This window comes from Flavobacterium phragmitis (assembly GCF_900112575.1).
Lineage (GTDB): Bacteria > Bacteroidota > Bacteroidia > Flavobacteriales > Flavobacteriaceae > Flavobacterium > Flavobacterium phragmitis.
The window spans coordinates 1-57,671 of record NZ_FOMH01000015.1; the positions used below are offsets into that span (position 1 = coordinate 1).

Here is a 57,671-nt window from a genome sequence, read left to right on the forward strand (position 1 = left end):
GGTCAAACGGAATCGTGGTTTCGACAATAGGCGCCAATGTTTCTCCAATAGTAACAGTACGCCACGGCGTTTCTCCCGGAAGCGGGATTCCCGGCGCTGCTGTCCCATTTCCGTTGTTTTCCCTCGGCATCGGAAATCCAATGGTATATAATCCGTTTTCACGACCAATCAGTCTGCTTGCGCAATAGCCGCTGTCTACTCCTGTTTCAGAAATCAAGACCCATCCGCTGTCATTTACCCTAAACAGGCATGGAAAGGTGTATCCATTTCCCCATCCATTTTTTCCCATGGAATCGTCTAGTGTATAGGAAGTTTCATAGCTAGGGGCTGTTCTTGCAAATCCAGTCATTGGATTACTTTGTGGACAAAGAAATGTAGTAGTTCCTTTTGGCAGTAAAAAACCCGAAGCTTCTGCCTGAATCACGCAAGAAAGGGTTTCTTTTTGCGGATACAATTTATACCTAAATGCAACATTATTATTGCTTACTCTAAATATCACATCTAACGCTGATTTCCCTTCTTTGGTAAACGAAAAAACTGCTTCATTCGCCACATAGCGAATGTCGCTTTTTTTTATGTTGCGCAACTGATAGGATTCGTCAATTTTATTTTGTCTGATATTTGTCTCTAAAATCAATCCAGAGCTGAAATCCCCAACATTTGTTTTTAGACCTAGAGGCGATTTTTCGATAAATATTTTTCCATTATAGGTAACACTATACTGAGGCATTCCATTATTTAAAGCAATTGAGACTGCCAGTTTTCCGTCTGGACTTTTAATTATGGATTGGGCGTTTAGTTTAAAAAAGCTTACTAAACATAAGAATATGATACTTTTAAGATTCATAAGTTTGAAAATTTATTTTTGGCTAATAATTGTTTTTTAGTGTCATTAAAATTATTGTTTAGAAAACATCCAATAATCAAAGTACATTATTTTTTCCGCGGCATTTCCTTTAAATATAAAAAAAAGATCATGAACTCCTGTAACTTTTTTAATATCTGTTGTAACTAAAGCCCATCTGTCATTTCCTCCAGTCATAGGAACTTTTACTGTTCCCACCAATTCTCCATCAATAGAGTCAAGTCTTATTTCCATTGAGACATTACCATTATGAGTAGTGCCAACACGTGCCGTAAATTTTGAAGCGCCAGAATCACGAAAATCAACCCCTTTTACCTTTGTATAGGCATCATTTTTCATGGCCGTTATAAAAACTCCGACCTCTTTATTCTGCATTGACTTTACATCTTTTGACCAAGCCATAGTTTCTGCTTCTGACTTCGCATAAGGATTCAAAGTGCCAATCCCTTTTATAATACCCTCAGTCATATTCAATTCTTTGATTTTTCCATTAGAATTAAACGAAAGCTCTTCGACAGCTACAGATCTTGTAAAACCACCTCCACCTGGCAAAGCGCCATTATGATAAAAGAAATAAGTCTTCCCTTTAAAATCCACCACACCAGGATGGTTGGTAAAACTTCCGCCTTGTGTAGGCATTACAATACCTTCATATTTCCATGGGCCGACAGGACTTTTACTCGTAGAATAACCAATATGTTCCGATATAGGTCCTGCGGCAAAAAACAGATAATACAATTTGTTTCTCTTGTAAAGCCATGGACCTTCTTCATAAGTTGTCGGTCTTCGTGGATCTTCTTTTCCTATACGTTTTCCAAATGATTCAATTGTATTGGGAAATATTTTTATTTCATCACTATATGATATCATGTCTTCATTTAATTTCACATAATGGCAAACTGGATTGCCCCACGCCAAATAAGCCTGCCCGTCATCGTCTATAAAAACTGTGGGATCAATATCGGCATTGCTATTTTGTATCAGAGGTTTTCCCAACGGATCTATAAATGGCCCATAAGGACTGTCTGATACCGCTACTCCAATGCCATTTCTGCCTTGATTGTCTGTAATTGGGGCATACAAATAAAATTTACCTTTTCTTTCTATACATTGAATTGCCCATGCATTCATTTTGGCCCAGCTAAAGTCTTTATAAGATAATACAGCGCCATGGTCTGTCCAATTCACCATATCTTCTGTAGTATACAGCTTCCAGTCATTCATAGTAAACCACGTAGAACCATCTTCATCATGCGAAGTATATAAATACAGTTTATTGTTGTAAACCATTGGAGCTGGATCTGCGGTATAACTTGTCTGTACAATAGGGTTTTGAGAAAATCCAATTATAGGAATAATAAAAGTGGCTAAAAATTTTATTTTTTTGAAATACATTTTTAAAATGATTTATTAACTATTTATATTTTTTGAATTTGAGGTAAAAATTATTTAAAAGTCCACCAATCTAAATTAAACATTGATTTTCCCTCTCCTTTAAATACAAAAAAGATATTTTGAAGACCTTTTACCTTTTTGACCTTACAGGTGAAGTCTTTCCAATTATCCTGGCCACCAGTATTTTTTATATCGCATACTCCTAAAAGTGTCCCGTCTTTGCCATCTAAACGTATTTCTATTTTGCCTCCCGAAACAGAAGATGCATTTACTAAGAAGGCCTTTGGCGACTTCTTAAAATTAACCGCTTTAACTTCAATGTAATCATTATTGTCTATTTGAGTTATAAAAACTCCTCTTTTCTCATCTTTATTCGATTTTACTCCTTCGCTCCAGGCAATCGTTTCAGCTTCAACACGCTTAAAAGGATTAATGTCACCTACTGCAGCAGGTCCATCAACCGAGAAGTAAGACAACGTTTTTATTGTTCCATCCGGATTATAAACAATTTCATCCAAGTCAACTGAACGTCTTTCATAAAAGGTGGAAGTTTCTCTCTTTAAAACATCATAACTATGTCCAAAAACATATGATTTCCCTTTGTAATCAATAATTCCTGGATGATTTCCTCTTGTTTTATCGCTTGCTTCTATTACCATTCCCTTATATTCCCATGGTCCCGTTGGGGAATTACTCATAGCATATCCAATTCCTTCCGGACAACAGGTTGAAGCATATGACAGGTAATATTTTCCTTTTCTTTTGTAAATCCATGGTCCTTCCTGATAATTCTTCGGTTTAGTTGGTTCTTTTATCACATCGCCAGAATAAGAGATCATATCCTCATTTAATTTTACGTAATAAACATCCGGATTACCCCAGTACAAATAAGCTTGTCCATCATCGTCTATAAAAGGGGATGGATCAATATCATTCCATTTATGGTCAGTTTCTATTAATCGTTTCCCCAATGGATCTTTAAAAGGGCCATAAGGGCTATCTGAAACTAAAACGCCTATTCCATTTCCATGCATTGGTGCATATAGATAAAATTTTCCATTACGCTCAATAGTCTGAATTGCCCAAGCTCCGTTGTCTTGTCTTGCCCAGCTAAAATCTTTTAAAGAGGCTACAGCTCCTCTATCTGTCCAGTTTACCATATCTGTTGAAGTATACAAAAGCCAGTCAAGCATTTTGAATCCTGTAGCATCATCTTCATCATGAGAAGTATATAAAAAAACAGTATCCTTATAAACCATTGGGGCTGGATCAGCGGTATATTTCGTCTGGATTATAGGTTTTTGCTTAATATCACTTTGAGCAATTCCTTGAAAAGAAATCATTATAAGAGAGCAGAAAACTATAATTTTATGAGTGCTTTTATTCATAATATTTAATTTAAAAATTTTTGAATTATATGATTTGATACCTTATTATTCCTTACAACTTTACCGAAATTTTATTTCCGTTGTAACTAATTATTTTTTCCAATTTCTTTGCAGATACATCTGATTCTAAGTGATCTGAAGATATTTTTATAATTTTAAATCTGCGTTGCTTTATCATTTCAGGAAACGATCCCTGTTGCTTATTGATGGTTAGGATTTTTTTTAAATCGTTCCATTTAAACGTTATTGTTGCATACTTTCCGTTTTCATAATTATAATTATCTCCTTCATCCTCGTAAAGCGTAAATTCACCATCTGCTCCTTCGTAGATTCTAATTTCAAGATCATCCCATTTCTTTTCTTCCACAAATTGAACTTTTGGCCCAAATGGAATAATACTTCCTGCTTTGACATATAAAGGAATTTGGTCTATTGCAGTTTCCTGAACAATCTCCTGTCCACCGCTGAATTTTTGGTTTGTCCAGAAGTTATACCAGAAACATCCAGCCGGCAGGTATACTTTTTTTGTTTTTTTCTGATTAAAATCTACTATCTCATTTTTGACAGATTCAGCTGTTTCCTTTTTATTCCACCCTGTGTCTTCATTTGTTTTTACAATTGTTTCGGAAGTATATTGCGCATTAACGACAGGAGCCACCAAAATGGACTGGCCAAAAAGATATTCATTGTTCATATCTTTTACCTTTTCATCTGCAAAGTCCATAACTAAGGCGCGCATCAAGCTCGAGCTTTCATTGGTAACTTTCCAAGCATGAGAATAGATATAGGGAAGCAGTTTATAACGCAAATGGATTGTTTTTTCGATAGCATCATAAATGGGTTCTCCCTTTTTTCCAAATTGATAGATTTCTCTTGGAATATCTGTACCATGAGAGCGCATCATTGGCGTGAAGGCTCCAAATTGCAACCATCGTACGTAAAGTTCTTGATAAGACAGATTTTTTGCACCAAAGCCATTATTTGAATTCTTATTATAGCTCCCTGCAAAAAAACCGCCAATATCAGAATTCCAGTACGGAATGCCACAAAGAGAGAAATTTAGCCCTGCAGGAATTTGATTGCGCAATGTTTCCCAAGAAGAATTAACATCTCCTGACCAAGTATTGGCTCCATAGCGCTGCTGGCCGGCAAATGCCGAACGAGTTAAAATAAAAACCCTTTTTGATGATGAAAACTTACGCTGATGATCGTAAACCCCGCCAACAGTCATTAACGGATAAGCATTTCGCACTTTTCTGAAAGATCCCAAGAATGTTTTATTATCAAAATCTTCTGGTTTAAAATCTAAGTGATCCGGCTCTGTAGAATCCATCCACCATCCATCTATTCCTAAAGAAAATAATCCTTTGTTTAAATAATTCCAGTAAATGTCTCTTGCTTCTGGATTGTAGGCATCATACACTTTTACACCAGAAGGATAGTTCATATCAGGAGGCCAGACGTCTTTTCCAGACTGCGGCCATGTCTGAAAATCAAACAGCATATTTTTTCCCTTCATTTCTTTAAATTGAGGCGTTTCAGGACCAAAAGATGACCATATGGATATAAGAAGATGTGCATTCAGCTTATGGATGTCATTTACCATTTCTTCAGGTTTAGAAAATTCAGGGTTTAGAAAACTCATTGCGTTCCAGTGATAATTATCTCCCCAATATTGCCAATCCTGGATAATACCATCTAATGGAACACCGAGATCGCGGTATTTCTTAACGACCTCTACTGTTTCATTCTGACTTTTATAACGTTCTTTACTCTGCCAAAAACCAAAAGTCCATTTTGGAAACATTGGAACACGACCAGTTAATTCCCTCATTTGGGCAATAACACCGTCAGCGTTGTTCCCAAGCATGAAATAATAATCGATGCCATCACCCACTTCTGACTTAAAAGAGGTTTCTTCAGCATTATCATTGAAATCTGTTGGGGAATAATTATCCCAAAACAATCCGTAGCCTTTGTCAGATTGGAAAAAAGTAACAAAATCCCATGTATTATTCTGAACCATGTGCAGTTTTTGATTTCGTTGCGACATTTTTCCATTTTGAAGTATTCCCAAACCGTAAATAGACTCTTTTGGATCTAATACAAATGACTGACTTACGGTGAACGTTTTATTGCCTGTGTCATTAAACTCAGTAAACACTGCTCCGGATTCTTTTTCATTTAATAAAACTTTACCAGCTAAAGATTCGAATAAAACTCTTCCTGAATCCAAATTCAGGTTTACCTGCATTGCTTTACTTTTAACTTGAACTGCTCTACCGTTTTTACTTATAACCAGTTTTGTTTTTTCAGCCTCTTTAATTACCGATAAACTCTTTTTCTCAAAGGTATTTTTCTCAGGATACTTTACTACTCTGACAATTTGCGGGCTGTAAAACTGAATCTCAATTACGGTTGAATTGATAACTGTCTTCAATCCTAATTCTGTTTTTTGATAAGACTGCGCATTAACATACAAACCAATTATAAAAACAGCCAGCAATAATGAATATTTCTTTTTCATAATTTAAAAATTTCTTTTTTACCTGAATATTCAACCTCAATTGGTTTTACCTCTGATTTTGAACCTATTAAAACAATATTAAATTTTCGAGCCTTCAGCATGCCTTTAAATGATCCTTTAACTGCATTTATTATCAATCTTTTTTCAGCATTTTTCCACTCGAATTTAATTAACGAATAAGATCCTTTTTCATAATTATAATTATCTCCTTCGTCTTCGTAAAGCGTAAATTCACCATCTGCTCCTTCGTAGATTCTTATTTCAAGATCATCCCATTTTTTCTCAGCTGTGTACTGCATTTCAGGGCCAAAAGGCAAAATTGCCCCAGCTTTTATAAATAGTGGAATTTTACTTATTTCAGTATTTGTTTCTATTTTTTGACCTCCTTTAAAGCTTTTGCCAGTCCAAAAGTCTATCCAATTTGTATCTTTAGGCAAGTAAACCTGCCATTGTTTCATTCCTGTTTCTGTAATAGGAGTCACTAATATGGAACTTCCAAACATGTATTCATAAGGCTGATTTACTGCATTCTCATCATTTTGAAAATCCATTACAAGAGCCCTCATAAAAGTCGATCCCTCTTTTATTTTTGAAGTTTCAGAGTAGATATAAGGAATTAGCGTATAGCGAAGATTTAGCATTTTTCTCATGTTCTCTTCCACTTTAGATCCATATTTCCAAGGCTCTGTTTCGGTCTGATAACCATGAATTCTGAAAATCGTGCTGAATGCTCCCCATTGAAACCATCTGGTTAATAATTCATGGAAATTTTCATCTGTGTATTGTCCAGCGCCAGGTCTAAAAAAACCGCCAATATCGGTTGTCCAATAAGGCATTCCGGTTAAAGTAAAATTCATTCCCGAAACAATCTGTCTTTTAAAACTATCCCAGTTTCCACCTATATCGCCTGACCAATTTATGGTTCCATATCGATGCTGTCCTGCAAATGCTGAACGGGTCAAAATGGCTACACGCTTTTGAAGATTTGTTTTTCGCTGGCCTTCATAAACCGACTGACTAACAAAAAGCGGATAAGTAAGACGATAAAAATCTCCCGGCCCCTGATGTGTTACCGTGCCAGTGAGCGCATCGTTTTCAGGTTCAGTTGCATCCATCCACCAGCTGTCTACTCCTTTAGAAAACAAATTATCATTTAAGGTATTCCAATATCTTTCTTGTGTTTCAGTATTAAAATAATCCAACCATTTTGTATTAGGAATATACAGTCCTTTTGTATCAAATTGTTTTCCTATAACAGAATTTTTATCAGGGTTTGACCAGATCGACACAGTAAAACGGGCGTTTAAATCATGTAATTCTTTTATAAAACCTGCCGGATTTGGATAGTTTTTTTCATCAAACTGAGGAACACCCCAGCCATTATTTCCCCAATACTGCCAGTCCTGAACTATAACATCCACAGGTAGTTTTCTTGCTCGAAATTCTTTAATTGTATTAATTAAATGATCGCTTGAAGTATATCGTTCACGGCACTGCCAAAAACCGTATGCCCATAAAGGCAACAATGGTGATTTACCCGAAACAGTTCTGTAGGTACCAATTACCTCATCTGCATTTTTGCCTTTAAAAACAACATAATCCAGACATTGAGCAACAGTTGATCGAAAAGTAGTGGAATTATCCGTTTTTCTAAAAGAAAGCTTTGGCGTATTAGCCGAATTGCAAATTATCTTAACCTCATGTTCTCCTGCTGTTAGATCTAAAATCTTACTAACAGTAGGTGGCAACCATAAATTGGACTGATCTATTATTTTTTTATCGTCAATTATAACAAGATGCCTATTGTCCATATCGCCCAAATCCAGCATAATAGAATATTGTCCTTCTCTTTCTAAATTAAATTTCCCTTTGTAAACTACTTCTTTCTGCAATACTTTCTGAGTGCCAGAAGTTGTTGTCACCTCTTCTTCTTTCCCTTTTTCAGAAGATTTAATCTCTTTAGAAAGCGCAATAAAATTGTCATTCGGATTAAATTCTGTTAAGCCATACTGATGCCATAAAATTCCGTATCCTTTATTGGAGTACAAAAAAGGAATAGCAATCTGAGTATTTACTTGTGTCAATTTTCGACTGACGTTTCTTAGATTATAGTGCCCGTCTTGAAATTGGCCTAAACCAAAAAGAAATTCGTTTTCTGGCGAATCAAAACGTTGTTCCACTGTAAAAGATGCATATTCGTTTGCATCGTTTAACGTCATTTTTCTACCCGCGCTTTTTTCACTTAAGAATATTTTTCCCTCTTTATCTTTAAACTTTAAACTTTTTTCCTCTTTATCAAATACAACTGTTAAGCTTTTAGTCTTTAACTGAATTTCCTTATTGTTTTCTGCAACTTTAAAAACAGGTACACCAAACTTCTCTACCAAAATCAGCTCTTGCAGTTCCTTTGTATTTTCGGCACGTAACTGAATTCTAACCGAATTCTCCGTTATAGGAATGATATGCAACATTCCCTCTTTTAAAGGAATCAAAAGACGGTCTTTTTCTAGGATATAACTTTTGTCTATACTTTTAAAACCAAATAAAAATATCAGAAAAAAAGGAGCTATAAGTTTAAGTTTAAAAAACATGTTGAATTTTATTTGTTTAATACTGAAATACCGCAAAACCTTCTTGGTTTAAACTTTTTTATATCTAGAGCGTAATTGTTTCTTACTGTACAAATACTTTAAGTGTTTTAAGATCTTTTGTTGCTGAACTAGTGCCATAATACACTTCATATTCGCCAGGAGTTACTTTAACAGCCATAGATGATGCATCAAAAAATTCAAATGAAGAAGCTGGCAAATCTATTAGCACGTTTTCTTTGTTTCCCGCTTTTACAGCAACACGTTTAAACGCTTTTAATGTTTTTAATGGACCGTCAATATCATTTACTTTTTTAACATATACCTGAATAATTTCGGTTCCATCGCGTTTACTTGTATTCTTCACAGGAACATTCAATTGAATGTTTTCATCTGACTTCATTTTGCTCTTGCTCAATTTGCCTGTTCCAATACTAAATTTAGAATAGCTCAAACCGAAACCAAAAGGAAACAATACATCTGTAGTATATCTGTAAGTGCGTCCTTTCATGGAATAATCTTCAAAATCGCCTAATATTTCTGAATTTCTGTAGAATGATATAGGCAATTTTCCTGCAGGATTATAATCTCCAAAAAGTACATCGGCAACAGCCTGTCCACCTGATTCTCCTGGATACCATGCCTGCAAAATGGCATCACAGCTAGACGTTTCAGGAGTTAAAGCAATAGCAGAACCAGAACAGTTTACAAAAACAACTTTCTTTCCTGCCTCTTTCAATTCTTTTAGACATTTCCTTTGTACGGCTGGTAATTCAATATTAGTTCTGTCGCCTCCCTTGAAGCCAGGATAAGAAACAGGCATTTCTTCTCCTTCCAGTAAAGTAGAAAGACCCCCTACAAAAACCACGGTATCAATCCCTTTTAACTTTTGGATTAAAGAGTTAAAATTGATATCAAATTCTTTTCCAAAATCAAACTCAAGATTCGCCTGCCAGCTGTTTGACTGTGCAAAATGAATTTCAATTTTATACGTTTTACCTGCTTCTACAGGAAACGGAATATTTCCTGGCACCGTTCTCCAGTTTGTGTATTTTGCAATAGATTTTCCATCAACCAATAGTTCAAAAAATCCTGTGGCTCCCGTTTTAAATACAAGCGTATCAGTTGCTTTTGATGTGAAATCTGCTTCATATTTTGCAGAAAATCCTTCTAGTTTAACTCCGGATGCAAACTCATGCTGTCCTGCTGTTGTCATTTTTATGGGGTTGGTAATCTGCGTTGAAATAACACTATTTCCTTCTCGGTTTGGGTTATTCCAGTAAGTCGCTTTCATTCCTTTTTTTCCCTCAAAAGAAATCTGATCAAAATAGGTTTGATTTACTTTATCTTCTACCAGATCACAGGCTTTATCATAAAAGATTTTATCTGATCCTGTTTTGGATTCTATTCCCTCTTTAATTGTAATGGTCTTGACTGGTGTTCCGTTATAATTTCCCCATAACATAGGCTCATTTGCTGCATTAGGTCCTATAACTGCGATTTTTTTTGATGTTTTATCTAATGGCAGAATATTGTTTTTGTTCTGCAGTAATGTCATTGATTTCTGAGCCATTTCTAATGCCAGCTGCTGATGTTCTTTACTGTTAAGAACAGACGGCGGAATCTGTGCCCATGGGACTATCACATCATCATCCATTTCTCCCAATTCAAAACGGCCTTCCAAGACACGCTGTAAACTTTTATTAATGTCAACTTCTTTGATTAAATCTTTCTCAACCGCCTCGGGCAGATTTTTAAAAGGATAATTTTCCCAGACGCATTCTACATCTGTCCCAGCAAGAACTGCTTTAGAAGCTGCGTGGACTGCATCTGACGAAACCTTGTGTGTCGTGTAAAAATCGGTTACGGCACCACAGTCTGAGACTACCATATATTTGTATCCCCATTCATCTCGAAGAATACGTTGTAGCAATTTGGTATTACTGCAGCAAGGTTCATCATCCAAACGCTGATAGGCACACATTACTTGACGAACATCGGATTCCTGTACCAGCGCTTTGAAAGCAGGAAGATAGGTTTCGTAAAGTTCACGTGGATTTACGTTATTTAAATTCAATTCGTGCCTGCTCCATTCAGGTCCTGAATGTACTGCAAAGTGTTTGGCACAAGCCAAAAGTTTACGGTATTTGGCGTCTGCCGGACCTTGTAATCCTTTCACGACCGAAACTCCCATTCTGGAGGTCAGATAAGGATCTTCACCGTACGTTTCCTGTCCACGTCCCCATCTCGGATCTCTGAAAATATTGACATTTGGTGTCCATACTGATAAACTTAAAAAACGTTTATTTTCATTTCCACCTTTAATCCATTGGTTGTATTTGGCTCTTGCTTCATCTGAAACAGCATCAAAAACGCGATATAGTAATTGGTCATCAAATGAAGCAGCCATTCCTATAGGTTCAGGAAAAACAGTCACATTGTCGTTGTTTGCATAACCGTGTAAAGCTTCACTCCACCAGTTAAATTTTTTAATTCCAAGTCTCGGAATAGCATCGGATTGATCACACATTAAAGCCGCTTTTTCTTCCAGCGTTAATCTTGAAATCAAATCTTTTGCCCTATCGGTGGAACTTAAAGAAGGATTTTTATAAGGCAAGAGCTGTGCATTAGCTCCAATTACCGAAAACAAACTTATGATAAACCAATACTTTAATTTCATTGTTTATATTTTTAAATGCTTTTAAAACTTTTGTCTGCAGACTATTTCATTTCTGAAATCTTATCGTCAATGCGGAAATAATCAAAATCCGCGAAACCTCCAGCAGTTTTAGTAGCGTAATTAAACAACCCAAATCTATAGCCCATGAAATGTGGAATTGTATATGGCATCTTGATTGGTTTTCCTATGCTGATCCATTTTTTGCCATCTAAGCTATAATAAAATCGTCCCTGATCTGTCTGATTCCTAAAATCACATTCGGCTTTAAAATATATTTTGTTCTGATTTAATGGAATACTTTCTATTTCTTTTGGATTTCCTTTTTCAGCATCCATCATCATAATTCTTTTTTCCCCATTGCCTATTTTTACTCCAACCAAGCCAAAATCTTTTTGCAACAATGAAATACCGGCAAAATCTCCTTCTTTCATCTTTGAAATTTCAAGCATTGTGGCTGCTGAACATACGGGACCAAAAGTTCTCTGCGTCAAAATATTTTTTACCTGGGTAAAACTGTTGTCTATTCTGGATGTTTTTAATCTTAAATACCCCTTTCTTTCTTTTACCGACCAATTTGCATTATCTGGGTTATGATTCCATTGCCAAACCAAAGGCAGATCACTTTCTCCGTTTTTACGATTAAATTCGTCTGAGTTTACAATTCCAGGTATAAGGCTTTTATTGGCAGGAAGTTCTAAATTTTGAGGCACTTTACCATTTTCTCCCAATATTGGCCAGCCATTTTCCCATTTTACAGGAACCAGATACGGAATACGTCCTACACCGCCTGCGTCTCTAAATAAATACGAAAACCATCTGCCGTCTGGAGTATCAATAAGTCCGCCTTGAGCAACGCCCAAATCCTGCAATCCAATCTTTCCTTCCCATGGTCCTGCAATATTATCTGCTCGATGTATGATGACCGTGCGCATGCCATTTTTGGGCCAGCAGATATTAAATAAATAATACTTTCCGTTAATTTTAAAAAGCTGTGATCCTTCTGCCGGCAGCATAATATCACTCTGCGCTGGAGCATTGGCATTTTCTATTAAAACTTTCTTAGTCTCTTCTTTAACTTCCGACAAGTCTTCTTTTAATTCTATTATCTGAAGCTTTCCACCACCCCAAACCAAGTAGACTTTACCATTATCATCAAAGAAAAGAGAATGGTCGTGATAGGAATTGTTTAAAACAGTTTTCTTCCATGGACCTTTTTCAATATTTTTTGTAGAAAAAATATAGGTTTTACCCGTTGTTCCCGAAAAAGTGCTTACATAATACACCCCATTGTGATAACGCAGACTACTAGCCCATGAACCTCTGCCATAGTCATTTTTACCATGATCTAAATTCAGCCGGTCATCATTATCTTCCAAGGTTTGATAGGCATAATTAACAAGATCCCAATTCACTAAATCCTTAGATTTCATAATAGGAACCCCAGGATTCATATGCATTGTGGTACTGCTCATATAATAAGCATCATTAACCCTGATTATAGATAAATCAGGGACATCTGCAAAAATAATGGGATTTTGGGCTTTTACTTTTTGAGAATGACTTGTTACAATAGTAAATGTAATCGCCAAAAAACCATAAATAAAATCTTTTGTTTTCATTGTTGTTGTTTATTTTCGGGATCTCTGAAAAATGTCTAACAGAGATATTATTCGTTAATTCGTAACAATTCTAAGCTGAGAAAATTTTGGGCTGACTTTTCCTTCTTTTGCCAGAATTTTAATGTTCAGCACTTCCTTGTTATCTATTTTTATGTTGATTGTCTTTTTATCTGCTGAAGTTACTAGCGCTGGCTTTTCATTGATTAAAATAGTAATGTTATCGCTATTGAATTCATCTAAAACACTTATATTCAAAAACTGACCTTTGCTGTTTTTGTTCAGCATTTGATAAGAGATATAAGAACGTGTATTTCGCCAGAACTTTCCATCCTCATAACCAGAATTACTTTTTTCTCCTTTATACAAGTGATCAACTTCTGGTTGCTGTTCACCGCAATTTATTTTATCTATTGTTTTGGCTTCAAGTGCCATTGCTTCAATTTCCTGCTTCTTCAGCAACTCCTGCTTTTCTTTATATTCTTCTTTGGAATACGTCTGAAAATACATTTGATAACGGGCATCGTGCACTTCAAAAAAAGGCTCCAATTCTAATGAATCTAAACTATATCTTAAATTCCCTGTTTCTTTAAGTTTCGATATATAATCTGCTTTATCCCCAACCAATGCATAGGCTTTATCAAGCGGAATAAATTTTCCTCTTGCGGCGTGTCCCATTCGGCTGTCATCTGCAAACAATCCGTTTAATCCTTCAGTAGAAGTTCTCGCAGCCAGCACAATAGGCCCTTTGACAAATGCACTCCAATTGGAACCGTCTGGCAGATTTTCTAAATGTATTGACGTTTTAAATCTGACACTTATTTTATCTCCTGATTTCCATTTTCTTGAAATCGCAACATATTCAGATGGTGTAGATGCTATTTTTTGTTCTTTTCCGTTAATGAGTATTTCAAAACTTTCAGCCCATTTTGGGTAACGGATGTTCAAAGCAAAGTGTTTTGATTTTTTAAGTTTTAAAACTAATTCTGTCTCATTTTCATAAGGAAATTTTGTGGTTTGTTCCAACTCTATACCTTTTTCTTCCCATTTTAAAATTGAAGGAATAAAAAGATTTACAAAAAGATCATTTTGTGTATGGCTGTAAATTAATTCTCCATATTTGGTGTGATTTTCAAGTCCCGTTCCCACACAGCACCACATGCTTGTCTGAGGCTGAGAATACACGCGGTAGTGATTTGGACGAATAGGCGTAAAATACACAAAACCTCCTTTTTCTGGATGTTGGCTCGAAAGAATATGATTGTAAAGTGTTCTTTCGTAAAAATCTAGATAATGCACATCATTTTTATCGAGAAACAAAGCTTTAGCAAGACGTTCCATATTGTACGAATTGCAGGTTTCTGGCCCTTCATTCGATTTTACCATACCGCTGAAATCGTTAACTGGATTAAAATGTTCTGCAACACTGTTTCCTCCAAATGCAACTGTTCTTTTTTGCGTTACATTATCCCAAAAAAACTGCACACCATCTGACCATTCTTTATTACCAGAAAGAGCAGCAACCTTCTCAAAACCAACAACTTTTGGTATTTGAGTATTAGCGTGAAGTCCTGTGAGTTTGTCTTCTTTTTGCAGTAATGGATTTAATAAAGCTTTATGCGATAATTTTTCGGCGGTTTCAAGGTATTTTTTATCTTTTGTAATGATATACAAATCGGCAAAAGATTCATTTATGCCTCCATGCTCTGTTGCCAAAACTTTCTGGATCTGTTCATCAGAAAGCGGACGGATTAATTCTATAAACCAGTCTCCAAGTTTTATTACTATATTTTTTGCTTGATCACTTCCTGTGTATTGATAAGCATCAATTAAACCAGCAAAAAGTTTGTGAATGTTATAGATAGGAACCCAAGTATTGTTGAGTCCAAAGCTACTTCCGTCAATATCTCCTTTATGGATTCGATCCCAAAAAATTTTACCTTGTGGAATACCTCCTACATAGCCGTCGCCATTTTTAGCCTGACAGCGCGCCAATTCTGAAAGCATATAGTCTAATCTATCTTTAAGCTCTTTGTTTCCAGTAGACTCATACATCATAGCTAAAGCCGAAAGATAATGTCCCCCAATATGTCCATCCAATCCTATACTTTCCCAATTGCCATAACGATCTGCCTTTGGCGGAAGCCCAGATTCTAGTAAATAAGGCGCTAGAAGTTTGTCAGGATCTAAAGCTAAAATATACTTTAGATCTACATCTTGAGCATTTTTAAACGGTCCTTCTTTTAGTTTTACTTCGCTTAAATCAAATAACTTCATTTGAGCCGATGTATTGGCTCCTATCATTAAGGCGAATAGGTAAAATAAAATGTTGTTTTTCATTATAGATTGAATTTGAATTTATTGAAAGTAAAAAGTATAGGTTTTCCCTTTTTCTGTCATGATATCATACAAGTAAGATGCTTTAATATTTAGCAATTGAATGTTTGAATCTTTAGAAATAATTGGTTTTTCGGTTTCCTCCACCGCATAAAATAGATTTGGGTTTACACCTGATGCTACTTTTAAATTTTTGTTCTTTTTTAGCATAAGCTCATTAGGAGTTCTTAATCTTAGATTTCCGCCAAGATTAGAATAAATGGTTAAAGCGATTACTTTTCCATTTTTCCACTTTAAATCTTTTATTTCAAAACCTCCTCTCGTTTTTAAACCGCTTATCGATCCGTATTCCTTTAAAGCATCAGGTAAAGCAGGAAGCAGATGAATTGCTCCATCTGAACTTTGCATAAGCATCTCGGTAATACCAGAAGTACAGCCAAAATTACCATCGATCTGAAATGGCGGATGCGCATCAAAAAGGTTATTATAGGTTCCGCCTCCTTCGCGATTTACGCCAAGCGGTGTCAATTGATTTTGAATTAAGCTGTAGGCATGATTGCCGTCCTGCATTTTTGCCCACCAGTTTACTTTCCAGCCCATGCTCCATCCTGTAGATACATCACCTCTTTGTAGCAATGTGTTTTTTGCAGCGGCAAAAAGCTCTGGAGTTCTATAGGCTGAAATCTGATTGGACGGATACAAACCATATAAATGTGAAATATGACGGTGATTATCTTTTGGATCATCTACGTCATCAAGCCATTCCTGAAGCTGATTGTATTTTCCTATTTGCATAGGAGGCAGTTTCTTTCTCAGTACTCTAAGACTGTCTGCAAATGCTGCGTCTTTCTGTAAAACTTCTGAAGCTTTTATAAGCGTGCTAAAAACATCAAACACAATTTGATTGTCCATAGTCGAACCTGCTGTCATTGCCGAATTTTGATGTGCCTTTGGCGTATTTTCAGGCGAATTTCCAGGAGCTACCACCAGCCATCCATTTCTGGGATCTTCAACAAGAAAATCAGCATAAAAAGCCGCTGCTCCTTTTAATATCTCGTAAGCAGACTTTAAATATACTATATCTCCTGTATACAAATAATGCTCCCAAACATGTTGGCTTAACCATCCTCCGCCGGCATTCCAAACTCCCCACGTTGCGCCGTCGACTGCTCCATTCACTCTCCAAATATCTGTATTATGATGCGCCATCCATCCTCTAGCACCGTACATTACTTTGGCCGTTTCCTGTCCTGTTTCCGAAAGTTCCTGAATCATTTTTAATAAAGGTTCATGCATTTCAGAAAGGTTTGTTTTTTCGGCTGGCCAGTAATTCATTTCTGTATTAATGTTGATGGTGTATTTGCTATCCCATGCCGGTGTCATACTGCGATTCCAGATTCCCTGCAGATTTGCAGCCTGTCCGCCTGGCTGTGAAGAAGAAATTAGCAGATACCTACCGTACTGATAATATAAGGTTACAAAAGACGGATCTGACACATTTCTAAAATTAGATAATCTCTCATCTGTAGGCAATTTAGCTTGTTCTGTAGTTCCTAAATCAAGTTTTACTCTTTTGAAATACTTTTGATAAGCAGCAATATGAGCGGTTTTCATCTTATCATAATTCTTAACAAATGCATTATCTAGATAAGATTTAGCCAATTTTTTTTCATCGCCGCTTAAATCATTATAATTTACAAAGTTTGAAGCTATAGAAACCATAATCACTACAGAATCAGCTTTATCGACTTTCAACGCATTATCAACAGCACCGATATTTCCGCCTTCGACTTTTAATTTTGCCAATGCATTAAACTGAACTTTTCCTTCTACTCCTTCATGATCGCTGGTGTTTCCCCAAAGTGAAATTTCATTATTATTATTAACTGTAATTTTTTGCTTCTTATGTTCTGATGTAAAACCAGCTGTAAATGATAGCTGTCCAGGTTTATCTGCAGAAAGTTTAATAACCAAAACTCTGTCTGCAAAAGAGGTAAAAGCTTCTCTTGTAAAAGTCACTCCGTTTACTTTATACATTGTTTTTGCAACTGCATTTTCAATATCCAGTTCACGATAATAATCGGAATACTTTTGATCTGGGAAATTCAGTTCCAAATTCCCGACAGGCTGAAACATCTGCCCATGAGATTTTTTGGTAATGATAGTCTCATTGATCAGTTTTTCGGCTTTTTGATATTCTCCCTGAAAAAGAAATTGTCTAATCTGAGCCAGAGCTTCTTTTGCCAGCGGATTATCATTTCGGTTAGGACTTCCGCTCCAAATAGTGCTTTCATTCAGCTGAAAAATTTCTTTTCCGACATTTCCATACACCATGGCGCCCTGAAAACCATTTCCTATTGGCAATGCGTTTTCCCAAACATCACCAGATGGAGCTTTATACCAAAGCTTTAGATCTGATTTCTCTTGACCTAACATGGAAATTCCGAAGAAAAACAGGAGATTAAACAAATGCTTTTTCATATATTTTTAGTCATTTTTTAATATTCTTTTCTAACAAAAAAGAAATTGTAAAACTTATTCAGCTACTCGATCACTTTCTGGAGCTCCCAAATAAGACGGTTTCAAACCGCCTGTATCAATCAGTATTTTTTGAAGCACAATTCCTGGATCTAAAACCCTGAAACGAAGCTTGTGTGTTCCCGATTTCAAGATGTTATGTTTAGTTAAAGAATGAATCATGTGCTCTGCCTGCCATTTACCTAATTCTCCTTTATAATGTCCATTGAAATTTACAAGTTGCGGTTTTTCTCCATCAAAAGAAATTTCATATCGAAGTCCTTTATTGCTGTTAAAATTCAGTGTTGGCGCCAATAAAAGTTCTACCTTAAATTCTCCCGTTGAAGCAAAATTGATTTCATATTCTACAAAAACATTATCTTCTACTGTTGGGTAAATATTTTGCGGAAATGTCGTGATTCCACTCAATGTTTTTCCAAAATCTGGAATCACTTCCCAATGTATTTTTTTTGAATTATTGGCTTTAGAAAAGTGTTCTGCATGAATCGAAACATAACCCTCTTTTTCTACAAAAACTTTCGGAACTATAATTTCGCTACTAGAAAGATATTTTACGTCAGGAAGAATATTTTTCGGGCCATCGTGCCAAGCTTTATACCCTATTCGCATCTGATCCATCATGTGAGGCCATTTGCCTCCTGCAATTTCATTATTGTATTTGTTTTGAAGAATAGAATCGCGTTCAAATTTTACTTTAACCTCATCTGCATAATAATTGGCAAGATTATTTTTTTCCGATGCCAGTTTCTTGTTTTTTGCCTGCGCAAAATACATTTCATAAAGGTTACAGCAGGCGTCTATAGGATACAAAACCAGCTCGAAATAAGCATCTTTATATTCGTTTGGAAGTTCGTTGTAAACTCTGTAAGCATCTAGTGCTAATTTTTTGTAATCGTTAACGACCGTTTCAAATTCATTATAATTTTCTAATGAATAGGTTTTACTGTCCAGCATTTCTGGAGTAACCCGACGATTGAATTTTGGATAGGTATTTAATAATCTGGCAATTTCTGTGGAATATTTGGTTCCAAATTGTTCTCCTGCCCAACTCTCTGTGTATTGGAATAAATTCTGAGAGTTGAAGTTTTTAGGATTCCAAGCCATGTCTAAAAAGAAGCTGATCGGGAATTCCATTGGTTTTAAATCCCCAACATTCACAATCCAGACTTTATCGACTCCGTTTTCATAACTAAGATTCATTTGTTCCCAAACTCTTTGTATCGGACTGATGTTTATCCATTTTGAATTTCTTGGACCTCCAACATAGTCAAAATGATAATACATTCCGTAACCTCCTTTATGCAAGGGTTTAGAAAGATCTGGAAGTTTGCGGACATTTCCCCAATTATCATCACAAAACAGAAGAATTACATCATCAGGAACACGCATTCCCTGATCGTAATAATCCTGAACTTCTTTATATAAAGCCCAAACCTGAGGTGTTTTATTGGCGCTTTTACCAGTTTCACTTTCGATAATTCTGCGCTGGTCTTTTACAATATTTTCCAGTAAACTTATATTGGTGCCTTCGCTCATCGCTTCGTCTCCATCACCACGCATCCCAATGGTTACCAGTTTTTCCCAATTTTTGCTTCGCTGAATCCCCGTTTTCCAGAATTCGTCCAAAACTGTCTTGTTTTTCGAGTAATCCCAAATATTAGGCAAATTATTTTTTTTAATGTATCGATGCCAGTCTGTTTGTGCCAAAGCCATCGGTTCATGGTGGGAAGTTCCCATTACAATTCCCATTTCATTTGCTAAAGGACCACTGGCTGCATCATCATCATAAAATGCATTTCCCCACATTGCCGGCCAGATGTAATTGCCTTTCAGTCTAAGGATTAATTCAAAAACTTTTTCGTAAAACTTGCTGTTAAAACCACCAAAAGTAGCTTTTGCCCAACCACTTAAAGCTGGAGCTTCATCATTAAGAAAAATGCCTCTGTACTTTACAGCTGGTTCTCCATCGGTATACATTCCTTTAATGAAATAGATGTTTTCTTTTTGTTTTACAGGCACGTCAGCCCAGTAATACCAAGGAGAAACGCCAATTTGTCTCGATAATTCATAAATTCCGTAAATCGTGCCGCGTTTGTCGCTTCCTGCAATTACGAGCGCTTCATTTACACCTTTGAAAGGATTTTTAACGTGTAGTATAATGAATTTTTCATTTTTACCTGTAAGTTCTTTTCCCTCGATTTTTTTCTGTTTAATTAATTCATCGATAACCGAATTAGATCCGATCGTTCCGATGATAATGAGAGGTGACGATGCATTGGGATTTTGATTTAAAATAATAGGACGCTGGCCTGTAACTTTCTCAAAATCTGATTGAAGATTATTTACAGCACGCAAAATACCTGCATCTAAACTTGAATTTATCAAAAAAGAAAGTGATAACGTTTTTTCTTTCAGCACCATAACATCCTGACTTTTATTTTCCGTTATAAAAGGCTGAGAAGCCTTTGACATAGTGCTTAACAAAACAATAATTAAAGTGCTTATAAATTTAAAATAGTTTTTCATCAGGTATTTTTTGTCAATCGATTACAGACCTAATTTATTCAAAATCAAGATCTTCACATTCCGTTTTTTGTTTTATTATTTGAATAATAACTGCGAATATAGGAACAAATCATGTCTCCACACCGGCCATGTGTGTCCACCAGAATATTCACTATAGTTATATTTTATTCCAAATTGATCGAATTTCTGCATCATAATTTTACAGTTTTCATAGGCGATATCTTCTTTTCCGCCCATCGAAATCCAAAAATCTTTTAGATTAGCATTAATAGACTGTGCATTATTTTTTATAAACTCATATTGAGGATCTGATAATTTCGGATTGTTTGCCCACCATCCTGAACTGAAAACGCCCAAACTTGAAAACATATTTGAGTTTTTAATTCCAGCGTAAAGTGTCTGTAATCCTCCCATTGACAAACCGGCTAAAGCTCTGTTTTTACTGTCTGTTGCCACCTTAAAATTACTTTCTACAAAAGGTATTGCTCCGTTTTTCAGTTCGTTTTCAAATGCTTTTAGTGTTTCTTCTCCAAAACCTGCAATACCGCCTGTATTGCCCATATTGCCATCAAGCATTACAATAAGCATTTTCTTTGCTTTATTTTCTGCAATTAAATTATCCAAAATCAAATTTGCTTTTCCTTGAGTGCTCCATCCTCTTTGGTCTTCACCACCTCCGTGTAAAAGATACAGCACAGGAAATTTTTCTGAAGAGGTTTCGTATCCTGGCGGCGTATACACATACATTTCACGCCAAGAATTAGTTCCTTTTGAAAAGTATTTCATTATTCTTACCTCACCATGCGGAACCGTTTTCAATTCGTAGAAATCACCATCCCTTTTCGGGATTTCTATTCCACTGGCCATACGTCCCATTCCGTAAAAAGTTTCACTTGACGGATCTGCAACTGCCACACCATCAATCAAAAGCGAGTAATAATTAAATCCGCCGTTTATTACATCGGTTGTAAGATTCCAAGCTCCCTGACCGTCTTTCTGCATATCGTATTTTCTCCCTAGATCGATCTGCACCTTTGATGCTTCAGGTGCATTAACTTTAAAAATCACTCTGTTATCAGGCAAAATCTGAGGATATTTGGCATTTCGTATGTTGGTTTGAGCTGTGGTTCCTAGAACCGTATATTTTGCAAAATTGGATTCATCAACAGGCTTGAACAATAGCTGCGAAAACATATATAAGCTGTTTTTCCATACTTTAAAATCATGAACTCCCGGTTCTAGATAATAAATATGTGGCACATTATTTTTAAATAAATAATCGTGAGTGCGTTTGCTGTTTTCAAGCAGCCAATCGTTATCTCCACAAGAAATCCAAAGCAGTTTTAGTTTCTTTTTTGTTTCCTCTGGATTTGGCACCAATTCTTCTGTTTTCTTTGTATTGGGAGCTGATGAAAATCCGCCAATCCAAGCAAATTTGTCTAAGTTGGTTAATCCGAAATTCAGAGACTGTCCGCCTCCCATAGATAATCCTGCAATGGCACGATGCTCTCTATCTTTATAAACATTGTATTTTTTTTCAATAAAAGGAATCAAATCCTTCAATAAATCTTTTTCAAAATCTGCAAATGCCTGCACTTTGTCTGGCGCCATTATATTTCCAGTAGCGCTGTCATCTTTCATGGCTCTTCCGTTTGGCATTACCACGATCATTGGTTCTAATTTTCCTTCTGCATAAAGATTGTCCAATATAATCTGCGGACTTCCTCCGTTAAGCCATTCTTTTTCATCTCCGCCAATTCCGTGTAAAAGGTATAAAACTGGATATTTTTTGTTTTTGCTAAATCCAGGTGGCGTATATATAGTTGCTTTTCTTACTGTCCCGACTGTCTTTGAATCGTAGCTTACCGTTTCTACTTTTCCTGCTGGAACTGCTGGATTTAACTGGTCAAAACCGACTGGCGCTTGAACTATAAAAGGATCATTTGTGTTATTTGTTTTATACCCTAATAATAAAAGCATTTTTTCTGCGTAACGCTTTCCTAAATCTCTATATCCTGCTGCACTAAAGTGAAGGAAATCTGGAGCTACTGCGCAGCCTTTTGATGAAATTATATAAGAGGTTGGAATGGTCTGAGGCAGCGTTGCGATGATTTTATTCATGCTCGCGCATTTTCCTTTTTGTTCTTCATGAACGGTTTCACCGGAAAGCAATGGCACTTTTTTAGGATCAAGGTTTAGATCTTTCATCAAATTATCATATACTATTTTAACCTTTTTTGGCCATAGTGTATCGCCTGTATTAGATTCTCCCTGATGCAGTAAAATACCTTTTATCACTCCTTTCTTTTGCGCAATTTTTGCCATTTCAACCAATCTTGCATACGGACTTCCATTATATTCTTTGATCATACCCAGCATCCAGTCTGGTGCTGTTTTCATATAATTATCAAAATTATCTTTATCAAAAAGTTCTATTTTACATCCGCCAACAGCTACATTTACTACTCCTACTTTTATGTTTTTAGGAAGATTTGCCACCATGGTTCTTCCAAAATTGTCCGTTAATGTCAATCCTGTTTTACATCTGCATAATGGCGGTATTGCGGTATACCACTTTCCCATTTCTCGATTCAAATCTGGACAGTTTACTGCTTCCAGAACCTGAAATCGAGGGTCGACATTTATTTTGTCTTCAGCTTCTATTGGAGCTGCGCCTTCCATATTGGACTGTCCAAAGCTTAAATAAACATGAAAATTTGGATCCTGGGAATATCCATTCTGTCCAGTTAAAAAAATAACCGCTATTGCGAAAAATCTGATTATTGATTTCATGATATCTTGTTAAAATTGTTTTTGTACTAAATGGAATTTCACTTAAATAAATTCAAGTCTATTACTTCTCCCATTCTTTGATATCCTAATTCATTAGGATGCAAAAAATCGCCATCATGCATATTTGATAAAATAGTTTTTGAATCGGTTTCCGAGGACATTTCTTTATCAAAATCTATTACTGCATCAAAATGGTCATTTCGAATCCATGCATTTACAATATCTCTTGCTTCCTGTTTGAAAGGTGCATCATAAAATGATTTTTGAAAAGGCAGAATCGTACAGCCATACACTTTTATGCCTTTGGCGTGTGCTTTTTCTATCATAATTTTGTAAGCGTCTATAATTTCTTGTGCTTTTATTGGAGCGTCTTCTGGGCGCTTAATTCCTCCTATATCATTTATTCCTTCTAAAATTACGAGCCATTTTGTACCAGCTTGAGAAAGCACATCACGATCAAAACGGTCTAATGCAGTTGGGCCTAATCCGCCTTTTACAACACAATTTCCTCCTATTCCTAAATTTAAAACTCCAATATTTTGAGTTGCTTTATTGGCTGCCAGTCTAGTTGCCAGAATATCTGTCCAGCGATTTTGTTTGTTTGTTCCAGACCCGCGACCATCTGTTATAGAGTTTCCTAGGCAAACAATATTAGACGCATTTTTTGGTGCTATCACATCGAGTCCCATTATAGAATACCAATGATCCGTTTTTACCGCATCAGAAAAAACATCATTATTGATATTATCTCCCGACAAAATATAAGATGTTGTTCTCGATCCAGGATGTCCTGTTGTTTTTGCCGAAGCCGTTTCATAATAAATGGTTATGGCAAGCCGTTGACCTGATTTCAATGGAAAATTGAGCTCGTCTGAAAATACTTCCTGCCCTGGATTTAATGTTACCTTTTGATTTCCATTAAAACTGAGATTTTTTTGTGTGCTTTTATCAATTGCGGGAGCCTCAAGGACATTGGCTACACTAACCTTTTTTAAAACTGTAATCTGATCGCTAAATACATTTGAAAAACGCAGTCTAATGCGTTCCCCTCCTATCGAAACTTTTATAATTTGGCGAAGCGTGTTTTCTGCCAAACCCGGAGCCGGTGGCATATTGTTTGGCTCTACAAGCATTGGCGCACAAGCCCATGATCCTATCCAGTTTGATGAACCTGCCTTTCCAGAAGAATTTACTAATGGCTGATTGGCTTTGCATCCTGTTATTAAAATAAAAAGGTGCAAAAACAATACATATTTTAAATGTCTTTTTTTCATATTTCTCAAAATTTAAAATATCTTATTTAATCCAAAAAGCACATTAATAAAGTACTTCTCTTTCTTTTAAACTATTCTTCATTAGAATAATAAGTGTACGAAAGTCTATTTCGGATGTGCATTATTAGATGCTGTTGCATATAAACCGATCAAAGCTCCTGTAAATCCACCAGCTACATTTGTTGAAAGAATATCTCCTGAAACTGGGCTTCCCAGATTTTCAAAATTACCACCATTCAAAGCATAACTAAACTGATAATTGTCTCCTGTGGCTTTAACTTGCAGACGTAATGCTCCTTTAGTTTCTATTTTTGCACTGGATATAATTTCTGATTCTCCATTTTTTGTTCTTTCCAAGAGTATATAGGTGTCTTTTCCTTTCTTTGTTACGCCAAAAACATAATTAAAACGTTCATTCTGCAGACATGTTATTCCAGCCAAATCGCTTTCAGTCTGCGGTTTATAATCTAATGTAGTTGAAAAAGAAAAAGTATTATGCTGCTGTCTGCAAAATAATGTAGAAGTTGGTTTTAATTCTTTAATATTTACTGGAAATGGATTAATCTGCAAACCATTTTTAACAACAGAAATAAAATGCTCTCTTGGTCCTCGCAACCCGATCCATCTGTAATCTAATTTATCTGAAGTAAAATTCTCTGTAAATGTAAAATTGCCATTTGGGAAAAAACCATCTTTACCTGTTTTGTTTACTACTCCTTTTGGCATTTTTAACTTTGGTCCCATTGGCACTAGACCATTTTCAAAAACAGGAAAAGTACCCGACCAGTCTACCGGCAACATAAACGTTTCACGTCCTGCATTTACTCTGTCTTTTTCGTTTGGACGAATTCCTAAAAATACGCCATAATACTTATTATCCGGGCCAAGCACTAAATCTGCATGTCCAGCCCAATCTACTTTATTGGGTCTGTTTTGGGGGAAATATCTCTGTGTTAGAATCGGATTATTAGATGCTGGTTTAAAAGGCCCTTTTGGACTATCGCTAATAAAAACAACTTCGCTGTGATTTCCTCCTGTACCTCCTTCAGCACACATTAAATAATAATGATTGTCTTTTTTATACAAATGAGGAGCTTCAATCCAAATTGGTTTCTTAGAAAGGTCAACTCCGCCATCTACAATGATTTTATCTGTTCCCGGAATTACCTGATCTTTTTCCAAATCATATTCCCAAACTTTGATTACACGATGTCCGTTGTACAGTTCTTTTCCTTTGTCAGGAGCATCATTGTGTACTACATAACCTTTTCCGTTATCATCAAAGAAAATAGAAGGATCAATTCCGTCAAAAGCTAATTTAATTGGACTTCCCCAACCTTTCTTAGGGTCTTTAGTTTTTACAATGATATTTCCTAAACCACCTGTAAAAGCAGTAACAATCATGTAGAAAGTATCATTATGTGGATTATAAGTAATGCCAGGTGCATAAACTCCAGCGCTAATTCCTGTATCATGAGGATTAAACTCCGAAACTTTATTTAACACCCCACCCAAATCAGTCCAGTTTACCAAATCTTTAGAATGAAAAATTGGCACACCGGGAAACATCGCAAACGAAGAACAGACCATGTAATAATCGTCACCTTTTCTTGTAATGGCTGGATCGGGATAACATCCCTGTAGAACTGGAGAATAAAATTCATCTTCTTTTAACGGATTTTTTTTATAAATCTCATCATCACCTTGATAGACAACATTGGAAAATACAGGAGCTTGTTTGCCCACTTTTTTCTTTGAATTTTTCTCCTGAGCAGTCAGGGAGAAAAAACATAAAATTCCTATTGTACATAAAAAAAGTACTTTTCTTGTAATCATTGTTTTTTATTATTTATTTGAAATTTATTGAAAAATTATTAAAAAGCCGAGAGATTACTCTCGGCCTTCAACTAACTCAAACTTAAAAATCAGATATAAGATCAAACTATACAATCAAACCTTATAAAAAATAATCAAGTTTGAAAACTTAACTTAACTAAACTTAATATCCAGGATTTTGATACGCAGCTTTTTCAGCGACAGACATTTCCATACCATCAATTTGTCCTTGAGGTATAGGTCTGAGATAATGATGCGCATCAATGGTTCTGGTAACAACTTCAGGCGTATGTTGTCCGTAATTAGAACCTCCTATAGAATATTTGCCAGCTATTTCATTCCATTTCTGTGTTCTCACTAAGTCATACCAACGATAGCCTTCGCCAAAAAATTCACGAGAACGTTCTGCCAATATATAGTTAATATCAATTACTGCTGGAGTTGCGCTCGTCATTGCTACACTGTTATCCTGTATTTTAGCGGTATTTCCATTATTATCCCATTTCCATTTTCCTGCTCTGGCTCTTAATACATTTACAAGTGATCTGGCAGTTAAAGATCCCGTGGCACCTTTTACCGCTGCTTCGGCTGCAACAAGGTACAATTCTGAGAATTTTGCTACCGGGAAAGGTCTCGTACTTCCAGCATTTGGTTGTCCTAGTCCTCCAGCATTATCTGTTCTGTAAGGCCCTAATTTCCAGAAACCCGGATAAACAATTCTACTGATACCTTTTGGAGAAATCACATAATCTGCTCTTCCTGGTAGAACTCCTGCTCCAACCCCACTGTCTCCTTGCCCTGAAGGATAAGTAATTGCCGTTAGCGGTTCATCATTTAAGAATGTTAAAACAGCATCTCCCGGTTTAATCGTTAAACCATTCGCATTGGTAAGCGTTGCTACTCCGGTAAGGCCTGTTCCCTGAAGATTCCAATTCCCTCTAAAAACTGCGGCGAATGTTCCGTCGTATCTGGAATCATTTGTTTTATCAGCAAAAGTGTTGGTAAAAACTTCAATAGGAGGAGCCATTCTTGTCCATGGACGCCCTAAAAACTGATTTGCTTCTCTTTGTACCGAGGAAACAGCTGCTGTTCCGTTTTTGCTTCTGATAGCAGTATAATTCCAAGTTACCATCCATCCTGCAAAATTATCCGGGGCACCACCGCTTCCATAAGTGAGACTGGCACCATTATAATATTCACTCTCCTGTGTATGATCAGCAAAAAGCATTACTTCTTTATTTCTGTCATTTGCTCCCGCATTAACATCGTAATAAGAATCAAGCAATTCGTAAGGTCCCGGATTATTTATTCCTTCTACAGCCAGATCATAAGCCTTTTGAAAATACCACTGTGCATTATGTCCATCAGGATCTGTTCTTGGAGCATCTGGATAAGTTGGGATGTTATTTGGGTTTTCTAACCACCAAGCATAAGTAAGATATGCCTTTGCTAGAAATAGTCGCGCTACAGTTTTAGTTACTGTACCTGTCAATCTAGGTGTATCTGGAAGATCATTAACTGCTGTAACCAAATCTGGAAAAATGGCTTTTGTATATACTTCAGGAACCGTATTACGTTTAGAATATCTTGAAGGTTTGCTGTTAAACTTTAATTCTCCAGCTCCTAAATCCAATGGTACACCTCCAAAAGTTTGCACCAATAGGAAATAATCAAACCCTCTAAAAAATTTAGATTCTGCGATTAAACTACTGGCAACTCCAACGGCAGCACCATTTTCGATAATACCACTTGCGGTATTGATATCATAATAAGAGTTATTCCATAAAACATCTGAACGACTTGAATTTGGATTAATAATACCAACTCCTGATAAATCATGATCTTTAAAATTTCCATCAGCACTTTGTGCATAAGTCGCTTCATCTGTTCCAGTCTGGCACGCATTATAAAAATAAGCCTGACCATAAATCCAACGTAAGTGTGCATAATGAGAGGTTAATCCCTGTTTAACTCCCTGCTCTGTTTTGAAATACCCTGGTTCATAAAAATCATGAGGTTTTTCTTCTAATATATCAGAACAACTGCTTGCTAAAAGTAAAATAGCAGATCCTATAATTACATTTTTAAAAATATATCGTTTCATAACTATGTGATTAGAATGTTAAATTAAGCCCAAATAAATAATTTCTGGTGGTAGGTGTGTTGGTACCAATAACAGAGAATCTTCTCTGATAAGAGGCTACTGCCTGATTTTCATCACCTAATGAATTGGTCTCAGGATCCATTCCAGATTTGTCATGATAAGGAGAAAATAAAACAAATGGATTCTGGGCTGTAAAATACAGTCTTAGTTTATCAATCCCCAATCCTCTTGTAAAGTTTTGATCTATAGTGTAACCAAGAGTTAGTGCTCTAATTTTTACATAAGAGGCGTCAAAATATCCCATTGTTGACATATATTTAGGATTATCTCCACTTCTAATTCCTCGCGGATTAGGAAACTCTGCATCTCTGTTGTCTGGAGTCCAATAATCAACATCCACATTGCTGCGACGGCCATTTAATAAATTCAAGTAACTCGCTCCACCGTACAAAGTACTAATCAGCACTCCACCGCTTTTAAAAGCACCTACTGCATTAAAATCAAATCCTTTGTATGTAAGATTCGTATTGAAGCCTCCCTGAAAGTCAGGATCAGTTTCTATAATCTGGCGATCGCTTGCATTAATGGCACGAGCTGGTGATCCATCAGCATTGTACTCTCCCGTGTATTTAACCTTGATTGATCCTACCACCGTTCCCTGTTGGTTAATTCCAGTTGGTCCAGGCTCTAAAATTGACATATAAGGATCACCTTCCTGCCAGATTCCAATCTTTTCATAATCATAGATTGAATTTATATTATATCCAACAAACCAATTGTTTGCTTCGTCACGACTGGCACCTGATGCTAAAGCAACCAGTTTGTTCTCATTTCTATAAAAATTAACTCCCACAGACCATGTTACCCCATTAGGATTATCAAGAATAACTCCGGTTAATGATATTTCATACCCTTTGTTCTGTGTTTCTCCTACGTTAGCAACATAACCGCTTACTCCAGAAGTTGCTGGCAATCCCACGCGTTGCAGCAGGTTTTTTGTATTTGTTTTATAATATTCAACTGTACCGGATAAACGGTTATTAAAGAATCCAAAATCCAAACCATAGTTCCATGTAGTTGAAAACTCCCATCCTAAATTAGGATTAGGCAATTCTGTTACGTAAACTCCTGTTGAATTAGTACTTCCAAAATTGTAAGGTCTTGTACTTAATGCCCCAAGGGTTGCATAAGGAGCAACTGCCTGATTTGACGTTTCTCCATATCCTGCTCTTAATTTCAATAAACTAATATTTTTAACATCTTTAAGGAATGATTCATTCGAAATTGTCCATCCTGCAGATACTGCTGGGTAAGTTACCCATTTGTTTCCCGGAGATAATCTTGATGAACCGTCTGAACGAATTGTACCAGAAATAAAATAGCGGTTGTCGTAAGAATACATTAACCTAGCCATATAAGATGTCAATCCCCACTGTGTATAATCTTGATCCGCTGGATTAATTACAGCTTCCTCCTCACTCTGTCCTAAATTGTAAAACTGAAAAGCATCAGAGGTAATTCCGTTTCGAGTCACTCGGGAACTTTGGCCTGTATATTGCTCATTTGAATACAAGCCGACAAAATTTACAGTGTGTTTCTGTGCAAAAGTTTTATCATACGTTATTAAATTTTCCAAAAGCCACTGGGTAGACCATCCGTTAGTGATTGCCGCGTTTGACAGCGTTGCAGGATTAACGTCAAAAACCCCTTGTCCTTCATAATACCCTGCATTAGAGGTACGGAAATTTAACCCCGTATTAAGTCTGTATTTCAATCCATCGATTCCTGGAATTTTAACCTCAGCAAAAATGTTGTTATAAGAACTGAAAGCCCTATTCAAATTAACATAGGAATCTCCAAGGTTTCTGATCGTTTGTCTAGTATAAACCCATTGGTCGTCTGCAGCCATACTAACTGTTCTTTTTAAGGAACCATCTGCATTGTATGGATTCGCCAGAGGAGAAGTACCTAAAACTGTTCCTGTTCCAATATTATCTCCATTAGTTATACTGTAATTACTGTTGGTATTAAATCCAAGACGTATAGACCTGTTCACCTGCTGGTCTAATCCCGCTCTTAAGCTAAAACGTTCAAATTTTTGTCCGGGCAATACTGCTTCTTCTTTATAATAACCTAAACCAGCATTATAAGCTCCGCCTTCACTTCCTCCTGAAACACTTACATCATGACTGATCATTTCACCTGAACCGTACAATAAATCCTGCCAATCAGTATTTACATTTCTGGACTCTCCAACACCGTCTACATATAAACCTGTGTAGTCGCGAAGAGCAGCAAATTTAGAAGCATCCATCATTGGGTATTTTGAAAAAACCTGTTTAATTCCGCTAAAACCATTATAAGAAAATGTTGCTTTTTGATTTTTCTTCCCCTTTAAAGTGGTAACTAAAATTACACCATTTGCTCCACGAGAACCATAGATCGCAGTCGCCGACGCATCTTTCAAAATATCAACCGATTTAATATCTGCAGGATTAATATCCCCAATAGAACCTGCAAACGGAACTCCATCCAGTACTACCAAAGGATCATTACTACCTGTAAGGGATCTGGTTCCACGTATTCTTATCTGCATGGCTGCACCCGGTTTAGAAGATGTCTGGGTCATCTCAACTCCCGGAAGCCTTCCTTGTAAAGCCTGTGTTATATTAGCCGCGGGTACTTCATTTAATTCCTTACCTCCCAAAGAAGCAACCGAACCCGTAACAGCCTCCTTGATCTGCGTACCGTAACCGATTACAACCACCTCTTTTAAATTATTGGAGTCTTCCTCTAAAAGTACATTGATTTTCGTTTGTCCGTTGACATTAATTTCTTTGGTTTTGAAACCAATAAAGCTAAAAACAAGAACGCCATTTGAAGGAGTGCTTATAAGATAATTACCATCGAAGCCTGTACTCACTCCATTTTTCGTTCCTTTTAGATTAACATTCACTCCAGGAATTGGACCGTTCGCATCAGAAACTGTTCCTGTAACTGTTGTTTGTGCTTTCATCTGAAAGGAGATCAAAAACAACAGAATCAAAAAACCGAAACTCTTTAGATGCTCCGATTTACTAGTAATAAAAAAATTATTCATAAAAAATGGATTTAATTATTAAAATTGGTTTTTGTTAGTTAGTTATTCCCAATACACTTTTATGTTATGTATTATGGTATTTTCATAAGTGTATTTATTACAAATATAAAAAAACATGTTTCAAAAACAATCGGTTGTGTAAATTATTTTTTATAAAGTACGAAAAAAATAGGCTTAAAAAAAATACTTATATCATATATATTTGAAAAATATTGAATATTTATCAAATCTAACTACAACGTTTTAGTTAAATTTGAGAAAAAAATATCATTTAATAAAAATTGTTAAAGAAAATATAAAAAGAATCTGCTGTTTCTTTTATTACTTCAAAAGACTTAAAAAGTAGCTGTCAAAACCTAGAAATACTATTAATTACTAAGAAAAATATTAATACTTACAAATAAGTCATTAATCCTATCATTATTCATCTTTCATAAAAAATAAAAACAATCGATTGCTTTGCATAAAAAAACCTTCCAACATTGTGATGGAAGGTTTAATAAATTAAAAACAGATTTTTGTTTAACGGATTAACTACTTAAAAGGTACCTTTGTATTATATAGTTTCAAATCCTATCCAAAAGATTCATTTATATTATACGGGACATACCTAATAACTTTTTACAGCTATCATATTCATAGCTTAAAGCAATTAAAAGTTCAGGCAAATACTATTTAAAAATTGAAGTTGAATTTTGTACTCCACAGCATATCGCTTTCCAATATATTTAGACAATAGAATTTTGCGGCTCGATAGGAGACTCCCTCTTCTTTTTCATCTAAGGCATTAACTAGTTCTCTCTGTAAAATCTTCCTTCTAAAATTGACTTTATTTATTTCGATTCCTAATATCTCCTCATACAAATGAACCACCTGAAGCAAGGTAAACTTTTCAGGTAAAAGTTTAAAACCTACTGCACTGCAATGCATATTCTTTTTTAGTTCTCTTAAACTAAAGTCTAAAATCGGCAGATATTTCGCTTCCAGACAAGCCACATCATTTACATCAATCCAATTCATGTCCGAACTCAGGTTTTCATTATTGGCATCCGTTTTCCCTCCTCTTACCAAGGCATAAAATCCAATCGCAACATTCTCTCCAAACAAAGAAGAATCGTATTCGAATGCTTTTAACTGTTCTAAAAAGAAATCATCTGAAAATATAGATTCTCTTACTATTTTTTGTGCTGTATTGAACATTGTCTCTCCTAAAGGCAATGAAGCACCTGGCAATTTCCATTTGTCTTCCGTAAAATCAATTTCATTTTTAATTACGAGCACTTTTAGCTTTCTCTCTTCAAAACAGAATATTGTGCAATTTATTTCTATATTATTTTTAAGACTCATTTCATTGCATGTTCTTTTTCCCAATTCCTCCTTTTTCATAGAAACAAAATTAAATCACCATCAATCAAACGACCTTCTTATTCCATACGGATCAATTGTAACAATTGACCCGTCTTCTAAATAATCTATTTTAGTTACTTTTATGCTTCGTAAATGGGTTACTCCTTTAGACAGACTCGAATCGTGGTAAAACAAATACCACTCCCCTTCCACTTCACAAATCGAATGATGTGATGTCCATCCTACAACAGGATTTAAAATTCTTCCCTGATATGTAAACGGCCCATAAGGATTATCTCCAATAGCATAACAGATAAAATGTGTATCTCCTGTTGAATAAGAGAAATAATATTTTCCGTTGTATTTGTGAACCCATGAAGCCTCAAAAAAACGACGATTGTTATCTCCTGCCAAAATCACTTTCCCTTTTTCATCCAAAATTTGAATTTCTTTTGGCTCTTCAGCAAATTCCAGCATATCATCACGAAGCAAAGCTACGATTGGAGCTAAAGCAGGTTCATTGCCAAACGGTTCTTCGTTATTGGAATCGTATATATTATTTCGATATTTCTGAAGCTGTCCGCCCCAGATACCCCCAAAATAAATATAGTGTTTGCCATCTTCGTCTTCAAAAACTGCCGGATCAATACTGTAACTTCCTTTTATAGCATCTGGTTGCGGTACAAAAGGACCTTCTGGCGAATCGCCTATCGCCACTCCAATCTGGAAAATTCCGTTGGCACGTTTGGCTGGAAAATACAAATAGTACTTTCCATTTTTATGCGCCGCATCGGGTGCCCACATCTGTTTTTCGGCCCAAGCCACATCATCAACATGAAGTGCTACTCCGTTATCCACAACTTCAGAGGATATCGTATCCATCGAAAAAACGTGATAATCCTCCATCCCGAAATGGTCGCCGTTATCGTTAAACGGAATTCCGGCATCTATATCATGCGACGGATAAATGTAAATCTTCCCATTGAATACATGCGCCGAAGGATCGGCCGTATAAATATGAGATACTAAAGGCTTCGAAATCGCCAAATCATTAATTTCCTCAAAATTAATGTGTTCAATGCTATCTTCAGGCATAGTATGGTGTTCTATTAAATAATTTAAACTCTTTTCTCTTAAAACCCTCTTTTTATCTTACCTCAAAGAATAGATCTTATTTTATTCTTTATAATTCAATCTCACATTATTTGAGAAAGGACTTACTTAAGATGAGAACAAGGATTAATGAATGCAGCACATACACCTACTGCTATTCCTTTTAATGAAGTAATTATTCATTTAAAACAAACAAACAATCGGTTGTGTAAAATTATACAAAAAAACATATCCTGCAAGTACAGCAAGTTTAATTTAGGTTATTTCAGCTAAACAATCGATTGTTAGATAATTTATCAAAGTGTAGGCTATATTTAGTATTGCCACTTAATAATAATTTAATATTTTTAACTCATTATATAAGGAGTAATGCTATATAAGATCTAATTTTATACAAAAAAACTGCTATTACATAAAATGCAACAGCAGTTTCTTTCTTTGTCTCAAAAAATTCAGGCTCTTTTAGATGATTCCCGAATTAGCACTTCTGTATTTAAAAAAGTTATTTCTTTAGCTTCCTCTTCTTTACGAGATCCAATAGTATCTATCACAATATTTGCCGCAGCCTTACCCATTTTGTCTGCAGGATGCGTTATAGTCGAAATATTAGGTTCAATTATTTCTGATATAGGGTCGTTATTAAAACCAATTACGGCAAAATCCTGAGGGACCTTGATTCCTCTTTTTTTTGCGGTTTGTACAGCACTGACAGCTAGAATATCTCCCGGGGCAAATAGTCCGTCCGGTGGTACTTTTAAACCAAACAGCTTCTGACAGGCTTTGACTCCGGCATCATAAGTCATTGCCTTAAGATTTATAATCCATTCTTCTTTCACTGGTAAACCATGATCTGTCAAGGCATCAAGATATCCCCTTTTCCTTTCTTTATAAAGATTTCCAAATTCTGCTCCAGCAGTCAGATGTGCAATTCTTTTGCAGCCTTGATCGATAAGATGTTTTGTTGCTTTATAACCAGCAGTATAATTATCAATGACCACTCTAAAAGTATTATAACCTTTAGGAACACGATCAACAAACACAAGGGGAATATTGTTATTGGAAAATTGTTGGAAATGGGAAGTATCTTTTGTCTCCATTGCCAACGAACAAATTACACCACTCACTCTGCTACTGTAAAGCGATTTAGTCATATTAACTTCATCTTCATACGAATCGTGCGACTGCATAATAATCACTGAATAATCAGATTTTCTGGCAGTAACCTCAATTCCGCTAATTAATGACGATAAAAACGGCTGTGTAATGGTAGGGATCAAAACACCAATCGTTTTGGTTTTATTGCCTCTTAATCCTGCTGCCAGAGTATTGGGAACAAACCCCATCTCCTCAGCAGTTTTCTTAACTTTTTTAATTGTCTTATCACTTATGCTATGATGATCCTTCAAAGCTCTTGAAATGGTCGAAGTAGCCAGATTAAGTCGCTCTGCAATATCATAAATAGTTACAGGTCTATGTTCTTCCATTACTATATAATTAGTCGTAAATATAACTATAATTTCAAAAAAAATGAATTTGAGTCTTGTATTATTTTTTCATTATTCGATACAAATCCATATTTAAATAATAAAAACTTATAATTTACCATAAAAACTTATGGACTAAATAAAAAAACACACTTTTTCCTAAAAAAATATTTCATGTTTGATTTATTTTGCTTTCCTTTACGCAATCGGTTGTTTTTAATTTTATTAATTAAAAAACTTATCTAAATCACGAGCCATTTCCATAAAAATCAATTCGTATGAAGACAAAAAATATAAAATATCAAATCTTTATTTTAATCTCGTTTTGGTGTACTGCCCAAAATACAAAACCAAATTATCCGTTTCAAAATACTGCTCTCACTTTTGATGAACGAGTAGAAAATTTAGTCAGTCAATTAACATTGGAAGAAAAAGTTGCTCAAATGTTAAATGCCGCCCCTGCAATACCACGACTTGGAATTCCTGCTTACGACTGGTGGAACGAAACACTTCACGGAGTTGCAAGAACGCCTTTCAAAACAACGGTTTTTCCTCAAGCCATTGCGATGGCTGCCACTTTCGATAAAAATTCGCTTTTTAAAATGGCTGATTATGCTGCTTTGGAGGGTAGAGCTGTATATAATAAAGCAGTTGAGCTTAAAAGAACAAACGAACGTTATCTGGGACTAACCTACTGGACTCCTAATATTAACATTTTCAGGGATCCAAGATGGGGACGCGGTCAGGAAACTTATGGAGAAGATCCATATCTTACAGCTATTTTAGGTGATGCTTTTGTCAAAGGGCTCCAGGGAGACGATCCCAAATACTTGAAAGCGGCAGCTTGCGCAAAACATTATGCTGTACATAGCGGTCCTGAATCATTGAGACATACTTTTGATGTCGATGTGACTCCTTACGAACTTTGGGATACTTATCTGCCTGCCTTCAGGAAATTAATTACCGAATCTAAAGTAGCCGGTGTTATGTGTGCCTACAATGCATTTAGAACCCAACCTTGCTGCGCCAGCGACATTTTGATGAATGATATCCTGAGAAAGGAATGGAAATTTAATGGTTATGTAACATCCGACTGTTGGGCAATAGATGATTTCTTCAAAAACCACAAAACACATCCTGACGCAGCTTCCGCTTCGGCCGATGCAGTGCTTCATGGAACTGATATTGACTGCGGAACTGACGCCTACAAATCACTTGTTCAAGCTGTAAAAAATGGACAAATCAGTGAAGAGCAAATTGATGTTTCGGTAAAACGTCTTTTTATGATCCGCTTTAGACTAGGCATGTTTGATCCTGTATCTATGGTTAAATACGCACAGACTCCTAATTCTGTTTTAGAATCCGAAGAACATAGCAACCATGCCCTAAAAATGGCCAGACAATCTATAGTACTGCTAAAAAATGAGAAAAATACACTTCCGTTGAGCAAAAAACTTAAAAAGATTGTAGTTCTAGGTCCAAATGCTGACAATTCGATTTCTATACTTGGAAACTATAATGGAACTCCGTCTAAGTTAACTACAGTTTTACAGGGCATCAAAGAAAAAGTAAATCCTGAAACTGAGATAGTTTTCGAAAAAGCAGTCAACTTTACAAATGATACATTACTGGTTTACAAGGATCTCAAAAACAGCTATTTTTATGAAGGAAAACAAGGTTTTAAAGCAGAATATTTTGACAATACAAAATTATCTGGCAAAGCTGAAACTGTGAAAATTGAACCTGAAATAAACAATTTTTGGCAGGAAGGAGAAATGGTCACAAAAAGCATTAAAGCAAATCATTTTTCAGCACGCTACACTACTAATTTTAAAGCTGATGAAGATGGAAGTATCTCTTTTGAAATCACTGCAGATGACGGTTACAGATTTAGTATTGACGACAAAGAAGTTATAAACGCTTGGGATAAAAATAGATGGGGAGCGAAAACCTATAAGCTGCAAACCAAAAAAGATGAAGTTTATAAATTAGTACTTGAATACTGGCAAGGCGAAGGAAAAGCTGAAGTATCTCTTCAAGCAGGAAATTTTATAAAAACCGATTTCAATAAGCTTGTTGAACGTCATAAAAATGCAGATGCTTTTATTTTTGCAGGAGGCATTTCTCCGCAGCTTGAAGGAGAAGAAATGCCTGTTGATGCACCCGGTTTTAAAGGTGGAGACCGTACCTCTATCCTGCTACCTGAAGTACAGACCAAACTTCTGCAAGCCCTTGAATCTTCAGGAAAGCCCGTTATTTTTTTAATGATGACAGGAAGTGCTATAGCTGTGCCATGGGAATCAGAAAACATTCCGGCAATACTTAACATTTGGTATGGCGGACAAGCAGCAGGAAAGGCTGCCGCTGATGTTATTTTTGGAGACTACAATCCTGCGGGAAGACTTCCTGTAACCTTTTACAAAGATGACTCTGATTTACCTTCTTTCATAGACTATAAAATGGATAATAAAACCTATCGTTACTTTAAAGGCAAACCATTATACGGATTTGGTTACGGTCTGAGTTATACTCAATTTAAGTACAGCGAATTAAAAGCTCCAGCCAAAATAAAAAAGGGACAACCAATCACTATTGCTGTAAAAGTAACAAACTCAGGAAAGAAAGAAGGAGAAGAAGTCTCTCAACTCTATCTAATGAACCAAAATTCATCGATTAAAGCACCTTTAAAAAGTCTTAAAGGATTTGAAAGGTTTAATTTAAAACCGGGCGAAAGTACCGTTATAAAATTTAATCTTTCATCAGAAGATCTTTCGTATGTAACAGAAGACGGAAGCTTAAAACAGTATAATGGCAAAATTCAAATTGCAGTTGGAGGCAGTCAGCCTGATGAAAAAAATCACACCACAAGCAACATATTAACACAAACTCTGGAAATAGAAAAATAATTAATTCATGTGGATTTTATTTCCACAAATATATCATTAGCACTTATTAAAAAACATAAAAATGAGCAAGACAATAGACCAATTATCAGCAGATAACATTAGAGCTTTAGCAATATCAATGGTGGAGAAAGCCAATTCTGGACATCCTGGAGGATCAATGGGCGGAGCAGATTTTATGCATATTCTATATTCTGAATACTTAAAATATGACCCTACAGATATGAACTGGATTTACAGAGACCGCTTTTTTATGGATGCGGGACATCTCTCAGCATTAATGTATTCACAATATTATTTACTTGGCAACTATCAAAAAACAGATCTTGAAAATTTCAGACAATGGAATTCCGTTACGCCAGGTCATCCTGAAGTGGACGTCAACAGAGGAATTGAAAACACTTCTGGTCCGCTTGGACAGGGTCACGTTATGGGAATTGGAGCTGCAATTGCTGCAAAATTTCTATCGGCAAAATTTGATCATTTATTTGACCATAAAATATATGGTTTTATAACAGACGGTGGGATTCAGGAAGAAATTTCGCAGGGAGCAGGAAGAATTGCAGGACATTTGGGATTAAACAATTTTATCATGTTTTATGATTCCAATGACGTACAATTATCTTCTATGACCGACGAAGTAACCAGCGAAAACACAGCCACTAAATATGAATCCTGGGGATGGAAAGTGATTACTATTGATGCTCATAATCATACTCAAATACGTTCTGCATTAAATGCTGCTAATGCCGAATTAAAAAGGCCTACACTCATCATCGGAAGAACCATAATGGGAAAAGGTTGCGTAACATCTGAAGGAGCAATGTATGAAGGTCAATGCGAGCTTCATGGAAAGCCAATTGGCGCAACAAAAGCAGATTTTGTAAAAACACTGGAAAACTTAGGCGCCAATCCAAAAGATCCATTTGCGGTTTATGAAAATGTAGGGGAACATTATAAAATAGTCTTAAAACAAAAAACTGAAGATGCTGCAGAGAGAAAATCAAAAATTCTTACTTGGGAAAAACAAAATCCTGAAGCAGCCAAAAAGATTGAGCAGTTCTTCAGAGGAGAACTTCCCGAAATGGACTTCAGTTCTATCAGTCAAAAAGCCAACGCGGCAACTCGTGATGCCTCTGCTGAAGTATTAGGATATTTGGCAGAAAAAATAGAAAATATGATTGTTTCATCGGCAGATTTGTCTAACAGCGACAAAACGGATGGTTTCCTGAAAAAAACTTCGGTAATGCAGAAAGACAATTTTAATGGTGCATTTCTTCAGGCTGGTGTTGCTGAACTTACAATGGCCGCAATTGCAAATGGAATGGCATTACATGGAGGAGTAGTTCCTGTTGTCGCTACTTTTTTTGTTTTTTCTGATTACATGAAACCTGCCATACGTCTGGCGGCAATTCAGGAACTTCCTGTAAAATATGTTTTCACACATGATTCATTTCGAGTTGGAGAGGACGGACCAACGCATCAGCCAATCGAACAGGAAGCCCAGATAAGGCTTTTGGAAAAGATAAAAAACCATAAAGGCAATCAAAGTTTCCTGGCACTTCGTCCTGCTGATGCTACTGAAACTTCTGTTGCATGGCAAATGGCCGTTGAAAACAAAACAACTCCAACTGCATTAATTCTTTCCAGACAAAACATTAAAGATCTTCCTTATAAAGATTCAAAATTTGAAACTGCATTACAGGCTAAAAAAGGTGGTTATTTGATTAAAGAAACTAAAAATCCGGATATTACTTTAATTGCAAATGGATCCGAAGTTTCTACTCTTTTAGAAGCGGCATCTGAGTTGGAAAAAACAAAACAATTGAAGATAAACGTTGCTTCTATAATTTCCGAAGGGATTTTCAAATCTCAGCCACTAGAATATCAAGAGAGTATTATTCCGAAAGACGGTTTGGTTTTCGGTTTAACCGCCGGACTTCCTGTTAATTTTGAAAGTCTTGCAGGGACTAAAGGTTTTGTTTATGGATTAGATCATTTTGGATACTCTGCACCAGCCTCTGTTTTGGATGAGAAATTTGGCTTTACAGCTCAAAACATAAGTAATGAAATCTTACAGTATATAGAAACAACCCAAAAAGCCGAATATTCGGTTTAAAAATAAAATCAAATATACCAAGTCCGTTACCTATTCTTTTCAATACGAAATTATTAGTAATTAAATCTTGTAAAGTAGAGAAATTTGGCAGGTTTCAAAATGAACCAGAAACCTGCTACTCTTCTCCATTATCACTAAAACTACCAATAAATATTGCCTAAATTTTCTCCATATGCAATTGGTTAGAATTGAACTCATTTAGATACAAAGCCATTTTGATGTTTCTTGTAAAAATTATACTCTAGCCAGCCTTTTTTCTTTCGAAACAAACTATCGGCACATTAAACAATTTTGGCTTTATAAAATACAAAAAGACATAAAACTCTCCTATTAACAAATTTGAGCAGATAAAATCATAATATCCCTCGTGTTATATTTATATCAAATGCAATCCCTGCGCTGTCCTTACTGCTTCAAAAGAATTAGCAACATTGAGCTTTTCCAAAATATTCTGCCGGTGTCTGTTTACAGTATTGATACTGATATTAAGTTTCTCTGCAATCTCTTTGCTAATAAAGCCATGGGAAATAAGCAACAGAATTTCTTTTTCACGAGTAGTAAGTAAATTGAAACAGCTAACGTAGGAATCAGCATAAAACCATTCTCCAGTTTTGGTATTTACTATACGGCCTTCAATACCCTGCTGTTCCACTGTTTTTTCAAAAGAATAATTGTACAAACACACAGCAAGCCATAAACCTCCGGTGGAACTGTTTTTGAGATAAAAACTTCGATGCAAAATATACTGATATTCATTTTTAGAATCCACCGCCCTTATACTGCATCGGGTACCATAATCCAATCTTTCCTCTGGAGGCAGTGTTTTTAAAAAATTGAAAAACTCTAATTCCAAAAGATGCCTCTTAAAAAGATCATCAGGATGAATACGCTTGTAAATATCATATTCCCAAATGGAATCAATTGTGGTATATCCCGAATTCATATTAAAAAAACGACCAAAATCTCCACTGAAAATATAACTTTTATTATCTGCCAGATCCGACAACACCGCAACAGAATGTTCTAGCTTTACATAATTCTGCATCATTGAAATAGCTTCTTGCAGGAGCTCTTTTCGTTTTTGGGGGCTGTCAGCAGATTCTAAAAAAAATTGTTCTTCTAAATTTGATATTGGATTCATGGAGTTATGTTGGAGTGGCTTCATTATTTTATAAAAATATGGAATATATCCTTTTAAAATATGGTTATATATAACTATTGTCCAAAAAAAATCTAAGTGCCTACTTTGTAAAACAATATTAACATAAATAAAAAAAAATGAAAAAATGCCACTTAGTTTTAATCTCAGCATTGATCATTGCCACTAAAGCCAATGCACAAAAACTAAATGCCATGAACTGGCTAAATGAGCCGGCACAATGGGAAATTAAAGACAATAAACTTACGATGTATACCACACCTCAGTCAGACTACTGGAATAAAAGCCATTATGGTTTTACGGTCTACGACGGTCCATTTTTATATACAGAAAGAAGCGGAGAATTTGAAGTGTCTGTAAAGATGAGTGCAACCTATAAATCCAGATTCGATCAGGTATGTCTGATGCTTAGAATTGATGAAAATAATTATGTTAAAACTGGTGTGGAATATGTTGATGGAATATTTAATATCAGCACAGTACATACCATAGAAAAAAGTTCATGGAGTGTTTTAGGTTTAAAAGATAAACCCAAAAATGTCTGGATGAAAGCAGTACGCAGACTTGATGCTTTAGAAATCTTTTATTCTACTGATGGCACAAACTACATCATGACCAATACAGTATATTTTCCAGAATTTAAGACAGTACAAGTAGGCATGATGGCGGCTAGTCCGGACGGAAACGGTTTTAATGCTGTTTTTGAAGATTTTAAAATTACCCATTTGCCTGATAAAAGACGTTTAGAATGGCTCAAAAACAATCCAGGATAGTGAAAATCTATTTAAATAAATCTTGATTAAATCTAAAAATAAAGTATTGATTAGATTTTCTTGTCTTTTTCTAATCAAAAAAAAAAGCATACTGGCGGTCAATTCAAAAGACCGCCACAGCTTCTTAATAAAGTGTCATTCAAAACAATGCAACTACAAAGACAAAACCAAAAACAGTATCTATCCCTGCTGACCACGAAAACCCAATATAAAAAATGACAAAAATTATTTTACTGATTATCTTGGTCATTTTATCATGGCTCTAACATCTAAAATTCTAAATTGTGTAGCGAGAAGATTGAAAAAGTGATATACAAATAAATTAGGGATAACAATTATTTGGGTTTTATGTGTTCTATTCATTAGTTTTGTTAAAAAAGTAATAATATGAGCCTTAAAACGAAATTAATTCTATTTATTTCTATCTGCATTCAACTGCCTACAGTTCTATCTGCACAATCAAAAAAACAGTCTGTTACCATCACTTCTCCAGATAAAAAACTTGTTGTTCAAATTCAACAGACCAGCACAAATTCCATTGAATACAGTTTTGTAGCCGACAATCATTTATTGATAAAACAAAGCAAACTTGGATTACAATCTACAAACAATATCCATTGGAATAAAGTAAGCAATTCATCTGTAAAAAGTGTTTGGAAACCTATTTGGGGAAAAAGAAAAAATGTACCTGACTATTACAATCAAACCATAATAGATCTCACTTCCTATAAAATAATAGTAAGAGTCTACAATGATGGAATGGCTTTCAGGTATGAAGGATTAACTGCAGAGAAAGAATTGACAGAATTCAACTTTGCAGATAACTACCCTGCTTGGTATTACAATGGTGAACATCATAATATAGGTCCTGAAAAACTGCATGAAGCAAATGATGTCAGAGAGCCGGTTATGGTTGTTAAAGCAGCTGAGAACAGTTATATAGCTGTACACGAAGCTAATCTTGAAAGTGGCGAACCTTTACTTTTACAACCTCACAAAGGAACCTCTTTGTTTTCAGTACCTTCTAAAAATGCAAAAGCATGGAGAGTTGTGATGTATGGAAGAGCTCCAGGAGAATTAACTGATTCACACTTGATTGAATTGCTTAATCCTGATCCTGCTAAAGGAACAGATTTCTCATGGGTAAAACCAGGTATAGCGGTTTGGGACTGGCGTATTGACGGTGCTGTAGTCGATGGATTTAAATATGAAATGTCACTGAAATCCTGGAAACGTATGGTTGACTTGGCTTCTGCCAATAAAATGAAATCCTTGGTATTAGATGCCAACTGGTACGGTGAAGAGTTTAACAAAGAATCGGATCCTTTAAAAGGAGGCAAAGTTCAACAGGTACATGAGATTATTGCTTATGGGAAACAAAAAAATGTGGGTGTTTGGCTGTATCTGAATGATGTCGGAGGAAAAAATTATCCTTTAGAAAAAACATTAAAACAATATGGGGACTGGGGAGCTGCAGGTGTAAAATATGGTTTTATGCAAGGCACGCCGGAAGAAAAAAACCTACATACTCAACTAATTACTAAAATCTGTGCGGAAAACCATTTAATGGTTGATTTTCATGATGGTCCTGTTCATCCCTACGGACAAATGAGAACTTGGCCAAACGCAGTTACCCGTGAGTTTTGTCAGGCGCAACTCGATGCACGAAGAGTATTTGAACCCAAAACATTTGTAACATCTGTGTTTATAAACATGGTAGCCGGACCTATCGATATGAATAACGGCACTTTTGATATGGAGCAGAAAGGAAGAGTCGACAATCCAATGCCAGTACCAGCTACAATTACGGCAGAAGCAGCACGTACACTCATCACTTTTTCTGGTGCCACTATCATTCCTGATATACCTGAAAACTACAATAAATATCCTGAATTGCTAAAATTTATTAGTGCACAGCAACAACCATGGCAGGAAAGCAAAACGATTAGCGGAGAAATTGGCGAGTACATTGTCATGGCTCGTCAGGCAGCAGATGGAAACTGGCTCATCGCTGCTGCGACAAATGAAGATGGTCGTTCACTGCGTATTCCCCTAACGGTACTAGGAAAGGACAAATATAAAGCTACAATCATGCAGGACGGAAAAGATGCTGATTTCAGAATTAATAAAGTGAGTCATGAAACGATTTCTAAAGAAGTTACAGGTAATGATTTTATAGATGTTAAACTAGCGCCTGGTGGTGGAGCCTGTATTTTGTTACAAAAGAAAAAGTAGTTATTTGACAGTAAAATGTTTCTCTTGAAAAGTTTTATTTAAATATCTTCATGGTTCTTTTATCTAATAACATTTAAAATCGAAGAATTTCTTGATGTCAAGTTCATATCAAGAGATTCTTCTTAAAATTTATAATTCATAACTTCTTAAGCATAAAGAATCCAAATATTATAAACTAAAGTTTAAAAAAACATAAAAAAGAAAAACCCCGCAGATATATCTGCAGGGTTTTTCTTTTTCTGTCTTTCAATATCATTCTCATAGATACTTATTTAAAACATTTAAAGTTGTAAAGAGTTCAGAATTCTTAACCGTAAAATATTTATTACAAACAATAAATCTAACTTTGAAAAAAACTTTTATTTTTGTTTACAAACCAATGTAAATCATCACATTATCCAAAACAGAACCCAAGTAATAAAGCTGAATCTTAAATTTAAACCAATTTGACAAATGAAAAAAATACATTTTGCAATACTTCTTATTGTTTTCGTTGCTAATAAATCATTTACACAGACTCAAACTCATTATGATACTTTGTCGGTGGGCAAAATAAAACAAGTCATCTCTTATAAAGGAAAACAGACTTCTCCTCTGATTTTGTTTTTGCATGGCGGACCCGGCAGTTCTCGAATGAATCAAGCGGAAAAATTTACGAATAAACTTGAAGATCATTTTTTAGTGGTTCAGTGGGACCAAAGAGACGCTGGCAGAACTTTAGCTCTTAATAAATCTTCGGAGCCAATCACGTTGGAACTAATGGAAAATGATACTTATGAATTGGTAAAGCTTCTTTTGAAAAAATTTAATAAACAAAAAATATATCTCGCAGGCGAATCTTGGGGAACTGTATTGGGTTTTTATATGACTCAAAAACATCCAGATTTATTAAATGCTTATTTGGCATTCAGTCCTGTAATCGATCAATCGAAAAGCGAACAAATGCTGTTGGACAAACTTAAAGCTGATGCAAAAGAAAAACATAATACCGCAGCGGAAAAAGAACTAAAAACGGTAAAAATTCCTTTTGAAAACTATGAGCAAATATTTTATTCCAGAAAATGGATGTTTCATTATGATGGGCAGCCTTTTGCCGATAAAGATACAACCGTAGTAAAAGAATATCTTAAATCCTGGTCAGACACTTGGATGCCAACATGGAATAAAGCCATTAAACAAAACCTTTTTAAAGATCTCCCTTCTGTTAAATGTCCAGTATATTTCTTTATTGGCGAAAAGGATCTTCAAACCAACTTTACTATTGCTGAACAATATTTCGAAAAACTAAAAGCTCCTAAGAAAAAAATATTTTTGTTTAAAGATGCAGGTCATTCCGTTTTAACTGAAAAATCAGAAGAAGTTCAAAAAATTATTATTGACGAAATTTTAAAAGGCAGTTAAAACATCGCAGGTTTTCCACTCAACAAAAAGAAAGAAAATTCTTTAATTATTTATTATATTTGAAACTCAAATGGTTACAACTGACAAATAATTAATGAAGTTTTAAATCTATGAAACTGAGCCATAAAGTAATTGAACAGAAAGATTATTACTATGTAAGCAACGCAAGAGCATTTTCGGGTCTGCCAATTTCCAAATTTGAAATACAGAAGGTTATAGATTTTTCATTTGAAATGAATTTTGGCAAAGGACATCATCGTAATTGTCGAACGGGTGGACAATATACAAGAAGAAAAAGCGAAAAATTCTGTAATACTTTTCAAGGAAAACTAGCAGAGGTTGTTCTTTACCATTATTTTAAAGTCCAAAATCTTGAATCCAGAGAACCTGATTTCGAAATTTATGGTGAAGGTGTTTGGGATGATTCCGATTTGGAAATTAAAGACAGGAAAATCAATGTTAAATCTGCTGCCGCTCAGTCCAACTTATTGCTTCTTGAAACAAAAGATTGGAATCATCAAGGACAATACATTCCTAATCTTTCATTAAATAACGGTTCTACAATCCAATACGATTATTTCATTTTGGTCAGAATTCAACCGGATATTAAAAAAATATTTACTGCTAAGAAATGTTTGTATTGCGATGAAATGACAAAAAATGAAATTGAAGAATTAATTTTCAATTCAGTCTGGGAGTTTGATATTGCTGGATATTGCAACCATCAGGAATTGATAAACACAATCAATAATAATGATGTTCTGCCTCAAAATGCAATGTTAAATCAATACACTAAAATGGATGCCAGCAATTACTATATCCAAAGCGGCGATCTGCATCCGATTGATAGTTTAGTAAAAATATTAAGTTCTTAAATCACAAATAATGACTTCAGCAATAAATTTAAAATCAAAAAATTATTGCACTGTACTAGTCAATACTGGGACATTTTCTAGAACTTCCAATATTTTTTTAGATAATGCTTCAATTACTGGAACACTTACAGAGTTTCCTGCCTGTTTATACAAACTGGAATTAGCCAATTTAGCTGGAATTTTAAATGAATCAGGAAAACCTTGGAATCTTAAACATTCTCTCGGTGTCAGCTTCCTAAATCCAAAATCTGTTTTTATTAAAGGAACATTATGGCCGCCAGTTCCCATGTTTGCAGTTAAGGTAGGACAAACATTAGATTTATTTTCTCTTACATATTGCCTTCTGAATTGATACACTGTGTCTTTTGACTTCATTGTCTCTTGCAGCATATTAAACATGTATTTATCTTCCTTATAATAGAAATTTTCTTCTACTTTTTCTTTTGTAATTACATCTTCAATTGTTCGAGTCAATTCTTCTTTCTTTGGAAATTTAAAAGTTTTCTCGGCATCAGGATATTCTAATGTATCAAATGCCACCATAAATATCCTTTCTCTATTGTGAGGTATGTTTCCGTAATCTTTAGTATTTAAAACTTGTGATTGAAAGGAGTAGTTTCTTTCTCTTAACGAAGATTCAATCACTTTCATTGTTTTTCCGTTATCATGATTCACAAGATTTTTTACATTTTCTAAAAATATTACTTTAGGTCGCATAGTATCTACGAAATCTAAAATTCTAAAAAAATGATTCCCCCTATTATCATCAAAACCTTTTCTATAACCAGCAACTGAAAAAGGCTGGCACGGAAATCCACCAGTTAAAATATCAACTTTTGGAATAGTATCTAAATCCAATTGCAAAACATCTCCTTCTATAAGCATATGTTTGAAGTTTTCTCGGTAAGTTACACAAGCATTTTTATCAAACTCATTGGCCCAAAGTAAGTCAAATCCAGAATTTTTAAATCCCATACAAATGCCGCCAATACCTGCGTATAAACTCCCTACCTTAAACTTTTCACTCATTGCTCTTACTCTTTTTTATGCCAATTTGTACTTAAAGTACAAATATACATGTTATCCTGTTTATTATATTAGACAAATATCAGCATCATTCAAATTTTAAGCAATAGTATAATCTCGGATATTTGGCAAAAGTTCTATTGTCTGAATAAGAAGAAATCTTTTGCCTTAAATAAAACAAAAAACTTCCCTTTACAGCCAGCAAAGAGAAGTTCTCATCCAAATTTAAACGGCAGAACATTTTGTATTCTAACCGTTACGAACAATATAAAAAAGTATTTCTTCCTCTAATTCTTTAGATAAAATTTCACACTCCTGCTCCTTTAGGAAATTTTTTTCCTTTTTCTTTCTGTAGTTTTCTCCATTTACAATGTTGTCACAGTAATTATCACAAATCCCCCTAAATTTTTCATCAATTAAATACATCTTGCGTATTGATTCAAAATACTCAGCAAACTTCATATTATATAATTGATCAGGTAAAGACATCTTCTTGAAATTTTAAATATTATTAAAATCAATAATCTACACTGTTGTAAAAATGCTACATTGCTCTAAATCTTTATTTCCGTTATTGTAGTTTTTGAAAATTATATTTTTAAGGTTTTCAGGAGTAAAACTGATTGCACTTTCGATAATATCAAAGTTATGACCACAATCAATTTAAAATTGTACCAAGTTTCTAAATTCGGTTTCAAATTATAATTTGAAACGAAGTTTTGATTTTATGAAACATTAAGTATTGCATTTCGGTAATTGCGAACAAAAATCCACCTATCTTTTTAACTAATTTGATTTACAAAAAACACAAATTATTTAAAAATATTTCTAATCGCTTTTCCTATTTCAGCAAAATCATCATGACTGCTCACTGATCTTTTTTCTGTATTGTTTTTAAGAGTTTTAGAAAAAGGATAGATCAACATATAGTTGTTGTTATTGAATTTCTCATTCAAAAGATCCGGCACATCTCTCATTTGCGAAAAATACGAATGCATTCCTTTATCTCCCATCATAATAATCAACCCTTCATTTTCTTCAATACTGATTGCGGTCTGTATGGCATTTTTCCAATCTAAAAGAACATCAAATGTGGCTTCTATAGAGGCTTTTTTAGCGATTCTTTTTAGAATGTTTAAAGTTTTTTCTTTTCCATAAAAACTCATTTTTGCGCCAGAATTACGACCTATATTCCAGATTCTTAACATCGAATGAAAAAATCCTGCATCCATTTCGGCATCAGCTGGTATGAAAACCAGATATCTTTTTACGGTAGCTGCAGGCTGTACAGCATGATACACCATCAAATTTATGTTCTTATTTCGCAGATAGCCGTTATATAAATTATAGACAAACGAAGCCGAAAAACCTTTTCCTCCCTCCAGTCCTACTATAAGATCACTAATTTCTTTTTCTTTTATCACATTACTTATTCCTCCTGCCGTATCATTATCATGACGGGTTATGGGATACAATTCAACATCGGCAGCAGCAGCTGCTTTAACCGCAGTATCCATTATTTTTTCAGCATTTTTAACAGAGGATTCATTGGCATCTTCATTAATTACATTAACAGCATACAGCGCTTTGTTGGAAGCTGTTTTGACCATTAGTCCGAGATTCACCATTTTATCAACAGTTGCTTCATGATTAACTGCCAGCAATATATTTTCCTTCTCTTCACTTTTTCCCGAAACTGTATTGTCTTTATCTGCCTGTGCTATACGTTGCGCGCTTGCCATCGAAACAAACGAAGATATGGTACAGGATACTAGAATCAGAAGAATACTGCCGTTAAGAACATGCTCATTTAAAAGCCTGATGGGTTCACCTGCATCATTTTCTCCAATAATTATGTTATATCCTACCATAACAGATGCTAGTGTAGCCGCTGCTGATGCCGCACTCATTCCAAAAATAAGCTGTCCTTCATCATTGGTAAGTTTAAATGTTTTTTTGGTCAGCATAGCTGCACAGTATTTTCCGCCTATCGAAGCTATAAGCATAATTGTGGCTACCCATAATGTTTCCCAACTTTGTATAAAAGCATTAAAATCAATCAGCATTCCGACGCTTATTAAAAAGAAAGGAATGAAAATCGCATTTCCCACAAATTCTACTCTGTTCATTAATGATGACGTATGTGGAATTAGTTTGTTTAAAGCCAATCCAGCAAAAAAAGCACCAATAATAGATTCAATTCCTGCTAATTCAGCCAGAAGTGCGGCAAGATAAATCATAACAATTACAAAAAGATATTGAGATATTTTATCTTCAACAGTTTTAAAAAACCAACGTGCGATAATAGGGAAAACCAATAGTACAATTAAAGTAAAAACAACCATTGAAACAGAGAGCTTAACCCAGAAAGCTGTACCCGCTTCTCCCTGTGACATTCCTACAATAGCGGCAAGAACCAAAAGCGAAAGTACATCTGTAATCATGGTACCACCCACTGTTATATTTACCGAAAGATTTTTGGCAATCCCTAAACCACTAACCATTGGATAGACAATTAAGGTATGTGACGAAAAAAGGCTGGCAAATAGAATCGAAGTAAGGAGTGAAAATCCTAAAACATAATAACCTCCCACTAGCCCTAAAATAAACGGAACAGCAAAAGTGAAAATCGAAAAAATAATGCTTTTCCATTTATTCTTTTTAAAATCGGCCATATCAATTTCCAGACCGGCTAAAAACATAATATACAAAAGACCTGTAGTTCCTGTAACCACTACGCTACTATCTCTTGACAATACGCCAAAACCGTTTGGACCAATAATAGCTCCAGCAATAATAAGACCTAGCAAATGCGGTACTTTTATTTTATTAAGCAAAAGCGGAATACATAAAATGATGATAATTTCGATAAGAAACTTCAATAACGGATCTTCAATAGGAAGGCTTATATGGTGAATACTCAGCAGCATAAATTACTTTTTATTAGATGGAGTAAGTTCAACTGAGAATTTTGCTGTACAGTTATCCTGGCCAGTGATAGTCTGCGTGCCTTTTATGATGTTTTTTTTAATATCGTCGAGCACTACGCTTACTTTAATTTTGTTTTTAGCAGAAGTTTCTTTAGCCGAATCGAGGACTATTTTGTTTTCTAAAAACTGTCCCGTAAAAACACGTTTAATTTCATTATTACTTAAAACATTGGTATACATACCAACAGAATCAGATATAAATTCCCAAATTTCATTGCGCTGGTCGCCAATAACATAATTGCTGCAGTTCGATTCTCTGCAGATCATTTTACTATTCCATTTGATTTTAAGGCTGTCCGGCCATTCTTTTGCCTGAGGAAAGGTATCTTTAACTTTAGAAACAGACAGCAGACTGTCTCTAAATTTTAAGAGCTTATCATATTCTGCTTCTTTATCTTGAAATTGTTTTTCGCGTTCTAAAAGTGCATTTTCACGAAGAATGAGTTCCTGTTCTTTTTTATTACCACAGGAAGACAAAATGGATATAAAAAATAGAAGAAAAAGCTTTCTTGAAGTCATAAGATTTGATTTTGGACTATACAAGGTAAGCAGAAAAATTCTTTTTTGAAGACTAAAAGCAAAAAAAAAAGAGATTTTAGTCTAATAGCAACCTATGTTTTAGCAAAAACATATTGGACCAAAAAAAACAAGAGCCCAAAAGACTCTTGTTTTTATGATGAGAATATATCTCTTTTATATTTTTCTATTTCTAGTAATAAACCGAAAGCATGATTTTAGAATCTGAACTCTCTATAAATTTGTCAAGTCTTTTAAAGAATGCTTCACTTACCATTGGACAGCCGTGGCTGTTGATGATGTAGTATTCTTTTTCATCATCTGGAACTTCTTTATAACAGTGTAGAACGATAGCTCTTTTTTGAGCATTATTATTTGTTTCATCCATTCCGCTAAGTCTATAAGCTTTCCCAAAGACACCTTTATAAGGCTTCTCTACACCATAACGACCTAATGAAGTGCAATTGGAATTAGGCATATTGCTAAACTGCAGAATATCTCCCTTTATTCCAGTTTCAGATCCAGAACCATGTGCAACAAGTCCTTGATCGATAATTTTTTCATTCTCAAGATCGTAAACAAAAAAACGGTTTTTTCCAGATTTGATCTTCATGTCAACAAGAAAAGCAATCTTCTTGCTATAACCGCGATTTGCAGAAACATAAGTCTTAACCTCACTTACATGTTCGTTAAGTCTTGCTAATTCAATTTCATTTAATATTTCTTTTCTGTCCGTTAGGTTGTAGGTTGTAAACGAACTAAGAGAAAAAAGCAGTGCCACAAAAAATATTCTCATAAGCAGGCTATAATTAAAGTTAAAAAACAGATTTGGGTACTTTGTCAAAAAACAAAATTGTGGTTCTCCTCTTTGACTTTGCAAAATTATGTACAAATTTTACACAATTCCCACATTTCAGATGTTAAATATATTATAAATATTTGATTAGTTGAACTTTACAAAGACTTTTTTTTATCGCCGAGATGTTTTTTAACATAAAACAAATTAAAAAAGCCACTATAGCATACATTATAATGGTTTTCTTTTCGTTTTTTAATAAAAACTTACATCATTGTATTAATTCTAATACTTGCTTTTATAAGTGCCAATGCAGATATCTTAGAAATATGAATATCTTTTGGCTGGTGATGTGAATTTTGACTTACCAACTTCACATATTCCACACCTTGATCTGATTTTTGAACATACTTTACTGTAATATATTCTTCCCAATCATTTAGCTTGACACTCAAAAGATACATTTCTCCAAAAAAGATATTTTCAAATTCGGTTTCTTTATACAAAACGATATCTCCCGATTTCAATAACGGATACATACTATCTCCTGTTACAGAAATGGCACCATCGCATTTAGGTAAATTCGGAATTTTTATAGTATCTAAAACCCTTTGTGGTTCGCCACTATTGAACAACTCCCGTAATCCTGCAACAGCTTCCAAATCATACAACGGGATTTCCTGATTGATATGAATAGAATCGACTGTTTTTCTATCATTATTCATAATCATCACACTTGTATTATCCTCCTTTATCATAGGTCCGTTACCTGTTAAAAGCCATTCCGAATTTATATCAGGATAATAGTGTAAAATTTTACACGCCTTATCTGTCCCCATATTGCTGCTATTATCTAAAAACTTATTAGAAAATCCCAGGTCATTACAAAACTTATACTTACTAATTCCTTTATAATCAAGGTATTCTCTCATCCTCTCCGTTGACCCCATAACAAAGCGTATTTTTTTACGTTAAAAATTTGTTTTGATGTAATATTTTACATTATATTTGCAAAGTAAAGAAAAATAAAAATCAAAAACAATAGAAATATTAACATTTTTATAAAACACAAATACAAAGCACAAATGACAAAACAAAAATAAATAATTCATAATCAATAAATTAAACACCAAAAAAGTCTTAAAAAATCAAAAAACCACAAACTACGCTGAATAGGAATAAAACTACGAATAAGATGTATTATTAATCATTAATTAAAAAAAACATTCATCATTGCTTAAATAATTAAAATGGAAACAAATCAAATCAAGGAAAAAATTCAGGAACTGGAAAATTGGCTGATTGAAAATCCAAACAGTCCTGAAAGAAGTTTAATTGAATCTGACATTAAAAAATTACGAACCTTATTAGAAAAAAATCATGAGTAGAAATCAAATCGAAGCACGTATTGCACAATTGTATCTGGCTCTTCAGTATTGTTCTGAAAAAAGTAAAACTTTTACAGCTGGAGAAAGAATCTGTATTAATCAGGAGCGTTTTCAATGGATGCATATTCTAGAAAATGAAACTGCTGCTCCCCGTCCCGTTTCTCAAAACATTGAGAATAAACTGAAAGAAGTTTCAAGATTGGCCTTACTGCACAATTTTAAACCTTACTACGGAAATCCTCTTAAAGAAGAGATTTTATTACATAACTAATATAATAAACTAAAAGCCAAATATTATGAACACGCCGTTAACAAACACAATGACATCAGCTATGGATTTATCTCAATTTTCTGCACAAGAATTAAAAGAGGCTTTAAACCGAATTGAAAACAAAAAAAATGAAGAAAGAGAAGCTTATAAAAAACTAGTTGCTGAAACTATTCCAAGAGCACTTTCAAGATTACACGAAACTTCTGAAATGATGCGAAATGCCAAAACAGAAACTTTTAGATTGTTTGAAACTATTTTGGATCTAAAAAATCAGGTGTATGGTTTTAAAGAAAAACAAATGTCTCATACTTTCTCTAATGATAAGGAAGAAATCACGATTGGTTATCGCATTAATGAAGGGTGGGACGATACGGTAACTATTGGCATTGAAAAAGTACAAAATTATATCTCTTCTCTTTCTACCACCAAAGAAACTGCCGCTCTGGTAAAAATCGTTTTCAACCTGCTCAAAAAAGATGCAAAAGGAAACCTAAAAGGCTCCAGAGTTTTAGAACTTCAAAAACTGACAAAAGAATTTAACAACGAAGAATTTACAGATGGTGTCGAAATTATCGCTTCTTCTTTTAAACCTGTACGTTCCAGCTGGTTTATTGAGGCCAGTCGAATTGATGAGAATGGCGTAAGAACCAATATTCCGTTATCCATGTCTTCTGTAGATTTTCTTCAAGGATACGCCTTTGATTTCTTTAATCAACAAAGCGAACAGCATCATGCAGCCTAATAATGATATCTACGCATCAGTTCTATTGTCAATATTGCTGATTGCAACCAATTTAAAGCCAATTCTGATCTTTCGTGAATGGTTTTTCTTCAGAATAAAAACAATTTTTAAACACTATTTTAATGAGCATAAAAATAAAGCCAATTACAGATCACGAAAGCTACAAAGTAAATAACAATATCGTTTTTAAGGATGGACTGGGAAACTGGAACTGCAAAAACGATTTATCGCACAAAGAACGACAGGCTTTTAATCAATACGAAAGTATTGTAATTAAGAATCCTCGGTTTAAAAAACATACCAAAGCCACTTACAAAGGCTGATACTACCCAATATCTGACATCTTATTTTTTTAACAGATTATAAAAAAGGTTCCTGCTTCTTCTTTCTTTAAAGAGAACCAGGAACCGGCAAACGGGCGATTTCTGCCCTAATATTTAAGCAGCCAAAAACATTCTTTCTAACGGAATCCAAACCTTTAAAGGGTAGTGGAAACAGGATTGTCATGCGGAGTCTGCAGACCTTGATTGTTAAGGAAACTTAACAAATACTACCTCAGAACGAGGTTTAAAAATGGCATTAGAAGTAAAAAAACCATCACTGAGAAAAAGATCAAATGGTTTGGCTGCATTAAAATTTTATGTCATGTCTTATAATTCAAATTATTGTAATTAAAACTTCTTTCTTCTTTCTAAAATCTTTCTTCATTCTTTCATTATAAATACCTCATCCTTATGCCTATATCTTCAAACAGAAGCCTCGGAATTCAAAAAAATAAATTAATGCGTTACAAACTCATCAAAGAATTGTATCAAAAACATAAAACAGAAGACATTCCTACGACCGTTGTATGGCGTAAATATGTTTATCCTGTTTATCCAATTTCACGCACTACTTTGTATGAAATTCTTTGTACGCCTATAACTTCAGAATTAAAAAAAATCGAAGAACTTATGAACAATAAGGAAAATCTTCGCAATCCATCTTAAAAAGAAAACCGCTTCTTTTTAATCTTCAAAAACATCCTTTTGTGATGCAAAGATGAGGCATTTCCTCCATCAAAATCGAGCTTTGTTCGCTTTCCTTACAACCTTGTAAAGCCCTAGAATACAAATGTTCAAGCACCTTGCATTTGTTTTTTTTAGGGCTTTTTTCTCCCAATATTTGCAGTCTCAAAAGGAAACAACTGTGCCCCGAAACCAGAAAAAATCTGGATCCCGCTTCCTTCAAAAAACAACCCTCAAAGTTGTCTTCCAAAAGCATTTTTAAAATCTAACATTAAACATTAAACACATTCAATGGAGCAGTTTTTATACCCCACTCTAACCGCCTTTTTCGCCGCTTTTATTACTTGGTTTTTCTCCATGCGGAAATCATTGGCAGAAGATCGCGCAGCGGAATTAGACAATGCCGTAAGCGCCGTAAAATATTACCGTGATCTTCTAGACGACCTTACCGCCCGACTTACAGCGGCAACAGACACCATAAAAAAAATGGAAATACAGCACAAAGAACTTATGCTCATTAATCAGCAATTGGTAGATGAGCTGCAAAAATTCAAACAGTTAAACGGAAAACACGCATGACACTTACCCAAAAAACATTAGAAATCGCCACGGCACAAATTGGCGTAGAAGAAATTCCCAGAAACAGCAACTCTGGACCTGAAGTCGAAATTTATTTAAGAAGCGTCGGACTTGGAAAAGGATACGCTTGGTGCATGGCTTTTATTTACTGGTGCACTCAAAAAGCCGCACTTCAAATCAACGCCAAAAATCCATTGAAGAAAACGGGAGGCGTTTTGGATCAATACAATTCAAGACCGCTTTTGGTCAAAAAACTGCCACAGCCCGGAGATGTTTTTATTATGGATTTTAAAAACGGTACAGGCCATGCCGGATTTGTCGAAAAAGTTGCAGGAAACACCATTTACACCATCGAAGGAAATACGAATGACAGCGGAGGCCGTGAAGGCTACAAAGTCGCCAGAAGAAAACGAGATATCAAAAGCATAAAAGGCTTTCTACGCCTGTAAAATTAACTTATAAACCAATTCTAAATTATGACTAAACAGCTCAAATACCCTGTTATTTCTCTTTTTATTCTGCTAATCGTGATTTCATGCCGAAGTCCGAAACCTGTACAGAACGAGAATAAAATCCAGACCATTACGATTACCGAAACTTTACATGACACTGTTTTTAAAATCGCCAAAGACAGCAGTTCTTATAACGCATTACTAGACTGTATAAACGGAAAAGTAGTCCTTAAAAATGTTATTCAGGCCGAACCAGGGCGTACATTAAAAAGCCCAAAGGTTCGACTGGATAACAATACACTTCAAGTAGACTGCAACCTGAAAGAACAGGAACTCTACGCACACTGGAAATCCAAGCAAGTAAAAGATGTTCTGGAAAAAAACATTACCATTACCAAGTTTGTCAACCATTTAACCTTTTGGCAAAAAGTACAGATTTGGTTAGGAAGATTACTTCTTATTCTACTGCTTTTTCTAATTGGCAGATTCCTTTACAAAACCTATAAACCGCTTTGGTTTTAAATACATCAAAATTTTAACTAATACCTTAATATGGCAGCACAGTCTCATTTTTTTATAGAGCCTGGAGGATTTACGCAAAGTGAGGCACAAGCTTTTGGTCCCGTTTCGAGCACCAAGTTTAACCTCACTTCCAGATTCTCTTTAAACTCTCCCCAAAAAGCCTATTCGATCTGTAAAGGCGTTGTTTTAGTACAACCTCAGGAAGATCTGAATAATGGCAAAGTAAATTTAATTTTACGTCCTTACAAGCAACCCTTTCCGGGTTTAAACATCAAGTATTTTATTTATAGAGGATTGCGAAAAAGCGATTTTTTTATAAAAGACGGCGAATACAAGGTAATAGCCGAAAGTGGTCAAACTTCTGATTTTATAACTAAGATCAATCGAGATTTTGATGCTTTTTACC

The 57,671-nt window shown here is 35.1% G+C and carries 40 protein-coding genes (1 of these 40 running past the window's edge); 15 read left to right on the forward strand and 25 right to left on the reverse strand.

Annotated features, from left to right (window positions below; genetic code table 11):
* From BM289_RS22390 to BM289_RS22475, 18 genes are all read right to left on the reverse strand, one after another.
* Positions 1 to 847, reverse strand: an 847-nt coding sequence (locus tag BM289_RS22390) for a glycoside hydrolase family 97 N-terminal domain-containing protein (RefSeq protein ID WP_208610275.1), incomplete at its 3' end; no start/stop codon positions are given.
* Positions 848 to 898: 51 nt separating this feature from the next.
* Positions 899 to 2,260 (reverse strand): glycoside hydrolase family 43 protein, encoded by a 1,362-nt coding sequence (locus BM289_RS22395; RefSeq protein WP_091497933.1) that lies wholly within the window; start codon positions 2,258 to 2,260, stop codon positions 899 to 901.
* Between the two features lie 50 nt (positions 2,261 to 2,310).
* Positions 2,311 to 3,648, reverse strand: a complete 1,338-nt coding sequence (locus tag BM289_RS22400) for a glycoside hydrolase family 43 protein (RefSeq protein ID WP_091497936.1) — start codon at positions 3,646 to 3,648, stop codon at positions 2,311 to 2,313.
* 52 nt (positions 3,649 to 3,700) lie between these two features.
* The gene (locus tag BM289_RS22405; RefSeq protein ID WP_091497938.1) at positions 3,701 to 6,175 is read right to left on the reverse strand and encodes a glycoside hydrolase family 31 protein; all 2,475 of its coding nucleotides are present in this window, start codon (positions 6,173 to 6,175) and stop codon (positions 3,701 to 3,703) included.
* A complete protein-coding gene (locus BM289_RS22410; RefSeq protein ID WP_091497941.1) occupies positions 6,172 to 8,766 on the reverse strand; it encodes a glycoside hydrolase family 31 protein in 2,595 nt (864 codons plus the stop codon). Before BM289_RS22410 ends, BM289_RS22405 begins: the two co-directional genes overlap by 4 nt.
* Positions 8,767 to 8,848: 82 nt before the next feature.
* The gene (gene xyl3A, locus BM289_RS22415; protein WP_091497943.1) at positions 8,849 to 11,443 is read right to left on the reverse strand and encodes a xylan 1,4-beta-xylosidase; all 2,595 of its coding nucleotides are present in this window, start codon (positions 11,441 to 11,443) and stop codon (positions 8,849 to 8,851) included.
* A 41-nt stretch (positions 11,444 to 11,484) separates the two neighbouring features.
* Positions 11,485 to 13,062, reverse strand: a complete 1,578-nt coding sequence (locus BM289_RS22420; RefSeq protein WP_091497945.1) for a glycoside hydrolase family 43 protein — start codon at positions 13,060 to 13,062, stop codon at positions 11,485 to 11,487.
* 54 nt (positions 13,063 to 13,116) lie between these two features.
* The gene (locus BM289_RS22425; RefSeq protein ID WP_091497948.1) at positions 13,117 to 15,399 is read right to left on the reverse strand and encodes a glycoside hydrolase family 127 protein; all 2,283 of its coding nucleotides are present in this window, start codon (positions 15,397 to 15,399) and stop codon (positions 13,117 to 13,119) included.
* Positions 15,400 to 15,417: 18 nt separating this feature from the next.
* Entirely contained in the window at positions 15,418 to 17,877 is a 2,460-nt protein-coding gene (locus tag BM289_RS22430) for a glycoside hydrolase family 95 protein (protein WP_091497951.1), read from the reverse strand.
* A gap of 54 nt (positions 17,878 to 17,931) precedes the next feature.
* Complete coding sequence (locus BM289_RS22435; protein WP_091497953.1) at positions 17,932 to 20,460, reverse strand: glycosyl hydrolase 115 family protein; 2,529 nt, start codon at positions 20,458 to 20,460, stop codon at positions 17,932 to 17,934.
* 75 nt (positions 20,461 to 20,535) lie between these two features.
* Positions 20,536 to 23,253 (reverse strand): alpha/beta hydrolase-fold protein, encoded by a 2,718-nt coding sequence (locus BM289_RS22440; protein ID WP_091497956.1) that lies wholly within the window; start codon positions 23,251 to 23,253, stop codon positions 20,536 to 20,538.
* Between the two features lie 38 nt (positions 23,254 to 23,291).
* Complete coding sequence (locus tag BM289_RS22445; RefSeq protein ID WP_091497958.1) at positions 23,292 to 24,527, reverse strand: SGNH/GDSL hydrolase family protein; 1,236 nt, start codon at positions 24,525 to 24,527, stop codon at positions 23,292 to 23,294.
* 105 nt (positions 24,528 to 24,632) lie between these two features.
* Positions 24,633 to 26,363 (reverse strand): glycoside hydrolase family 43 protein, encoded by a 1,731-nt coding sequence (locus BM289_RS22450; protein WP_091497961.1) that lies wholly within the window; start codon positions 26,361 to 26,363, stop codon positions 24,633 to 24,635.
* Positions 26,364 to 26,526: 163 nt separating this feature from the next.
* Positions 26,527 to 28,467 carry a RagB/SusD family nutrient uptake outer membrane protein gene (locus BM289_RS22455; RefSeq protein WP_091497963.1) on the reverse strand — a complete coding sequence of 647 codons (1,941 nt, stop codon included), beginning with the start codon at positions 28,465 to 28,467 and terminating at the stop codon, positions 26,527 to 26,529.
* 10 nt (positions 28,468 to 28,477) lie between these two features.
* Positions 28,478 to 31,567 (reverse strand): SusC/RagA family TonB-linked outer membrane protein, encoded by a 3,090-nt coding sequence (locus BM289_RS22460; protein ID WP_091497965.1) that lies wholly within the window; start codon positions 31,565 to 31,567, stop codon positions 28,478 to 28,480.
* Positions 31,568 to 32,242: 675 nt separating this feature from the next.
* Positions 32,243 to 32,953, reverse strand: coding sequence for an NUDIX hydrolase (locus BM289_RS22465; RefSeq protein ID WP_091497967.1), 711 nt, complete (start codon positions 32,951 to 32,953; stop codon positions 32,243 to 32,245).
* A 21-nt stretch (positions 32,954 to 32,974) separates the two neighbouring features.
* Positions 32,975 to 34,009: a glycoside hydrolase family 43 protein gene (locus BM289_RS22470; RefSeq protein ID WP_091497970.1), complete on the reverse strand. Its 1,035-nt coding sequence runs from the start codon at positions 34,007 to 34,009 to the stop codon at positions 32,975 to 32,977.
* A 470-nt stretch (positions 34,010 to 34,479) separates the two neighbouring features.
* Complete coding sequence (locus BM289_RS22475) at positions 34,480 to 35,511, reverse strand: LacI family DNA-binding transcriptional regulator (protein ID WP_091497971.1); 1,032 nt, start codon at positions 35,509 to 35,511, stop codon at positions 34,480 to 34,482.
* 278 nt (positions 35,512 to 35,789) lie between these two features.
* Here BM289_RS22475 and BM289_RS22480 point away from each other — a divergent pair, with 278 nt between their 5' ends.
* Both BM289_RS22480 and BM289_RS22485 read left to right on the forward strand, forming a co-directional pair.
* On the forward strand, positions 35,790 to 38,417 hold the full coding sequence (locus BM289_RS22480) for a glycoside hydrolase family 3 C-terminal domain-containing protein (protein ID WP_091497973.1): 2,628 nt from the start codon (positions 35,790 to 35,792) through the stop codon (positions 38,415 to 38,417).
* A 61-nt stretch (positions 38,418 to 38,478) separates the two neighbouring features.
* On the forward strand, positions 38,479 to 40,533 hold the full coding sequence (locus tag BM289_RS22485; RefSeq protein ID WP_091497976.1) for a transketolase family protein: 2,055 nt from the start codon (positions 38,479 to 38,481) through the stop codon (positions 40,531 to 40,533).
* A 376-nt stretch (positions 40,534 to 40,909) separates the two neighbouring features.
* On the opposite strand, the gene BM289_RS22490 is transcribed toward BM289_RS22485, so the two are convergent.
* Positions 40,910 to 41,674, reverse strand: a complete 765-nt coding sequence (locus BM289_RS22490) for a response regulator transcription factor (protein ID WP_167365483.1) — start codon at positions 41,672 to 41,674, stop codon at positions 40,910 to 40,912.
* A gap of 137 nt (positions 41,675 to 41,811) precedes the next feature.
* Between BM289_RS22490 and BM289_RS22495 the strand changes: the two genes are divergently transcribed.
* From BM289_RS22495 to BM289_RS22510, 4 genes are all read left to right on the forward strand, one after another.
* Complete coding sequence (locus tag BM289_RS22495; protein ID WP_091497978.1) at positions 41,812 to 42,465, forward strand: DUF1349 domain-containing protein; 654 nt, start codon at positions 41,812 to 41,814, stop codon at positions 42,463 to 42,465.
* Between the two features lie 387 nt (positions 42,466 to 42,852).
* A complete protein-coding gene (locus BM289_RS22500; RefSeq protein WP_091497979.1) occupies positions 42,853 to 44,700 on the forward strand; it encodes a glycoside hydrolase family 97 protein in 1,848 nt (615 codons plus the stop codon).
* Between the two features lie 453 nt (positions 44,701 to 45,153).
* Positions 45,154 to 46,101: an alpha/beta fold hydrolase gene (locus BM289_RS22505; protein ID WP_091497981.1), complete on the forward strand. Its 948-nt coding sequence runs from the start codon at positions 45,154 to 45,156 to the stop codon at positions 46,099 to 46,101.
* 110 nt (positions 46,102 to 46,211) lie between these two features.
* Positions 46,212 to 46,976, forward strand: coding sequence for a hypothetical protein (locus BM289_RS22510; RefSeq protein ID WP_091497983.1), 765 nt, complete (start codon positions 46,212 to 46,214; stop codon positions 46,974 to 46,976).
* A 42-nt stretch (positions 46,977 to 47,018) separates the two neighbouring features.
* Here BM289_RS22510 and dcm read toward each other — a convergent pair whose 3' ends face one another.
* The 6 genes from dcm to BM289_RS22540 form a co-directional block, all read right to left on the reverse strand.
* A complete protein-coding gene (gene dcm, locus BM289_RS22515; protein WP_091497984.1) occupies positions 47,019 to 48,005 on the reverse strand; it encodes a DNA (cytosine-5-)-methyltransferase in 987 nt (328 codons plus the stop codon).
* Between the two features lie 246 nt (positions 48,006 to 48,251).
* The gene (locus tag BM289_RS22520) at positions 48,252 to 48,491 is read right to left on the reverse strand and encodes a hypothetical protein (protein WP_091497986.1); all 240 of its coding nucleotides are present in this window, start codon (positions 48,489 to 48,491) and stop codon (positions 48,252 to 48,254) included.
* A 323-nt stretch (positions 48,492 to 48,814) separates the two neighbouring features.
* On the reverse strand, positions 48,815 to 50,932 hold the full coding sequence (locus BM289_RS22525; RefSeq protein ID WP_091497988.1) for a cation:proton antiporter: 2,118 nt from the start codon (positions 50,930 to 50,932) through the stop codon (positions 48,815 to 48,817).
* 3 nt (positions 50,933 to 50,935) lie between these two features.
* Positions 50,936 to 51,511 carry a hypothetical protein gene (locus tag BM289_RS22530; RefSeq protein WP_091497990.1) on the reverse strand — a complete coding sequence of 192 codons (576 nt, stop codon included), beginning with the start codon at positions 51,509 to 51,511 and terminating at the stop codon, positions 50,936 to 50,938.
* Between the two features lie 190 nt (positions 51,512 to 51,701).
* Positions 51,702 to 52,304, reverse strand: a complete 603-nt coding sequence (locus tag BM289_RS22535) for a murein L,D-transpeptidase catalytic domain-containing protein (protein ID WP_091497993.1) — start codon at positions 52,302 to 52,304, stop codon at positions 51,702 to 51,704.
* A gap of 266 nt (positions 52,305 to 52,570) precedes the next feature.
* Positions 52,571 to 53,254 carry a S24 family peptidase gene (locus BM289_RS22540; RefSeq protein ID WP_244165438.1) on the reverse strand — a complete coding sequence of 228 codons (684 nt, stop codon included), beginning with the start codon at positions 53,252 to 53,254 and terminating at the stop codon, positions 52,571 to 52,573.
* Positions 53,255 to 53,554: 300 nt separating this feature from the next.
* Between BM289_RS22540 and BM289_RS25525 the strand changes: the two genes are divergently transcribed.
* The 9 genes from BM289_RS25525 to BM289_RS22585 form a co-directional block, all read left to right on the forward strand.
* A complete protein-coding gene (locus BM289_RS25525; RefSeq protein ID WP_167365484.1) occupies positions 53,555 to 53,692 on the forward strand; it encodes a hypothetical protein in 138 nt (45 codons plus the stop codon).
* The gene (locus BM289_RS22545) at positions 53,685 to 53,963 is read left to right on the forward strand and encodes a hypothetical protein (protein ID WP_091497995.1); all 279 of its coding nucleotides are present in this window, start codon (positions 53,685 to 53,687) and stop codon (positions 53,961 to 53,963) included. Before BM289_RS25525 ends, BM289_RS22545 begins: the two co-directional genes overlap by 8 nt.
* A gap of 25 nt (positions 53,964 to 53,988) precedes the next feature.
* Complete coding sequence (locus BM289_RS22550; protein ID WP_091497998.1) at positions 53,989 to 54,705, forward strand: DUF3164 family protein; 717 nt, start codon at positions 53,989 to 53,991, stop codon at positions 54,703 to 54,705.
* Between the two features lie 122 nt (positions 54,706 to 54,827).
* Positions 54,828 to 55,028: a hypothetical protein gene (locus tag BM289_RS22555; RefSeq protein WP_091498001.1), complete on the forward strand. Its 201-nt coding sequence runs from the start codon at positions 54,828 to 54,830 to the stop codon at positions 55,026 to 55,028.
* Between the two features lie 411 nt (positions 55,029 to 55,439).
* The gene (locus BM289_RS22560; RefSeq protein WP_091498003.1) at positions 55,440 to 55,694 is read left to right on the forward strand and encodes a hypothetical protein; all 255 of its coding nucleotides are present in this window, start codon (positions 55,440 to 55,442) and stop codon (positions 55,692 to 55,694) included.
* 309 nt (positions 55,695 to 56,003) lie between these two features.
* Complete coding sequence (locus tag BM289_RS22570) at positions 56,004 to 56,291, forward strand: methyl-accepting chemotaxis protein (RefSeq protein WP_091498009.1); 288 nt, start codon at positions 56,004 to 56,006, stop codon at positions 56,289 to 56,291.
* Positions 56,288 to 56,740, forward strand: a complete 453-nt coding sequence (locus BM289_RS22575; protein WP_091498012.1) for a CHAP domain-containing protein — start codon at positions 56,288 to 56,290, stop codon at positions 56,738 to 56,740. Before BM289_RS22570 ends, BM289_RS22575 begins: the two co-directional genes overlap by 4 nt.
* 27 nt (positions 56,741 to 56,767) lie before the next feature.
* On the forward strand, positions 56,768 to 57,265 hold the full coding sequence (locus BM289_RS22580; protein WP_091498014.1) for a hypothetical protein: 498 nt from the start codon (positions 56,768 to 56,770) through the stop codon (positions 57,263 to 57,265).
* A gap of 30 nt (positions 57,266 to 57,295) precedes the next feature.
* On the forward strand, positions 57,296 to 57,671 hold the start of the coding sequence (locus BM289_RS22585; RefSeq protein WP_091498017.1) for a hypothetical protein. Its footprint extends 1,781 nt past the window's final position; the window shows 376 of its 2,157 coding nt (coding positions 1-376); the start codon lies at positions 57,296 to 57,298; its stop codon lies off the right edge, out of view.

Bases quoted from the DNA above. Each gene is read 5' to 3' on its own strand.
- BM289_RS22555 (WP_091498001.1), top strand. From the start codon at position 54,828: ATGAGCATAAAAATAAAGCCAATTACAGATCACGAAAGCTACAAAGTA.
- BM289_RS22530 (WP_091497990.1), bottom strand. From the start codon at position 51,511: ATGACTTCAAGAAAGCTTTTTCTTCTATTTTTTATATCCATTTTGTCT.
- BM289_RS22445 (WP_091497958.1), bottom strand. From the start codon at position 24,527: ATGAAAAAAAGACATTTAAAATATGTATTGTTTTTGCACCTTTTTATT.
- BM289_RS22440 (WP_091497956.1), bottom strand. From the start codon at position 23,253: ATGAAATCAATAATCAGATTTTTCGCAATAGCGGTTATTTTTTTAACT.
- BM289_RS22450 (WP_091497961.1), bottom strand. From the start codon at position 26,363: ATGATTACAAGAAAAGTACTTTTTTTATGTACAATAGGAATTTTATGT.
- BM289_RS22545 (WP_091497995.1), top strand. From the start codon at position 53,685: ATGAGTAGAAATCAAATCGAAGCACGTATTGCACAATTGTATCTGGCT.
- BM289_RS22495 (WP_091497978.1), top strand. From the start codon at position 41,812: ATGAAAAAATGCCACTTAGTTTTAATCTCAGCATTGATCATTGCCACT.
- BM289_RS25525 (WP_167365484.1), top strand. From the start codon at position 53,555: ATGGAAACAAATCAAATCAAGGAAAAAATTCAGGAACTGGAAAATTGG.
- xyl3A (WP_091497943.1), bottom strand. From the start codon at position 11,443: ATGAAATTAAAGTATTGGTTTATCATAAGTTTGTTTTCGGTAATTGGA.
- BM289_RS22410 (WP_091497941.1), bottom strand. From the start codon at position 8,766: ATGTTTTTTAAACTTAAACTTATAGCTCCTTTTTTTCTGATATTTTTA.
- BM289_RS22470 (WP_091497970.1), bottom strand. From the start codon at position 34,009: ATGCCTGAAGATAGCATTGAACACATTAATTTTGAGGAAATTAATGAT.
- BM289_RS22435 (WP_091497953.1), bottom strand. From the start codon at position 20,460: ATGAAAAACTATTTTAAATTTATAAGCACTTTAATTATTGTTTTGTTA.
- BM289_RS22540 (WP_244165438.1), bottom strand. From the start codon at position 53,254: ATGGGGTCAACGGAGAGGATGAGAGAATACCTTGATTATAAAGGAATT.
- BM289_RS22520 (WP_091497986.1), bottom strand. From the start codon at position 48,491: ATGTCTTTACCTGATCAATTATATAATATGAAGTTTGCTGAGTATTTT.
- BM289_RS22570 (WP_091498009.1), top strand. From the start codon at position 56,004: ATGGAGCAGTTTTTATACCCCACTCTAACCGCCTTTTTCGCCGCTTTT.
- BM289_RS22460 (WP_091497965.1), bottom strand. From the start codon at position 31,567: ATGAATAATTTTTTTATTACTAGTAAATCGGAGCATCTAAAGAGTTTC.
- BM289_RS22395 (WP_091497933.1), bottom strand. From the start codon at position 2,260: ATGTATTTCAAAAAAATAAAATTTTTAGCCACTTTTATTATTCCTATA.
- BM289_RS22525 (WP_091497988.1), bottom strand. From the start codon at position 50,932: ATGCTGCTGAGTATTCACCATATAAGCCTTCCTATTGAAGATCCGTTA.
- dcm (WP_091497984.1), bottom strand. From the start codon at position 48,005: ATGAGTGAAAAGTTTAAGGTAGGGAGTTTATACGCAGGTATTGGCGGC.
- BM289_RS22425 (WP_091497948.1), bottom strand. From the start codon at position 15,399: ATGAAAAACAACATTTTATTTTACCTATTCGCCTTAATGATAGGAGCC.
- BM289_RS22490 (WP_167365483.1), bottom strand. From the start codon at position 41,674: ATGAATCCAATATCAAATTTAGAAGAACAATTTTTTTTAGAATCTGCT.
- BM289_RS22535 (WP_091497993.1), bottom strand. From the start codon at position 52,304: ATGAGAATATTTTTTGTGGCACTGCTTTTTTCTCTTAGTTCGTTTACA.
- BM289_RS22575 (WP_091498012.1), top strand. From the start codon at position 56,288: ATGACACTTACCCAAAAAACATTAGAAATCGCCACGGCACAAATTGGC.
- BM289_RS22420 (WP_091497945.1), bottom strand. From the start codon at position 13,062: ATGAAAACAAAAGATTTTATTTATGGTTTTTTGGCGATTACATTTACT.
- BM289_RS22510 (WP_091497983.1), top strand. From the start codon at position 46,212: ATGAAACTGAGCCATAAAGTAATTGAACAGAAAGATTATTACTATGTA.
- BM289_RS22455 (WP_091497963.1), bottom strand. From the start codon at position 28,467: ATGAAACGATATATTTTTAAAAATGTAATTATAGGATCTGCTATTTTA.
- BM289_RS22405 (WP_091497938.1), bottom strand. From the start codon at position 6,175: ATGAAAAAGAAATATTCATTATTGCTGGCTGTTTTTATAATTGGTTTG.
- BM289_RS22550 (WP_091497998.1), top strand. From the start codon at position 53,989: ATGAACACGCCGTTAACAAACACAATGACATCAGCTATGGATTTATCT.
- BM289_RS22560 (WP_091498003.1), top strand. From the start codon at position 55,440: ATGCCTATATCTTCAAACAGAAGCCTCGGAATTCAAAAAAATAAATTA.
- BM289_RS22400 (WP_091497936.1), bottom strand. From the start codon at position 3,648: ATGAATAAAAGCACTCATAAAATTATAGTTTTCTGCTCTCTTATAATG.
- BM289_RS22580 (WP_091498014.1), top strand. From the start codon at position 56,768: ATGACTAAACAGCTCAAATACCCTGTTATTTCTCTTTTTATTCTGCTA.
- BM289_RS22430 (WP_091497951.1), bottom strand. From the start codon at position 17,877: ATGAAAAAGCATTTGTTTAATCTCCTGTTTTTCTTCGGAATTTCCATG.
- BM289_RS22500 (WP_091497979.1), top strand. From the start codon at position 42,853: ATGAGCCTTAAAACGAAATTAATTCTATTTATTTCTATCTGCATTCAA.
- BM289_RS22505 (WP_091497981.1), top strand. From the start codon at position 45,154: ATGAAAAAAATACATTTTGCAATACTTCTTATTGTTTTCGTTGCTAAT.
- BM289_RS22475 (WP_091497971.1), bottom strand. From the start codon at position 35,511: ATGGAAGAACATAGACCTGTAACTATTTATGATATTGCAGAGCGACTT.
- BM289_RS22465 (WP_091497967.1), bottom strand. From the start codon at position 32,953: ATGAAAAAGGAGGAATTGGGAAAAAGAACATGCAATGAAATGAGTCTT.
- BM289_RS22480 (WP_091497973.1), top strand. From the start codon at position 35,790: ATGAAGACAAAAAATATAAAATATCAAATCTTTATTTTAATCTCGTTT.
- BM289_RS22485 (WP_091497976.1), top strand. From the start codon at position 38,479: ATGAGCAAGACAATAGACCAATTATCAGCAGATAACATTAGAGCTTTA.